General features: G+C 71.5%; 50 protein-coding genes (2 of these 50 cut by a window edge). 22 read left to right on the top strand and 28 right to left on the bottom strand.

The features are described 5' to 3' along the window. From BKK81_RS29665 to BKK81_RS29655, 3 genes are all read left to right on the top strand, one after another. Positions 1-731, top strand: partial view of an enoyl-CoA hydratase gene (locus BKK81_RS29665; RefSeq protein ID WP_156811491.1) — the 3' portion only. Its footprint begins 121 nt before the window's first position; only the last 731 of its 852 coding nucleotides appear in the window; its start codon lies off the left edge, out of view; its stop codon occupies positions 729-731. A gap of 136 nt (positions 732-867) precedes the next feature. Next, positions 868-2,067: an ABC transporter substrate-binding protein gene (locus tag BKK81_RS29660; RefSeq protein ID WP_071022610.1), complete on the top strand. Its 1,200-nt coding sequence runs from the start codon at positions 868-870 to the stop codon at positions 2,065-2,067. A 62-nt stretch (positions 2,068-2,129) separates the two neighbouring features. Beyond that, on the top strand, positions 2,130-3,278 hold the full coding sequence (locus tag BKK81_RS29655; protein WP_071020395.1) for an acyl-CoA dehydrogenase family protein: 1,149 nt from the start codon (positions 2,130-2,132) through the stop codon (positions 3,276-3,278). A 79-nt stretch (positions 3,279-3,357) separates the two neighbouring features. Here the strand turns inward: BKK81_RS29655 and BKK81_RS29650 are convergent, their stop codons facing one another. Beyond that, on the bottom strand, positions 3,358-6,090 hold the full coding sequence (locus BKK81_RS29650) for a LuxR C-terminal-related transcriptional regulator (protein WP_071020393.1): 2,733 nt from the start codon (positions 6,088-6,090) through the stop codon (positions 3,358-3,360). 227 nt (positions 6,091-6,317) lie between these two features. On the opposite strand from BKK81_RS29650, the gene BKK81_RS29645 reads away from it, so the two are divergent. The 6 genes from BKK81_RS29645 (at position 6,318) to BKK81_RS29620 (ending at position 12,195) form a co-directional block, all read left to right on the top strand. Next, positions 6,318-7,253 (top strand): thioesterase family protein, encoded by a 936-nt coding sequence (locus tag BKK81_RS29645; RefSeq protein ID WP_071020390.1) that lies wholly within the window; start codon positions 6,318-6,320, stop codon positions 7,251-7,253. A gap of 62 nt (positions 7,254-7,315) precedes the next feature. Next, positions 7,316-8,458 (top strand): CaiB/BaiF CoA transferase family protein, encoded by a 1,143-nt coding sequence (locus BKK81_RS29640; RefSeq protein ID WP_071020388.1) that lies wholly within the window; start codon positions 7,316-7,318, stop codon positions 8,456-8,458. Positions 8,459-8,686: 228 nt separating this feature from the next. After that, positions 8,687-9,511, top strand: a complete 825-nt coding sequence (locus tag BKK81_RS29635; RefSeq protein ID WP_071020386.1) for an ABC transporter ATP-binding protein — start codon at positions 8,687-8,689, stop codon at positions 9,509-9,511. Then, positions 9,495-10,211, top strand: a complete 717-nt coding sequence (locus tag BKK81_RS29630) for an ABC transporter ATP-binding protein (RefSeq protein WP_071020383.1) — start codon at positions 9,495-9,497, stop codon at positions 10,209-10,211. The genes BKK81_RS29635 and BKK81_RS29630 overlap by 17 nt, the downstream gene beginning before the upstream one ends. Positions 10,212-10,309: 98 nt before the next feature. After that, a complete protein-coding gene (locus BKK81_RS29625) occupies positions 10,310-11,182 on the top strand; it encodes a branched-chain amino acid ABC transporter permease (RefSeq protein WP_071020380.1) in 873 nt (290 codons plus the stop codon). A 2-nt stretch (positions 11,183-11,184) separates the two neighbouring features. Continuing rightward, positions 11,185-12,195: a branched-chain amino acid ABC transporter permease gene (locus BKK81_RS29620; protein WP_071020379.1), complete on the top strand. Its 1,011-nt coding sequence runs from the start codon at positions 11,185-11,187 to the stop codon at positions 12,193-12,195. 9 nt (positions 12,196-12,204) lie between these two features. Here BKK81_RS29620 and BKK81_RS29615 read toward each other — a convergent pair whose 3' ends face one another. The 4 genes from BKK81_RS29615 to BKK81_RS29600 form a co-directional block, all read right to left on the bottom strand. Further along, entirely contained in the window at positions 12,205-13,107 is a 903-nt protein-coding gene (locus tag BKK81_RS29615; RefSeq protein WP_071020376.1) for a DMT family transporter, read from the bottom strand. A 123-nt stretch (positions 13,108-13,230) separates the two neighbouring features. Further along, positions 13,231-13,725 (bottom strand): GNAT family N-acetyltransferase, encoded by a 495-nt coding sequence (locus tag BKK81_RS29610; protein WP_156811490.1) that lies wholly within the window; start codon positions 13,723-13,725, stop codon positions 13,231-13,233. Positions 13,726-14,038: 313 nt separating this feature from the next. Further along, on the bottom strand, positions 14,039-14,905 hold the full coding sequence (locus tag BKK81_RS29605) for an AraC family transcriptional regulator (RefSeq protein WP_071020371.1): 867 nt from the start codon (positions 14,903-14,905) through the stop codon (positions 14,039-14,041). Between the two features lie 5 nt (positions 14,906-14,910). Next, the gene (locus BKK81_RS29600; RefSeq protein WP_071020369.1) at positions 14,911-15,873 is read right to left on the bottom strand and encodes a LysR family transcriptional regulator; all 963 of its coding nucleotides are present in this window, start codon (positions 15,871-15,873) and stop codon (positions 14,911-14,913) included. Between the two features lie 127 nt (positions 15,874-16,000). On the opposite strand from BKK81_RS29600, the gene BKK81_RS29595 reads away from it, so the two are divergent. Further along, positions 16,001-17,245, top strand: a complete 1,245-nt coding sequence (locus BKK81_RS29595; RefSeq protein ID WP_071020366.1) for an MFS transporter — start codon at positions 16,001-16,003, stop codon at positions 17,243-17,245. 38 nt (positions 17,246-17,283) lie between these two features. Here BKK81_RS29595 and BKK81_RS29590 read toward each other — a convergent pair whose 3' ends face one another. Then, positions 17,284-18,930, bottom strand: coding sequence for a Na+/H+ antiporter (locus tag BKK81_RS29590; protein WP_071020365.1), 1,647 nt, complete (start codon positions 18,928-18,930; stop codon positions 17,284-17,286). A 215-nt stretch (positions 18,931-19,145) separates the two neighbouring features. Here BKK81_RS29590 and BKK81_RS29585 point away from each other — a divergent pair, with 215 nt between their 5' ends. Next, a complete protein-coding gene (locus BKK81_RS29585) occupies positions 19,146-19,616 on the top strand; it encodes a GNAT family N-acetyltransferase (RefSeq protein WP_071020362.1) in 471 nt (156 codons plus the stop codon). 17 nt (positions 19,617-19,633) lie between these two features. Here BKK81_RS29585 and BKK81_RS29580 read toward each other — a convergent pair whose 3' ends face one another. After that, positions 19,634-19,861 carry a hypothetical protein gene (locus BKK81_RS29580; RefSeq protein ID WP_071020359.1) on the bottom strand — a complete coding sequence of 76 codons (228 nt, stop codon included), beginning with the start codon at positions 19,859-19,861 and terminating at the stop codon, positions 19,634-19,636. Positions 19,862-20,185: 324 nt separating this feature from the next. On the opposite strand from BKK81_RS29580, the gene BKK81_RS29575 reads away from it, so the two are divergent. Next, on the top strand, positions 20,186-21,052 hold the full coding sequence (locus tag BKK81_RS29575) for a DUF1653 domain-containing protein (RefSeq protein ID WP_231908133.1): 867 nt from the start codon (positions 20,186-20,188) through the stop codon (positions 21,050-21,052). A 51-nt stretch (positions 21,053-21,103) separates the two neighbouring features. On the opposite strand, the gene BKK81_RS29570 is transcribed toward BKK81_RS29575, so the two are convergent. Both BKK81_RS29570 and BKK81_RS29565 read right to left on the bottom strand, forming a co-directional pair. Further along, entirely contained in the window at positions 21,104-21,364 is a 261-nt protein-coding gene (locus BKK81_RS29570) for a helix-turn-helix domain-containing protein (protein WP_071020357.1), read from the bottom strand. Between the two features lie 6 nt (positions 21,365-21,370). Further along, a complete protein-coding gene (locus BKK81_RS29565) occupies positions 21,371-21,949 on the bottom strand; it encodes a DUF2975 domain-containing protein (RefSeq protein WP_071020354.1) in 579 nt (192 codons plus the stop codon). Between the two features lie 95 nt (positions 21,950-22,044). On the opposite strand from BKK81_RS29565, the gene BKK81_RS29560 reads away from it, so the two are divergent. Then, entirely contained in the window at positions 22,045-22,437 is a 393-nt protein-coding gene (locus tag BKK81_RS29560; protein ID WP_083384536.1) for a DUF4156 domain-containing protein, read from the top strand. Between the two features lie 37 nt (positions 22,438-22,474). Continuing rightward, positions 22,475-22,690 (top strand): hypothetical protein, encoded by a 216-nt coding sequence (locus BKK81_RS35765; protein ID WP_156811489.1) that lies wholly within the window; start codon positions 22,475-22,477, stop codon positions 22,688-22,690. A gap of 18 nt (positions 22,691-22,708) precedes the next feature. On the opposite strand, the gene BKK81_RS29555 is transcribed toward BKK81_RS35765, so the two are convergent. After that, entirely contained in the window at positions 22,709-23,779 is a 1,071-nt protein-coding gene (locus BKK81_RS29555) for an MBL fold metallo-hydrolase (RefSeq protein ID WP_071020349.1), read from the bottom strand. 284 nt (positions 23,780-24,063) lie between these two features. Here BKK81_RS29555 and BKK81_RS29550 point away from each other — a divergent pair, with 284 nt between their 5' ends. Further along, positions 24,064-25,617 carry a tetratricopeptide repeat protein gene (locus BKK81_RS29550; protein WP_071020346.1) on the top strand — a complete coding sequence of 518 codons (1,554 nt, stop codon included), beginning with the start codon at positions 24,064-24,066 and terminating at the stop codon, positions 25,615-25,617. Positions 25,618-25,650: 33 nt separating this feature from the next. Here the strand turns inward: BKK81_RS29550 and BKK81_RS29545 are convergent, their stop codons facing one another. The 8 genes from BKK81_RS29545 to dapA form a co-directional block, all read right to left on the bottom strand. Beyond that, positions 25,651-26,355 (bottom strand): SDR family NAD(P)-dependent oxidoreductase, encoded by a 705-nt coding sequence (locus BKK81_RS29545; RefSeq protein WP_071022605.1) that lies wholly within the window; start codon positions 26,353-26,355, stop codon positions 25,651-25,653. 74 nt (positions 26,356-26,429) lie between these two features. Continuing rightward, entirely contained in the window at positions 26,430-27,221 is a 792-nt protein-coding gene (locus BKK81_RS29540; protein ID WP_071020344.1) for a DeoR/GlpR family DNA-binding transcription regulator, read from the bottom strand. A gap of 128 nt (positions 27,222-27,349) precedes the next feature. Further along, positions 27,350-28,543, bottom strand: a complete 1,194-nt coding sequence (locus BKK81_RS29535) for a sialidase family protein (RefSeq protein ID WP_071020334.1) — start codon at positions 28,541-28,543, stop codon at positions 27,350-27,352. Between the two features lie 25 nt (positions 28,544-28,568). Beyond that, complete coding sequence (locus BKK81_RS29530) at positions 28,569-29,993, bottom strand: sodium:solute symporter family protein (protein WP_071020331.1); 1,425 nt, start codon at positions 29,991-29,993, stop codon at positions 28,569-28,571. 143 nt (positions 29,994-30,136) lie between these two features. Beyond that, positions 30,137-31,168 (bottom strand): 4-hydroxythreonine-4-phosphate dehydrogenase PdxA, encoded by a 1,032-nt coding sequence (pdxA, locus tag BKK81_RS29525; protein ID WP_071020328.1) that lies wholly within the window; start codon positions 31,166-31,168, stop codon positions 30,137-30,139. After that, a complete protein-coding gene (locus BKK81_RS29520) occupies positions 31,165-32,532 on the bottom strand; it encodes a four-carbon acid sugar kinase family protein (protein WP_071020326.1) in 1,368 nt (455 codons plus the stop codon). The genes pdxA and BKK81_RS29520 overlap by 4 nt, the downstream gene beginning before the upstream one ends. Beyond that, positions 32,529-33,698, bottom strand: a complete 1,170-nt coding sequence (locus BKK81_RS29515; protein WP_071020315.1) for an iron-containing alcohol dehydrogenase — start codon at positions 33,696-33,698, stop codon at positions 32,529-32,531. Before BKK81_RS29515 ends, BKK81_RS29520 begins: the two co-directional genes overlap by 4 nt. A gap of 35 nt (positions 33,699-33,733) precedes the next feature. Continuing rightward, the gene (gene dapA, locus BKK81_RS29510) at positions 33,734-34,627 is read right to left on the bottom strand and encodes a 4-hydroxy-tetrahydrodipicolinate synthase (RefSeq protein WP_071020312.1); all 894 of its coding nucleotides are present in this window, start codon (positions 34,625-34,627) and stop codon (positions 33,734-33,736) included. Between dapA and BKK81_RS35760 the strand changes: the two genes are divergently transcribed. From BKK81_RS35760 to BKK81_RS29500, 3 genes are all read left to right on the top strand, one after another. Next, a complete protein-coding gene (locus tag BKK81_RS35760) occupies positions 34,626-34,916 on the top strand; it encodes a hypothetical protein (protein WP_156811488.1) in 291 nt (96 codons plus the stop codon). The genes dapA and BKK81_RS35760 overlap by 2 nt on opposite strands. A gap of 253 nt (positions 34,917-35,169) precedes the next feature. Then, a complete protein-coding gene (locus tag BKK81_RS29505; protein WP_083384534.1) occupies positions 35,170-36,150 on the top strand; it encodes a tripartite tricarboxylate transporter substrate binding protein in 981 nt (326 codons plus the stop codon). A 79-nt stretch (positions 36,151-36,229) separates the two neighbouring features. Then, positions 36,230-37,462 carry a CaiB/BaiF CoA transferase family protein gene (locus BKK81_RS29500; RefSeq protein ID WP_071020303.1) on the top strand — a complete coding sequence of 411 codons (1,233 nt, stop codon included), beginning with the start codon at positions 36,230-36,232 and terminating at the stop codon, positions 37,460-37,462. 81 nt (positions 37,463-37,543) lie between these two features. Here BKK81_RS29500 and BKK81_RS29495 read toward each other — a convergent pair whose 3' ends face one another. The 6 genes from BKK81_RS29495 to BKK81_RS29470 all read right to left on the bottom strand — a co-directional run bounded on the left by BKK81_RS29495 (position 37,544) and on the right by BKK81_RS29470 (position 45,503). Then, positions 37,544-38,662 (bottom strand): NAD(P)H-dependent flavin oxidoreductase, encoded by a 1,119-nt coding sequence (locus BKK81_RS29495; RefSeq protein ID WP_071020301.1) that lies wholly within the window; start codon positions 38,660-38,662, stop codon positions 37,544-37,546. Between the two features lie 110 nt (positions 38,663-38,772). Next, entirely contained in the window at positions 38,773-39,660 is an 888-nt protein-coding gene (locus tag BKK81_RS29490) for a LysR family transcriptional regulator (RefSeq protein ID WP_071020299.1), read from the bottom strand. A 386-nt stretch (positions 39,661-40,046) separates the two neighbouring features. Next, positions 40,047-41,570 (bottom strand): amidase, encoded by a 1,524-nt coding sequence (locus tag BKK81_RS29485; protein WP_071020296.1) that lies wholly within the window; start codon positions 41,568-41,570, stop codon positions 40,047-40,049. 72 nt (positions 41,571-41,642) lie between these two features. Then, positions 41,643-42,869, bottom strand: coding sequence for a DSD1 family PLP-dependent enzyme (locus BKK81_RS29480; protein ID WP_083384533.1), 1,227 nt, complete (start codon positions 42,867-42,869; stop codon positions 41,643-41,645). A gap of 159 nt (positions 42,870-43,028) precedes the next feature. Beyond that, on the bottom strand, positions 43,029-43,988 hold the full coding sequence (locus BKK81_RS29475; protein WP_071022601.1) for a Bug family tripartite tricarboxylate transporter substrate binding protein: 960 nt from the start codon (positions 43,986-43,988) through the stop codon (positions 43,029-43,031). 135 nt (positions 43,989-44,123) lie between these two features. Next, positions 44,124-45,503 carry a D-serine ammonia-lyase gene (locus BKK81_RS29470; RefSeq protein WP_442873405.1) on the bottom strand — a complete coding sequence of 460 codons (1,380 nt, stop codon included), beginning with the start codon at positions 45,501-45,503 and terminating at the stop codon, positions 44,124-44,126. A gap of 120 nt (positions 45,504-45,623) precedes the next feature. Here BKK81_RS29470 and BKK81_RS29465 point away from each other — a divergent pair, with 120 nt between their 5' ends. Further along, positions 45,624-46,586, top strand: a complete 963-nt coding sequence (locus BKK81_RS29465) for a LysR substrate-binding domain-containing protein (protein WP_071020289.1) — start codon at positions 45,624-45,626, stop codon at positions 46,584-46,586. A 27-nt stretch (positions 46,587-46,613) separates the two neighbouring features. Here BKK81_RS29465 and BKK81_RS29460 read toward each other — a convergent pair whose 3' ends face one another. From BKK81_RS29460 to BKK81_RS29450, 3 genes are read right to left on the bottom strand one after another with little or no spacing between them, the layout of a single operon-like run. Next, a complete protein-coding gene (locus BKK81_RS29460) occupies positions 46,614-48,233 on the bottom strand; it encodes an efflux transporter outer membrane subunit (protein ID WP_083384531.1) in 1,620 nt (539 codons plus the stop codon). Positions 48,234-48,250: 17 nt separating this feature from the next. Then, a complete protein-coding gene (locus BKK81_RS29455; protein ID WP_071020287.1) occupies positions 48,251-49,471 on the bottom strand; it encodes an efflux RND transporter periplasmic adaptor subunit in 1,221 nt (406 codons plus the stop codon). After that, positions 49,468-52,695 carry an efflux RND transporter permease subunit gene (locus tag BKK81_RS29450; RefSeq protein ID WP_071020284.1) on the bottom strand — a complete coding sequence of 1,076 codons (3,228 nt, stop codon included), beginning with the start codon at positions 52,693-52,695 and terminating at the stop codon, positions 49,468-49,470. Before BKK81_RS29450 ends, BKK81_RS29455 begins: the two co-directional genes overlap by 4 nt. A 244-nt stretch (positions 52,696-52,939) precedes the next feature. Between BKK81_RS29450 and BKK81_RS29445 the strand changes: the two genes are divergently transcribed. The 3 genes from BKK81_RS29445 to BKK81_RS29435 are packed head-to-tail and all read left to right on the top strand — an operon-like array spanning position 52,940 to position 55,262. Further along, positions 52,940-53,614: a heavy metal response regulator transcription factor gene (locus BKK81_RS29445; RefSeq protein WP_071020281.1), complete on the top strand. Its 675-nt coding sequence runs from the start codon at positions 52,940-52,942 to the stop codon at positions 53,612-53,614. After that, positions 53,614-55,035 (top strand): heavy metal sensor histidine kinase, encoded by a 1,422-nt coding sequence (locus tag BKK81_RS29440; RefSeq protein ID WP_083384529.1) that lies wholly within the window; start codon positions 53,614-53,616, stop codon positions 55,033-55,035. The genes BKK81_RS29445 and BKK81_RS29440 overlap by 1 nt, the downstream gene beginning before the upstream one ends. Further along, positions 55,032-55,262: a hypothetical protein gene (locus BKK81_RS29435; protein WP_071020278.1), complete on the top strand. Its 231-nt coding sequence runs from the start codon at positions 55,032-55,034 to the stop codon at positions 55,260-55,262. The genes BKK81_RS29440 and BKK81_RS29435 overlap by 4 nt, the downstream gene beginning before the upstream one ends. A 30-nt stretch (positions 55,263-55,292) precedes the next feature. On the opposite strand, the gene BKK81_RS29430 is transcribed toward BKK81_RS29435, so the two are convergent. Further along, positions 55,293-55,324, bottom strand: partial view of a 2-dehydropantoate 2-reductase gene (locus tag BKK81_RS29430; RefSeq protein ID WP_071020276.1) — the final stretch only. Its footprint extends 913 nt past the window's final position; the window shows 32 of its 945 coding nt (coding positions 914-945); the start codon falls outside the window, past its right edge; the stop codon is at positions 55,293-55,295.

Below are 55,324 nucleotides of genomic sequence, written 5' to 3'. Positions count from 1 at the left end.
TGACCCTGAACCGGCCGCAGGCGATGAACGCATTGTCGGTGGCGCTGTGCCGGGCGCTGGCCGAGGCGGTGGCGGCGCTGCGCGACGATCCGCGTGTGCGCGTGCTGATCCTGACCGGCAGCGGGCGTGCCTTCTGCGCCGGGCTGGATCTCAAGGAACTGGCGGCCGGGCGCGAACTGTCGGCCTTCGTCAGCACCAGCGATCCGGTGCGCGTGCTCGGCACCTTCCGGGGGCCGGTGATCGGTGCCATCAATGGCGCGGCCATCACCGGCGGCTTCGAGCTGGCGCTGGCCTGCGACATGCTCATCGCCTCCACCGAAGCACGCTTCGCCGACACGCACGCACGCGTGGGCATCGTGCCGGGCTGGGGTTTGTCGCAGAAGCTGAGCCGGCTGGTCGGCCTGGCCCGGGCCAAGGAGATCTCGCTGACCGGCAACTTCGTCGGCGCGCAGGAGGCGGAACGCATCGGCCTGGTCAACCGCGTGGTGGCGCCGGAGACGCTGCTGCCGGCCGCCCGGCGGCTCGCCGAAGACCTGTTGTCGGCGGTGCCGGAGATGCTGCCGGAGATGAAGCAGCTGATCGACGAGGGCTATGCGCTGCCGCTGGGCGAGGCGCTGGCGCTGGAGCGCCGGCGCTCCAGCGCGTGGAGCCAGGCCATGCTGCGCGAGGAGATCGCGCGGCGGCGCGAGGCCGTGCAGCAGCGCGGCCGCGCGCAGGCGGCGGGCGGCTGAGCGGAGGCCCTGGCGGTGGGGCCGGCAGCGCGCAGGGACGGGACGGCAGGCGATGGCAGGCGCCGGCAACAGGCGCCGCAACCAATGCAGCGGGCAACGCAACAACCACGAGGAGGAAGGCATGGCGAAGCGGAAGATGGCGGCAGTGGGCAGGTGGCTGGCGGCGGCGGGACTGGCCGGCCTGGCTTGCCTGGCGCAGGCGCAGAAGGCCTACGATACGGGCGCGAGCGACAGCGAGATCAAGATCGGCAACACGGTGCCGTACTCGGGGCCGGCATCGGCCTACGGCACGGTGGGCAAGGCGGCCGCGGCCTACTTCCGCAAGGTCAATGCCGAGGGCGGCATCAACGGGCGCAAGATCCGCTTCATCTCGGTCGATGACGCCTACAGCCCGCCGATGACCGTGGAGCAGACCCGCAAGCTGGTCGAGCAGGAGCAGGTGCTGCTGATCTTCGCGCCGCTGGGCACGGCCAGCAATGCCGCCACGCAGAAATACCTGAACATGAAGAAGGTGCCCCAGCTCTTCGTCAGCTCGGGCGCCCACCGCTGGGGCGATCCGGAGCATTTCCCGTGGACCATGGGCTGGAACGTCAGCTACCTGACCGAAGGCCATATCTACGCCAGGCACATCCTCGCCAACCGGCCGCAGGCGAAGATCGCGATCCTGTACCAGAACGACGAGTTCGGCAAGGACATGCTGCGCGGCTTCCTCGACGGCCTCGGCGACAAGAGCAAGGCGCTGGTGGTGGCGCAGGCCAGCTACGAGCTGAGCGATCCCACGGTGGACAGCCAGATGATCAGCCTGAAGAGCTCGGGCGCCGACACGCTGGTCGACCTGTCGACGCCGAAGTTCGCCGCGCAGGCGATTCGCAAGGCGGCCGCGATCGGCTGGAAGCCGGTGCACTACCTGGCCAATGTGTCGAGCTCCGTGACCGCGGTGCTCAAGCCGGCCGGGCTGGACAATGCCAAGGACATCCTCTCGGCCGCCTTCGTGCGCGACCCCTCCGATCCGCGCTGGCAGGGCACCCGCGAGCAGGCCGACTTCGCCGCCTTCATGAAGCAGTACTACCCGGAGGGCGACGCCAGCGACGCCTTGAACGTCACCGGCTATTCGATGGCGCAGACCATGGTGCAGGTGCTCAGGCAGGCCGGTGACAACCTGACGCGCGCCAACATCATGAAGCAGGCCGCCAGCCTGGACATGACCCTGCCGATGCTCTACCCGGGCATCAAGCTCAAGACCAGCCCGACCAATTTCCACCCGCTCGCCGGCATGCAGATGGTGCGTTTCAACGGCAGCGGCTACGACCCGGTCGGCGGCGTGATCGGGCAGTAGCGCCCCCTATCACGCCTCACGCCGCCGCGCCGCCAGCAGCCATTCAAGGAGACCAGACAGTCATGGCAATCGAGTTTCCACGCTCGTGGATGAAAGAAGAACTGACGATGTACCGCGACACCGTGGTGCGTTTCGTCGAGAACGAGATGGTGCCCGGCGACGAGGCGGCGCGCCAGCGCGGCCACGTCGGCCGCGAGATCTGGCGCCGGGCCGGCGAACTGGGCCTGCTGTGCGCGGACATTCCCGAGGCCTATGGTGGCGGCGGCGGCGACTTCCGCCACGAAGCGGTGTTCTACGAGGAGATGGCGCGGCGCAGCCTGACCGGCATGGCCGCCTCGGTGCACAGCATCGTCGCGCACTACCTGCTCAACCACGGCACCGAGGCGCAGAAGCAGCGCTACCTGCCGCGCATGGCGCGCGGCGAGCTGGTCGGCGCCATCGCCATGACCGAGCCGGGGGCCGGCTCCGACCTGCAGGGCGTGCGCACGCGTGCCGAGCGGCAGGGCGACGGCTATGTGATCAACGGCGCCAAGACCTTCATCACCAACGGCTACCTGGCCGGCCTGGTGCTGGTGGTGGCCAAGACCGATCCGGCGCAGAAGGCCAAGGGCATGTCCATCCTGATCGTCGAGACCGAGGACCGTCCCGGCTACCAGGTGGGCAAGGTGCTCGACAAGATCGGCCTGAAGGCGCAGGACACCTCGGAACTGTTCTTCGACAATGTGCGCGTCGGCGCCGACTGCCTGCTGGGCGGCGAAGAGGGCAAGGGCTTCTACCAGTTGATGAGCGACCTGCCGTACGAGCGCCTGATCATCGGCGTCACCGCGGCGGCGGCGATGGAGGGGGCCTACGAGGCCACGCTGCAGTACACGCGCGAGCGCGAGGCCTTCGGCCAGCCCATCGGCCAGTTCCAGAACACGCGTTTCAAGCTGGCCGAGATCGCCACCCACGTTAAGGTGGCGCGGGCCTACATCGACCGCTGCGTCGAGGACATCGTCGCCGGCCGGCTCGACACGGTGGGCGCCTCGATGGCCAAGATGTGGGCCAGCGAGCTGCAGAACCGCGTGATCGACGAATGCCTGCAGCTGTTCGGCGGCTATGGCTACATGAACGAGTACCTGATCGGCCGCATGTATGTCGACGCGCGTATCCAGCGCATCTACGGCGGCACCAGCGAGATCATGAAGGAGGTGATCTCGCGCGCGCTGTAGGCCGGGCAGGCGCCGGCGCGCCGGCGCCGCGGCACAGGGTCGGCGCGGCTGCGGAGCAGCGGATCAGCGGATCAGCGGATCAGCGGATCAATTCCAGGCGGCGCGCGATGGCCACTGCCTGGGTGCGGTTCTGCGCGTTCAGCTTGCCGTTGATATTGCGCAGGTGCGTGCGCACCGTGCTGTCGGAGACGAACAGTTTCTCGGCCAGGGCGCTGTTCGAGTAGCCCTCGGCGACCAGGGCCAGCAGGCGGATCTCCTTGGCGGTGAGCGGCTCGACCAGGGCAGGGCAGTCCGGCGGCAAGGCCGCCTCGCCGGGCCCGGCGCCGCCGCATGCCTGCGCCAGCCGCTGCAGGTAGGCCCGGAAGATCGGGTCGGCGCCGGCGCCGGCCCCTTCTTCCTGCGTCATCGCTTCCACCTGCCGCACCAGCAGGGCGGCGTCGCCCCCTTCGTCGGCGAACAGGCGCACGAAGCCTTCCGCGCAGCCGTTGCGCAGCGCGCCGGTCATGGCCGCCAGCGCGGCCGGGGCGTCGCCGGCACGGGCCAGCGCCATGGCTTGCAGGACGCGCAGCTTGAGGGCGCGGCGGAAGCGCCGGCTGCGCACGGCGGCGTCGATGCCGTCGGCCAGGCGCGGCAGCGCCGACGCGGCGCGCCCGGCGGCGACCAGCCAGCGCAGTTCGGCCATCTCATGGGTCTGGAGATCGTGCGCGGGCAGGCGCAGGCGCGCCACGCGCGCCCACAGCGCGGCATCGTTGGCACGCTCCAGTTCCTCGCGGGCGCCTTGCAGGTGGCCTTGCATGGTCAGCAGGTGGGCGCGTTCCAGCTTGGCGCTGCTGACCACGCGCGGCAACTGGCGCTGGTGGCCCAGGTACTCCAGCTCGGTCAGGCAATGGAAGGCCTGGTCGACGTCGCCGTGGTGGAAGGCGATGCGCGACAGCAGCATATAGCCCTGGATCATGTGGTCGGCGAGGCCGGCATCCCTGGCCAGCGGCAGGTAGACCTGGAGCAGGTGCCGGGCCTGGTCGAGCTCGTCGGCCTCGTAGAGGCTGGCGGCGTACAGCACGCCGGCCCAGGCATTGCCGCCGGTATGGCCCTGCGACGCCGCATGGGTCGCGCCGACGGCGATGCGGAAGCGCGCGGTGGCCTGGCGCAGCCTGCCCTCCTCGAGATCGGTCAACCCGCCGACCGACTCCGAGTACATCTTGATGAAGTGGCTGGCCGCCGCGCCCGGGCTGCTGCGCGCGGCATCGAGCAGGCGGTGCGATTCCTGGTACTCGCCCATCACCGCCGACAGGTAGGCCATGCAGTTGGACAGCACGCCCTCGGCGAAGCCCTGGCGCGCCGGCATGTGGCGCAGCGCCTCGCGGCCGAGCGCGAAGGCCTCCTCGGCCTGGTCCATCACCGCCAGCAGGAAGGGCTGCAGCGCCAGCACGTGGGGCCGCACCTCCGGGTCCGGGTCGGCGGCGCAGCCGTAGCCGTCGAGCCTGGCCTGGGCCTGGTGCGGGCCGTGCGTCAGGCACAGGGCCCAGACATGGACCACCTGCAGCAGCGGGGAGGCGGCGATGCAGGCGGGCGGGATGGCGCCGAACCAGCGCGTCAGCAGGCGCATGCGGCCGCCCTCGAGCAGGGCAATGGCGTGCCGGGCCAGCAAGCGCACCGCGTGGTCGAAGCTGCCGCCTTCGAGCGCGTGGTCGATGGCCGGCACCGGCCGGCCGTGCGCCTCGTACCAGTGTGCGGCGGCGCGGTGCAGGCGCCGGCCCTCGTCGGGCAGTTCGCGCTGGAGCTGGGCGCGCAGGAAGTCGGCGAAGAGGCTGTGGTAGCGGTAGCTCGGCGCGTCGCCTTCCATCGGCGTCAGGAAGAGGTTGTCCGCCTCCAGCCGTGCCAGCATGGCGGCGCTGTCGACACCGGGCAGCAGGTGGTCGCACAGGCCGGCGTCGAGGTGCCGCAGGATGGCGGTGCGCAGCAGGAAATCCCGCAGCGGCGCCGGCTGGCGTTCCAGCACGTCTTCGGCGAGGTAGTCGGCCAGGGCCTGGTTCGAGCCCGAGAAGCGGGCGATGAAGCGGTCCCGGTCGCGGTGGTCGTCGCGCCGTTCCAGAGCCAGGGAAGCCAGCCACAGCGCGGCCGGCCAGCCCTCGGCCTTGCCGTGCAGGCGCGCCACCTCGTCGTCGGGCAGCGCGCTGTCGCGGCGGCGGTTCAGCAGTTCGGCCGTTTCCGGCAGCGAGAAGCGCAGCAGGGCGGCGTCGATCTCGAGCAACTGGCCGCGCGCCCGCAGCCGGCCCAGGCCGAGGTCGGGCAGGCCGCGCGAGCCGATCACCAGGCGTCCGCCGCGCGGCAGGCCGTCGAGGATCTCGCGCACCAGGCGCAGCACGGCGGGCTCCTGCAGGGCCTCGAAATCGTCGAGGAACACAGCGAAGGGCGCGGTGCGCGCGGCCAGGCCCGCCATGATGGCGAGCGCCATGTCGGCCGGCGAGCGCAGGCCCGCGTCCGCCATCGCGGGGGCCGCGGCGGGTGCGTCCGCCGCCATGCCGCCGACCGCGGCGGCGAGGCAGGCGAGGAAACGGGACGGGTCGTTGTCGGCGCCATCCAGGGTCAGCCATGCCGTGTCGACGCCGCTGGCTTCCAGCAGCGAGCGGCACTGCACCATGGCGGTGGTCTTGCCGAAGCCGGCCGGCGCCCGCACCAGCACCACCCTGGCGGCGCCGGCGGCGCGCACGCGTTCCCGGATCTCGCCGCGCGCCACCTGGGCGACACTGGTGGTGGGCGGGCTGAGCTTGCTGGTGAGCGGGGTACGGGACGGGTCGACCGGGCTGGGCATGGGCAGGGTGAGGGGTTCCGGGCCATCGGGAAGCACGCGGCGGCGGCCCGGCGTGCCCGAGCATACAACGAGCGCGGCGTTCGGCCACGTCGCACAGCAGCATGGCGTGGCCGGCGCTCGCGGCCAATCGTCTTAAGCGACGATGTGGCGGCACGCGGCGCTGCCTAACATGGCAGGCATCCTGCGCGGCGTATGCCGCCCCGCCTCCGCCCCTACTGCCTGCGAGCATGAAGAACGATTCCTGGCGCCAGGACCTGGCCTCCTACCGGCTCCGCTTCGAGCTGCCCACCCGCTACGCGGATGTCGACGCCGAGCGGCACGTCAACAATGTGGCGGTGCAGACCCTGCACGCCGAGGCCCGCTCGCGGCTGCACCTGTCGGTATTCGGCTGGGAGGCGTGGCAGCCGCTGACGGCAACCGTGCGCACGCGCGCGGTGCGCACCGATTTCCTGCAGGTGACCTACTATCCGGCGCCGGTGACCTGTGGCGCCGCCCTGGTGGAGGTGGATGCATCCGGCTACACGCTGGCACTGGGGCTGTTCCAGCAGGGGCGCTGCGTCGGCGTGCAGTCGTGCCGCATCGGCGCCTGGCGCGACGGCGAATGGCGGCCACTGCCGGCGGCGGTGCGCGAAGCGATGCTGGACTTCGGCCCCGATGCGGTGATGGCGGCCGGCCTGCCGGGCGGCGCGCCGGGCCCCGGCGCAGGGGACGATGCCGATGGTGGCGGTGCCGAGGCCGGCGGCTATCCCTGCGCGGACCGGCTGACCACCCGCTTCGGCGACCTCGACGCCGATGGCATGCTGAGCGAGCTCGCGCTGGCGCGCTACTTCGAGCAGGGGCGCTCGCACCTGCTGCTGGCGCTCGGGCAGGACTGCGGCGCGGACCTGCGCCACGGGCCGGTCGGCATGCTGATCGCCAGCACCGGCGCGCGTGTGCTGCGCCAGGTGCGGCCGGGCGCCGAGATGACGCTGGCATCGGGCGTGGTGCGCATCGGCCGCACCTCGGTCGTGCTGCGTACGGCGGTGTTCCAGGGCGAGGCCTGCGTCGGCATCGCCGACAACGTGATGGTCTTCATCGCGCGCGCCGATGGCCGGCCCACGCCGGTGCCCGCCGCGCTGGCGCGGCGGCTGGAAGGCCTCGCCTGCGCCGGACTGCCGCGCTGAACCGGCCGGCCACGGCATTTCCCCCCAAACCAAAGCGCAGCGGCGCTGCCAGGAGCTGACCAATGACGGGTCCCTTGCAAGGCTTGAAGGTCGTGGAGATGGTCGGCATCGGGCCGGCGCCGTTCTGCGCCATGATGCTGGCCGACATGGGCGCGGAGGTGATCCGCATCGACCGGCCCGGGCCGGCGGGCGAGGTGATGCCCAAGACCGCGCGCTTCGATGTGCTGGCGCGCGGGCGCCGCTCGCTCGCGCTAGACCTCAAGCGCCCGGGCGGCGCCGAGGCCGTGCTGCAGCTGGTGGCCCAGGCCGACATCCTGCTGGAGGGCTTCCGCCCGGGCGTGATGGAGCGCCTGGGGCTGGGGCCGGACGCCTGCCTGGCGCGCAATCCGCGCCTGGTCTACGGCCGCATGACGGGCTGGGGCCAGCACGGGCCGCTGGCCCAGGCGGCCGGGCACGACATCAACTACATCGCGCTGAGCGGCGCCCTGCATGCGATCGGCCACGCCGACGAGCCGCCGGTGGTGCCGCTCAACTACGTGGGCGACTTCGGCGGCGGCGCCATGATGCTGGCCTTCGGCGTGCTGTGCGCGCGCCTGGAAGCGCTGCGCAGCGGCAAGGGCCAGGTGGTCGACGCCGCCATGACCGACGGTGCGGCGCTGCTGTCGGCGATGATGTACGGCTTCAAGGCAGCCGGCAGCTGGAGCAACCAGCGCGGCGAGAACCTGCTGGATGGCGGCGCGCACTTCTACGGTACCTATGCCTGCGCTGACGGCAAGTACGTCGCCATCGGCGCCATCGAGCCGCAGTTCTATGCCGAGCTGATCCGTCTCAGCGGCATCGACGATGCCGCCTTCGCCGCGCAGCGCGACGTGAACGGCTGGCCGGTGCTCAAGCTGCGCCTCGCCGACGTGTTCAAGACCCGCACCCGCGCCGAATGGTGCGAGCTGATGGAAGGCTCCGATGTCTGCTTCGCGCCCGTGCTGGACTGGGACGAGGCGCCCGCGCATGCGCACAACCTGGCGCGCGGCACCTTCGTCGAGATCGATGGCGTGACCCAGCCGGCGCCGGCGCCGCGCTTCTCACGCACGCCGCCACCGACACCGCGCGGCCCGGCCGCGCGCGGCGGCGACAGCGAGGCGGTGCTGCGCGACTGGGGCTTCACGGTGGCCGCGGTGGCGGACCTCAAGCAGCGCGGCGTGATCTGAGCCCACGGCGTGCCGGCATGGTGCCGGCGCCGCTTGCCGTGCGACGCCCGAATCGTCGTTTCCGACGAGCCTGCGGGGGCGGGCCGCGCCAAGAATGGCAGGCATGCGTGGCCGCTGGCCGGCCGGCACCGCGCCGGTTGCCGGCCAGCGTCCGGCAGCCAACCGTCAGCGGTCGCAGGTCGCGGGTCGACGCGGCCATTCCTTCCCATCCCTCCCGGAGCGCGCGCCATGCCACCCCTGCCACAATCGCCGCAGTCCTCGCCGCCGCAGGGGGCCGTCCCCCTGCTGGAAGTCGACGCGGTCTCGGTACGCTTCGGCGGCATCCAGGCGCTCGATGCGGTCTCGTTCCGCGTCGAGGCCGGGCAGATCTGCGGCCTGATCGGCCCGAACGGGGCCGGCAAGAGCACCTTGTTCAACTGCCTGTCGCGCATCTACGAGTGCGGCGGCGGTGCCATCGCCTTCGAGGGCCGGCGCGTGTCCGGCCTGCGCCGCCACCGCATGGCGGGCATCGGCATCGGCCGCACCTTCCAGAACCTGGCGCTGTTCCGCTCCATGACGGTGCGCGAGAACGTGCTGGTCGGTTGCCACAGCCGGCACCACGCGGGCTTCCTGCGCGCGCTGCTGCGCCTGCCGGGCGAGCGCGGCGTGGAGCGCGCGGCGGCCCGGCGGGCGGACGAGATCCTGCACTACCTCGGCCTGCAGGAGGTGGCCGGGCGGGTCGTGGCGGACCTGCCGTTCGGCACGCAGAAGCGCGTCGAGCTGGGCCGCGCGCTGGCCGGCGGGCCGCGCCTGCTGCTGCTCGACGAGCCGGCCTGCGGGCTCAATCATGAGGAACTGGAAAGCCTGGGTGGGCTGATCCGCGATATCCGCGACCGCCTCGGCATCACGGTGCTGCTGGTCGAGCATCACATGAGCCTGGTGATGGCGGTGTCCGACAAGGTGGTGGTGCTGAACTTCGGGCGCAAGATCGCCGAGGGCACGCCAGCGCAGGTGCGCCAGCATCCGGAAGTCATCCGCGCCTACCTGGGAGGCCAGCATGCCGCCGCTGCTTGAAGTCGAGGACCTGCATGCCGCCTACGGCGGCACCCGCGTGCTGCACGGCATCGACCTCGCCATGCGGCCGGGCTCGGTGACGGCGCTGCTGGGCGCCAACGGTGCCGGCAAGACCACCACGCTGCGCGCGCTGTGCCAGATGATGGTGCGCACCTCGGGCTCGATCCGCATCGGCGGCGCGCGCGCCGACGGCCGCGCCACCGAGGACATCGTGCGCCTGGGCGTGGCCCACGTGCCGGACGGGCGCGGCACCTTCCTCGGCCTGAGCACGGAGGAGAACCTGCGCCTGGGCGCCTACCTGCGCCGCGACAAGGCCGGCGTGGCCGAAGACTTCGAGCGCATCTATGCCTATTTCCCGCGCCTGAAGGAGCGGCGCGCCCAGCAGGCCGGCACGCTGTCGGGCGGCGAGCAGCAGATGCTGGCGATCGGCCGCGCGCTGATGTCGCGGCCGCGGCTGCTGCTGCTCGACGAGCCGTCCTTCGGCCTGGCGCCGCTGATCGTGCGCGACATCTTCGACATCATGCGCCGCATCAACCGCGAGCAGGGCGTGTCGATCCTGCTGGTCGAACAGGACGCGGCGCTGGCGCTGGACGTCGCCGATTCGGTCTACCTGCTGGAGACCGGCCGCATCGTGCTGCAGGGAACGCCGCAGGAGATCCGTGCCAACGACGCGGTGCGCCGCGTCTACCTGGGCAACTGAGCGCCCGCGCCCCCGGAGGGCGCCAGGTTCGAACCCGCGGAACCCGCCGGCATGCATCGGCGGGCCGCCAAGACCCGTCCGTGAACGGAGGAGACACGATGGATGCCTTCCTGCATCAACTGCTGTCCGGACTCGCCACCGGCAGCATCTACGCCAGCGTCGCGCTGGCGCTGGTGATGATCTACCAGTCCACCCACCACGTGAACTTCGCCCAGGGTGAAATGGCGATGTTCTCCACCTACCTGGCCTGGGCCATGATCCAGGCCGGCCTGCCTTACTGGGCGGCATTCGCCTTGACGGTGGTGCTGTCCTTCGCGCTGGGCGCGCTGGTGGAGCTGGCGGTGATCCGGCCGATGCGCTCGGCGCCGGTGCTGTCGGTGGTGGTGGTCTTCGTCGGGCTGCTGATGATTTTCCACAGCCTGGCCGGCTGGCTGTTCGGCTTCACCATCCAGCCCTTCCCCAGCCCCTTTCCCGAGAGCGCCTGGTACGGGTCCAGCTACCTGTCGCCGCACGAGGTGGGCGCCATCGTGGTGACGCTGGCGGTGATGGCGCTGTTGTTCCTGTTCTTCCGCTTCACGCCGCTCGGCCTCGCCATGCGCGCGGCGGCGCAGAATCCGCTGTCGTCGCGCCTGGTCGGCGTCAATGTGGGGCGCATGCTGATGCTGGGCTGGGGGCTGGCCGGCGCGGTCGGCGCCATCGGCGGCATGCTGGTGGCGCCGGTGGTGTTCCTCGATCCCGGCATGATGAGCGGCGTCCTGATCTACGCCTTCGCCGGGGCCCTGATCGGCGGCATCGACAACCCCGCCGGCGCGGTGCTGGGCGGCTTCATCGTCGGCGTGCTGGAGAACCTGATCGGCACCTATGTGGTAGGGACCGAGCTGAAGCTGACGGTGGCGCTGGTGCTGATCGTCGCGGTGCTGATCGTGCGGCCGTCCGGGCTGCTGGGCAAGACCATCGTACTGAAGGTGTGACCATGACGTCCTTCGATCCCGCCACTGCCGCTCCCGCTGCTCCCGCTGCTCCCTCCGCTGCCGGCGCCGGGGCGCGCGTCTTGCCCTGGTGGCTGGCGCTGCTCGCCGCCGCCCTGGCCGTGCCCTTCGTCGCGCAGGGCTACGTGGTGTTCCAGGCGACCATGGTGCTGTCCTATGCCGTGGCCCTGCTCGGCCTCAACATCCTGACCGGGTACAACGGGCAGATCTCGCTCGGTCACGGTGCTTTCTATGCCATCGGCGCCTATACCTGCGCGATCCTGATGGACCGCTTCGGTGTGCCCTACTGGGCCACCTTGCCGGCGGCGGCGCTGGCCTGCCTGGTGGCAGGCTACCTGTTCGGGCTGCCGGCGCTGAAGCTGGAGGGGCTCTACCTGGCGCTGGCCACCTTCGCGCTCAGCGTGGCGATGCCGCAGCTGCTCAAGTACAAGTACCTGGAGCCCTGGACCGGTGGCGTGCAGGGCATCGTGTTGAACAAGCCGGATGCGCCGTTCGGGCTGCCGCTGACGCAGGACCAGTGGCTCTACCTGTTCGCGCTGGCGGTGGTGCTGCTGATGTTCGTGCTGGCGCGCAACCTGCTCGACAGCGGTGCCGGGCGCGCCATCGTCGCCATCCGCGAGCATCCGCTCGCGGCCGAGGGCATGGGCATCGACAACCGCCACTACAAGGCCAGCGCCTTCGCGCTGTCGGCCATGTTCACCGGGGTCGGCGGCGCCTTGTCCGCCATCGCGGTGCAGTTCGTGGCGCCCGATTCCTTCCCCATGTTCCTGTCGATCTCGCTGCTGGTGGGCGTGGTGGTGGGCGGGGTCGGCACGCTGTCGGGCGCCTGGTACGGCGCGCTCTTCATCATGTTCGTGCCGAGTGCCGCGGAAAAGGTGTCGAAGGCCGCGCCGTGGGCGATCTACGGGGCGGTGCTGATCCTGTTCGTGTTCGTGCTGCCGGGCGGCGTGGCGGGACTGGTGCGCCAGGCGCGGGCGCGCTTCGGCGCGCGCTGAGGCCCTGAGTCAACGAATCGAAGACTCAGGGCGCGGACGGCCGGACGCCACACGGGGCGCCAGCACCAGGCTGAGCACGGCCAGCAGCACGCAGCCCACCCCCGCCAGCTGGATCCAGCGCAGCGGCTCGCCCAGCCAGGCGAAGGCCAGCAGCACCGCCGAGACCGGTGCCAGCGCCGTGAACAAGGCGGCTTCCGAGGCGCTGGTGCGGGCCGAGCCCGCATACCAGAGCAGGAAGCCGCAGACGGTGGGCCCGAGCGCATACCAGGCGACCGCCGCCAGGGCCGGTGCCGGCCAGCTGGCCGGCCAGGTTTCCAGGCCGGCCGGCAGCAGGCAGACCGCCAGTCCCTGCGCGCTCATCAGCGTCGACAGCGCCAGCGGCGCGACCGGCTGGCGCAGGCGCCGGTTGAGCAAAATGAACAGCCCTTCGCAGACCACCGCCGCCAGCACCAGCAGCCGGCCCGCCAGCGAGCCGCCGGTGCCGGGGGCGAAGGTGATGGCGCCGACGCCGGCGCTCGCCAGCGCGATGGCCAGCAGCAGCCTGGGGCCGGGCCGCTCGCGCAGCAGCAGCATGGCGATGGCGGCCGAGACCACCGGCAAGGTACCGATGATGACGCCGGCATCGGCGGCCGGGGTCAGCCGCAGGCCCGCGATCAGCAAGGTGGTGTAGCCGACGCTGCCGGCCGCTGCCTGCAGCCACAGCAGGGCCAGGTCGTGGCGGTCCGGACGCGGCCACGGGCTGCGGGTGAGCCGCATCAGCAGCAGGAAGCAGGGCAGGGCCATGGCGAAGCGCAGCGCGGTGGCGGTGAAGGGCGGCAGTCCGGCGGCGATGATCTTGCTGCCGGCGACGGTGCTGCCGACCATGACCATGGCAAGGGCGAGGCAGGCATGGCCGAGGGATCGTTGTGGCATCGGGTTGGCGCGGAAGGAGTGGGACAAGGCACCAGCCTAGGTCCGTGCCGGCATCGCGTCTTGAACGGAATTGCAGGTCCGCTGCAGGAAATCGGACGGTACAGCACCGCTTTTCGCAATGGACTAGTTGTGCTCAAGCGAACCCGGAGTCCGATCGATCGTCAACGCCATGACCTTGGCGTGCACCTGTTCGAGTTGCAGCGAATCGATGGTTTGCCAGCCCAATCTCGCATACAAGCTTTCATTGCGAGGCGTAAAGAGGTACATGCGGGAAAAGCCGAAGCGGCTGGCCTCGCTTGCAAGGCGCTGAGTCAGCGCGGAGGCAATTCCCTGGCTGCGAAAGGCTGGCACGACAAAGACGGAAGAGACCCAAGGCGTAAGGTGCTGGTGCGTGATCGTGCCAGGGACCAGACTGGCTGCGCCTTGCAAGCTGCCCTCTGCTGTCAAGGCGACCAGGGTCAACGGCAGCGCGTGCCGGATGGCGGTCCGCTGGACGCGCAGCAGGCGTTCTTCCATGGTTAGCTGCGGGCTGAGATAGCCAAACAATTGATGCTGCCACTCAGCTACAAGCGGAATCAGTCCGTGATGATTCTCCAGATAATCAATATGCGTCAGCAATTCTTGCGTCTCCCGATGTCATCAGTCAGGTGAATCCCTGGCGGCAATCCGTGCTGTCGTGATTCGCTCGCTCATGGCCCTACCGTTGGGAGCGGACTCTACACGCGTTCCTGCTTTCGAACCACGTGCGGGCAGTTGGTCAATGTTGGCGCAAGATTGCTGGAAATAGGGTTGGCAAGAGGATGACTTGGCCGGAGTTGGGCGAATTTCTGTTATCGCCCCTCGTGTGGCCATCAATGATTCCGTATCCACGACGTGGCAGGCGGCGATGGAATTGGCTGTCAAGCCACGGATGACTTTGGGAATCCCTGCCTTACGGCTTCCACCTCCTGACATCCGGAGCCGCCCCGGCCGCGCGGGCAAAGGCACCAGGCGCGATGCCGAAGCAGCGCGTGAACAGGCGTGACATATGGCTCTGGTCGGCGAAGCCGGCGGCGGCCGCGGCGGCGGCCAGCGGCGTGCCCCGTGCGATCAGGCTGCGCGCGCGGTGCAGGCGGCGCTGCATCAGGTAGGCGTGCGGCGTGAGCCCGGTGGCGCGGGTGAAGCCGCGTACCACCTGGAAGCGGCTCAGGCCGCTGGCGTGTGCCAGGTCGGCCAGCGTGTGGGCCGTGGCCGGGTCGTCGTCGAGCAAGGCCTTGGCGCGCAGGATGGCGGCGAGGGCGGACGCCATGGAAGGGGGCGCGGCGGCGCTGGAGCGGGTGAGGCGGGCCAGCAGGGCGAGCAGCAGGCTGTCGCGCGCCAGCGCGGCGGTGCCGGCGCCGCCGAGACGGTCCGCGTCGGCGGCCGTCATCCAGGCGAACAGCCGGCGGAAATCGGCGGTGGCGGCGGGGTCCGCCAGCACGGGCCGCTCGAACTCCTGCGCGCCGTCATCGCCCGCGGCGAGCACTTCCTCGCGCGCCTGGGCGACCAGTGGCGGATCGAGGTAGAGCATGCGCCAGGCACGTCCGCCGTCGCCCAGCGGCGCGCCGTCGTGGACTTCGCCCGGATTGACCGTGATGAGCTGTCCTGCCTGTGCCTCCACCATGCCGCGGCCGCTGCGCGAGCGCTGGGCGCCGCGTTCGATCACGCCGAAGCCGAATTGCTCGTGGGTGTGCCGCGCGAAGGCCAGGCGCGTGTCGGCCGCGATCGCCAGCACGCCGGGCGCGCCGCAGGGAAGGAGCAGGAACGGGCGGGTCGTCATGCTCGTCAGCCCAACTTCGACGATGCCGATGCCAATGGTGCGGGTAGCCCGGCCAGGATCTCCGCGGTGCTGCGCTGGAAGCGGTCTACCAGGAAATCCAGCAGCACCCTCACGCGGGGCGTCATATACCGATTCCGGTGGAAGACGGCATAGATGCCCGGCTCGCTTTCGACCAGGTCCGGTAACAGGACCTCGAGCGCGCCGGCACGGATATCCGCCGCAGCGTCCCAGATCGTCTTGCGGGCAATGCCGACTCCGGCGAGTGCCCAGGTGCGTGCCAGCGCGCCATCATTGGTTTCCCACGCATTGTCCATGGCGACGGTGTGGGTCGAGCGCTTTCCTCCCGACACGAAATGAAATTCGTTCAGCGGGCCAGCGGCGGTGACCAGGACGATGAAGCGATGCCCGGCCAGGTCTGCCGGGGTGCGCGGCGTACCGTGCCTGGCCAGGTACTCGGGAGCCGCGCATAAGATCCGCCAGTTCGGCGCGAGCCGGCGTGCAATCAGCGAATCGTTCTCCGGCTTGCCAAAGCGGATGGCAAAGTCCACGTCATCGTGCAGCAGCTCAGACAGCGAGTCGGTCAGAGTCAGGGCGATTTTCAGTTCCGGCTGCGCACGGATGAAGTCGTCCAGCCACTGGTTGAGCAGATGGCGGCCGAAATCGGCCGATGCTGAAATCCGGACCTTTCCGCGCACCGCGCCCTGGCTCGCCTGGAGCGCGGCCTCGCCATCCTCGATGGCTCTCAGGGCGATGCAGCAGTGCCGGTGGTACAGCCGGCCCTCTTCGGTCAGGCGCAGTTGCCTGGTGCTGCGGTCGATCAGCCTGGTGTGAAGCGTGGCTTCCAGCTTGGCCAGCCGGGCACTGGCGGCAGCAGGCGAAAAGCCCAGCTTGCGGCCGGCAGCGGACAGGCTGCCGAGTGCCGCCGCTTCCACGAACAGGCGCATATCGCCTAGCCGATCCGTCGCCATCTTTCATTTGGATTTGAATTGGATTCAAAAATGTAGCCAATTATCAAATCTAAGTCCACCCGCCAGACTGCTGCCTTGCAAGCCCGGACGAGGGGCGACAGCCGACAGCCAGAGGAGGGGCAACTCTATGGACGAAATCAGCAGAACAGCAGCAGCGGATAGCGGGCGCCAGGAGGTGGCGGGCAGGCTGCCGCTGGCAGGCTTGCTGGCATTGACGATGACCAGTTTCATTGCCACGGCGAACGAGGCCGTGCCGGCCGGCTTGCTCCCACAGATTGCGCAAGGATTCCATGTCACCGAAGCCTGGGCCGGACAACTCGTGACCCTTTGCGCGCTGGGGGCAGGCGTGGCGGCCATCCCGCTGACGGCCGCCACGCGTAGATGGCGACGCCGGCAGGTCCTGTTGCTGGTGCTGGCGGCATTTTGCCTCTGCAATGCCGTCACCGCGCTGTCCTCGCATTACGTGGTGACATTGGCCGCGCGTTTTGCCGTGGGACTTGCCACCGGGCTGGCGTGGAGTCTCCTGGCAACCTATGCGCGCGCCATGGTCCCTGCCGCGATGCAAGGTCGCGCGCTTGCGGTGGCCATGGTCGGCATTCCCCTGGCCTTATCGGTCGGCGTGCCGTTGAGTGCCCGGCTCGGCGTCATGATCGGCTGGCGCAGCGTGTTCGGCATCCTGTCGGGCATGGCGCTGATACTGATGGCCTGGGCGCGCTGGACGGTTCCCGATTATCCCGGCCAGGCGGCCGACAGCCGTCTGCCCGTGCGGCAAGTGCTGGCCATCCCGGGGGTACGGCCGGTGCTGTTGGTGGTGATGGCCTGGATTCTTCCGCACTACATTCTCTACACCTATATCGCCCCCTTCCTGGCCTCGGTTGGACTGGCCCGCCATGTCGATGCCGTTCTGCTGATCTTCGGCGTCTCGGCCATGTTGGGCATCTGGCTGGTCGGCTCATTGGTTGACCGCTGGCTGCGCCTTCTGGTGCTGGCCGGGCTGGGCGCTTTTGCCTCGGTCTCGCTGCTGTTCGGCCTGGGGGGCACTGCACCTGCGGTGCTTTGCCTGGGGGTGGCGGTATGGGGGCTGAGCTTTGGCGGCGCGCCGACCTTGTTGCAGACCGCATTGGCCGACGCGGCCGGCAGTCGGGCGGACGTTGCCCAGTCGATGCTGGTGACGGTGTTCAATCTCTCGTTCGCCGGCAGCGGGATGATCGGCGGTGTACTGCTCGAGACCACGGGTGTCGCGTCCTTTCCCTGGGTGGTGCTGTTGCTCGTGAGCATCGGCCTGCTTGCGGCCTGGCGCGCCAGTTCCCATGGATTCACGGCCGGCCGGCGTCGATACGCGCTGGATTCGGCAGCCGGTGCCCGGCCATAGCGCAAGCGCTTCATTTCAATGAGTCCAGACTCGGCAAACTAGCGCGCGCGTGACTCCATCAGGTCCAGCTCCCGTACCAGCCGGCGCGCGGTATGGTCGGAGATGCGGTCCTGGCGGGCCAGCGCGAAGAGAGTCTCGCGTTCCGCCCGCAGCCCCGCCAGCCGCATCTCGCGCTCGGCGCGGTCGGCCTTGCGCAACTGCTCCGGATCGGTGTCGCCCGGCACGCTGCCGTCGAGCGCCAGCCGGTGCTGGTAGAGCGAGATGACGTGGGCGGCGGCATTGGCGTAGACGTCCGCGTCGGCGGCTTCGCGCAAGGCGTGGAACTGGGCCTGCTCGATGGCGGCGATGGCCGCCTGCGCGGCCTGGCGCCGGCCCAGGTCTTCCTCCTGGCGTTCGGCCGGCTCCTCGGGAAGCTCCAGCCCGTCGAGCAGGCGCGGCAGGCCGATGCTGGCGGTCAGCAGGGAGATCAGGATCACCGCGGTGGCCAGGAACACCGCCAGGTCGCGCGCCGGGAACGGCTCGCCGGCCGGCGTCAGCAGCGGCAGGGTCAGCACGCCGGCCAGGGTGATGGCGCCGCGCACGCCGGCCAGCGCGGTGGCCACCACCAGGCGCCAGTGCGGCTTGCGCACGGCCTCGCCGCGCCGCCGTGCCGCGTACATCGTGAGCCGCAGCGAGACCCAGACCCAGGCCAGGCGCAGCAGCGCCAGCCCCGCGTTGATCGCCAGCGCGTACACGGCCAGCCACCAGGGACTGAGATGCCCGCTCTGCTCGACCGAGGCCATCGCGCCCTGGAGGATGCGCGGCAACTGCTCGCCCAGCAGCACGAACATCATGCCGTTCAAGGTGAACTGCACCGTATCCCACACGGCGGCGCGCTGCACGCGCGTGGCGGCCGTGGTGCGCCCGCGCAGCTCGACGTAGCTGGTGGTGATGCCGGCCGCCACCGCGGCCAGGATGCCCGAGGCGTGGGCGGCTTCGGCGAGCAGGTAGGCGGCGAAGGGGGTGAGCAGGCTGAGCAGGATGGAGGAGCCGCTTTCCTCGCCCACACGCGGCGCCAGCCAGCGCTGGCCGAGGCTGATCGCCAGCGTGGTGCCGGCACCGACGGCCACGCCGGCCAGGGCCAGCCAGAGGAAGGTCAGCGCGGCGCCGGCGAGCGAGAAGGTGCCGGTCAGGGCGGCCGCCACCGCGAAGCGGAAGCAGACCAGGCCCGAGGCATCGTTGAGCAGGGATTCGCCCTCCAGGATGTGCATCAGGCGCTTGGGCATGCGTGTGCGCGCGGCGATGGCCGAAACGGCCACGGGATCGGTCGGCGAGACGATCGCCGCCAGCGCGAAGGCGACCGCCAGCGGCATGGCCGGGATCATCCAGTGGATCAGGAAGCCGGCGCCGAGCACCGTGAACAGCACCAGCCCGAGCGCCAGTTCCAGCACCACGGCACGGTCCCGGGCCAGTCCGCTCTTGGGGATGCGCCAGCCGTCGAGGAACAGCAGCGGCGGCAGGAACAGCAGGAAGAAGGTGGCGGGATCCAGCGTGACGCCGGCATGGAAGACCCCGGAGATCAGCGCGCCGAGTGCGATCTGGACCAGCGGCAGGGGCAGGGGCAGGGAAAGGGGCGACAGGCGTGCCAGGTAGCCGCTGGCGACGACGGCCGCCAGCATGGCCAGGATGACTTCGATGGCGTTCAATGCGGGTCCTTGTCTAGGCTCGTCCACAAGGGGGACGCTGCGCGGCGGGCGCCGCGGTACGGCGGAAGGAAGCGGAGACAGGGCGGTGGGCCCGACGCTTCCGGCAGGTTGCGGATTATATATACATTCAAGAGTGTATGTAAGTGGCGCCGGAGCGGATGATAGGATGCCGTCACAATTTCCAGCCTCGGCGCAAGCCGCGCCAGCCACTCGCCATGACCTGCCTACCGAATGTCACGATCGCCCTGGAGACGGCCGCGCAGCCCTGCGTTGCCGGCCTGATCGATGAACTGGATGCTTACCAGAAGCCGCTCTATCCGCCCGAGAGCCACCACGGCATCGATATCGAGTCGCTGTGCCGGCCCGAGGTGCTGTTCGCAGTGGCGCGCGGCGCGCAGGGGGAGGCGGTCGGTTGCGGCGCGATCGTGCTGTGCGGCGGTGCCGGCGAGCTCAAGCGCATGTATGTGCGGCCGGGCTGGCGCGGGCAGGGGATCGCGGCGCGCCTGCTCGCCTTCCTCGAGGCGCAGGCGCTGGCGCGCGGCTGCGGCGAGTTCGTACTGGAGACCGGCGTGCGCCAGCCGGAGGCGATCGCGCTGTATGCGCGCCTGGGCTATCGGGAATGCGGACCGTTCGGCGACTACCTGCCGGATCCGCTGAGTGTGTTCATGCGCAAGGCCGCCGGCTAGCATGGCGGCGGCGCGGCTCAGAGCCGCTGGCGCGAAATGACCCAGAGGTGGAGGCCGAGGCTGGCGAGGAACAGGCCGGCGAGGTCCATCCAGTGGGGGTCGCCGCCCAGGCAAAGGGCCACGCCGGCGAGTCCGGCAGCCGCACCGGCGCCGGCACGCCACGTCGCCGGACGGCCTCGGCAATCCGGCGCGCGGGCAACGGACTGGGGCGGAGCGAGGGGTTTGGAGGCGAGGCGGTTCGGCATGGGATTCCTTGCTGTCCCGGAGCGGGGCGCCGGGACGGGCGGCGGGGGAAGCGGCTGGCATCCCTGCGCCGGGTCGCCGGCCGGCTGGCGCGGCGGAACCTAGACTCGCACTGTACGGGCGGCCGGAGACAGTTCGAACGAATAAGTTCGACGATGCTTATTTGCTTTTCGCATAAAGCGCGCAGGGCCGGAAGGCAGAAGGCGCGTGCAAGTGCCGGCCGGGGCGGGCGTTGTGAGAAAATCGCCACCTCCTGCTCCGCCGCCCGCCGCCATCCACATCCCGTGCCAAGTGCGGCAATCGACGGCCACCGCCTGCTTCCTGACATGACGCCAGATCCTCTCGATGCCGCCACCGCGGGCACCGTCCCGCCCGACCTGCAGCCCGGCATGCCCTATCGCCACTACAAGGGCGGGGCCTACCGCATCGTCGGTCTCGGGCGCATCGAGGCCGACCTGTCGCAGGTGGTCGTCTACGAGGCGATGCGCGACCGCTCGCAACTGTGGGTCCGTCCGCTCGATGTGTTCTGCGAGGCCGTGGAAACCGCGGGCGGGGGCGCGCCGCGTTTCGCCCCGGATTGGCCGCCCGCGCTGGACTGCCTCGACTTCCTGCCGCGCGCGACCGTGCTGCAGGCGCTGGCCTGCTATGACGCGCCTTACCGTCACTACCATGACCGCCGCCATGTGCTGGAGATGTTCGAGGCGGCCCGGGCGCGCGGTATCCGGCTCACGCCCGCCCAGGCGCTGGCGGTCCTGTTCCACGACGCGGTCTACGTGCCGGGCTGCGAGCACAACGAGGCGGCATCGGCCGCGCTGCTGCCGAGCGTGGCCACGGGCGTGGCCGCGGACACGCTGGCGCTGGCCGCGCGCATCGTGCTGGATACCCGTGCCCATGTGCCGTCGGTGGACGAGGCGGAAACGGCGCTGGACCTCGACCTGCTGCGGCTGGCCGCGCCGGCGGATGCCTTTGCCGCCCATACCGAGGCCGTCTTTGCCGAGAACCGGGCCTTGCTGGCGGCGCAGACCGGGCTGCGGGACGAGGCGCTGTACCAGGACTTCCTGCGCCGGCGCATTGCCTTCCTGCAGGCGCTGGCGCAGCGCGAACGCTTGTTCCTGACTCCGGCCTTCGCTGACTGCGAGGCGGCGGCGCGCGCGAACATCGCCGCCATGGCGGCGGCCGCGCGGCGCGCTTGAGCGTCGCCGGCGTCGCCGGCGTCGCCGGCGCTGCTTAGGCACAAGGGGCAGCTACTCGTCCTGTGCGCCCTGCGCGCCCTGTGCGTCCTGTGCGTCGCCGGCGGGCGGGTCGGGTGTGTAGGCGAGCAGGTCGCCAGGCTGGCAGTCCAGGACCTCGCAGATCTTTTCCAGCGTGTCGAAGCGCACGCCCTTGACCTTGCCCGACTTGAGCAGGGACAGGTTCGGCTCGGTGATGCCGATGCGTTGCGCGAGTTCACGCGACTTCATCTTCCGCTGCGCGAGCAGCACATCCAGTGTGACAAGAATGGCCATGTCGATTCAGATAAAGGCCGCGTTCTCGCGCGCGATGCGCGTGGCCTCGACCTGCGCCCAGGCGATGGCCAGCAGCAGGCCGCTCAACAGCCAGAGCAGGCCGTCTCCCAGGTAGACCAGGACGAGCCAGAAGGGTTGTTGCCCGTTGTCGACCAGCAGCAGGGCGAGCAGGGTGCGCGTCAGCGGCAGCGCGGCGCCGAAGGCGGCGACCGCCAGCGCGATACGGCGCAGGCGCATGGCGCCGGCCAGCGTGAAGATCTCGCCGCGCGCGAAAGCGGTGGACAAGCGGCCGGCCTGCCACAGCGCCGTCAGCAGCGCGGTGGCGGCCAGTGCCGACACGGCCAGGCCGGCCAGGCGGAACGGCAGGTCGAGCCGCAGGGCGTACTGCGGGCCGAGATCCCCGAGGAAACCGCGCACGGCGGGACTGAGCGCGGCGGCGGACAGGCCGAGCCAGAAAGCCGGCAGGAATGCGAGCGTCAACGCGGAGGCTGCCGGTGCGAGCCAGCGCAGCCAGCGGCTGATGGCCTGCACGCGCGACAGGGCCGCGCCATCGGTGGATGCGGTGAGGAGGGGGAAGCGGTTCATGCGGGCCTCTTCGGAGGGGTTTGCATCGGAATGGAAAGTATTGTACAACAGAAAAAGATTTCTGTTTTACGATAATTTTTCAGATCGGAATCCTGATGCCACTCTCTTTTGCCATGCCATCGCTCGCTACCGTCCGCCGCCTCGCCCCGCCCGCCGCCTGCCTCTGCCTGCTGTCCGCCTGCGCGCCGATCACACCGTCGAACCCGGATGCCGCACGGGTGCGCGTCACGCAGGTCGAACCTGGTCCATCGTGCCGCTTTCTCGGCGATGTCACCGGCAGCCAGGGCGATTTCCTGCGCGGCGCGATCACTTCCAATGCGGACCTGGAAACGGGCGCGCGCAATGACCTGAAGAACAAGGCTGCGGCGCTCGGCGGCAATGTCGTCACCCTGCTCACCCAGCGCGCCGGGCAGACCGGTTCGCGCGACAACCTGGCGCAGACCAACGTGACCCTGACCGGCAATGTGTACCACTGCCCGCCGCTATGAGTCGTCACGCTGAGACGTCACGCGCGGAGCGTGCGCCATGAAAGCTCTGCTCGCCGTGATGCTCGGCGTGCCGCGGCTGGCCGCTTGCGGGGCCGATGCGCAGGAAGCCAGGCCGGCAGCCGTGGCGCCTGTGCAGGTTCGCGCGGCGTACGGCCCGACCGGTCAGCAAGGGCCGGTTCTGCCGCGGGCCTTGCCGGCAGGCGCCACCGTGCCGGTCGCGCCCCGCGCGACAGCCGCGCCGGGACAGCGGTGAGGGCAACAGCCGGCCGGCTCAGGTGCGCTGGTAGAGGATCACGCCGTCGTCGCGCACGGTCCGGCTCGCCTCGCCGCGATGCACCAGGTGGTTCAGGCAGGCGATGCTCTCGCCGGTCGCCAGGCCCAGCAGGGCACGGTCGGATTCGGCGATGGGCCGCGAGAACAGCGCGCCGAACACGTCGACCGCGCGGCGCGGCTCGCCCAGGACCTCGCGCAGCCGCTGCAGGCTCTTGTCCTGCCCGCGGCGCAGCTTGTCGAGGCGGGCGTGCAGGCCGCGGAAGCACTCGTTGTGCGACGGCAGCACCAGCACGTCGTCCGGCACCTGGCGCTGGATCTTGTCCAGCGAGGCGTACCAGTCGGCGATCGGGTCGGCGTCTGGCTCCATCGGGTAGACCGAGACGTTGGACGAGATGCGCGGCAGCACCTGGTCGCCGGAAATGAAGAGCTTGAGCGCCGGGCTGTAGAGGCAGGCATGCTCGGGCGAGTGGCCCATGCCGATGACGACGCGCCAGGCGTGGTCGCCGATCGTGATCTCATCGCCGTCCTGCAGGCGGCGGAAGCTGTCGGGCAGGGCGTGGATGTGCTGGCCGAAGCGGCCGAAGCGGGCGCGGTAGGCCTCCAGGGCGGTCTCGCTCCAGCCGGCCGCACGGTAGAAGGCCACGCCGTCGGGCGGTGCCTCGCGGCCGGTGTCGGAGGTCGTCACGCGGCAGTTGAGGTATTCGAGGCGGCTCATCCACAGCCTGCAGTCGAACTTGCGTGTGAGCCAGCCGGCCATGCCGACGTGGTCGGGGTGCATGTGGGTGACGAACACGCGCGTGACCTTGTCGAGTCCGGGGACGCTGTTGCCGAGGCTGCGCCAGATGGCCACGGTCTCGTCCGTGCGCACGCCGGTGTCGACCACGGCACAGCCATCGCCGTCGGCGATCGACCACAGGTTGATGTGGTCGAGCGAATACGGCAGCGGCATGCGGATCCAGTGCACGCCGGGGGCGACTTCGAGCACGCTGCCGGGCGCGGGCGGGGCGGCGAAGGGATAGGTCAGGGCTGTCTCGGGGGTGTCCTGCGGACGGTCTTGTTTTTCTGTCACGGTGTCATGGCCCGGCGGGTGCTGCGCACGCCCGCCGGATCGGTTGGGGATGCTGCAGCTTACTGCAGAACGGCCGGGACCGGAGCGTCCGCGTGCAGGGAGGGCCCGGCGCATCGCGTCGCGGGTCCGCGCGCGAGGCGGGCGGCACGCGGCCGCCGCGGCACACCGGCCGGGGGCGGCGGCCCTGCCCCGGCCGCTCTTATAATCCCGGCTCTGCCCCGCCGGCCGCCGTGCTGGCGCTGCCCGGGCAGCTTCCGTCTCTTCTCTCGCCGATGACAGTCCAGATGAACCTTGCCGCGCGGCTCGACGCGGCGCAGCGCTTTTTCGACAGCGGCCGGCTCGATGCCGCCGCGCAGCAGCTGGAGGCCGTGCTGCAGTCCGATCCCGGCCACGGCGATGCCCTCGAGGGACTGGCCTACATCGCGCTGCGTCAGGGGCAGCCGGCCGAGGCCGCCGCCTATTTCGAGCGCGCCCTGGCAGTGCTGCCGCCCGACGCGGAACGGCTGGGCGCGGCCGGCATGGCGCACCAGGCCGCCGGCAACCACGCGCGCGCGGTGGCGCTGCTGGACCAGGCGGGCGCGCAGGGGCCGCGCCAGGCCGGCGCCCTGCACGCGGCGGCCATGTCGCTGTCGGCCCTGGGCGACCACGCCGGCGCGCTGGAGCGCCTGCGCCAGGTGGCGGCGTGGCAGCCGGGTTCCTGGGAGGTCCACTACAACATGGGACGCGCGCTCGGCCTGCTGGAGCGCTACGAGGAGGAGGCCGAGGCCTACCGGCGCGCCATCGAGCGCAAGCCCGACAGTGCCGATGCGCACGCCAACCTCGGTGTGGCGCTGGCGGAGCTGCACCGGTTCGACGAGGCGCTGCGCCTGTTCAAGAAGGCGCTGCAGCTCGACCCGAACAATGCCGGCGCGCGTGCCAACCGCGCCAGCACCAACCTGCTGCTGGGCCAGTTCGAGCATGGCTGGCGCGAGTACGAGTGGCGCTGGCGCAGCGGCGCGCAGCCGCACCACGGACTGTCCGGCGAACCCTGGCTGGGCGACAAGCCGCTGGCCGGCAAGACGCTGCTGCTGCACAGCGAGCAGGGCTTCGGCGATACGCTGCAGTTCGTGCGCTACGTCGAGCGGCTCGCCGGCAGCGGCGCCACCCTGGTGCTGCGCGTCCAGGACGCGCTGTGCACGCTGCTGGAGGGCTATGCGGGGGTGGCCGCAGTGATCGGCCGCAGCGAGCCGCTGCCGCCGTACGACTACCACTGTCCCCTGATGAGCCTGCCGCTGGCCTTGTGGAAGGCCGCGCCGCAGATTCCGGACCGCGTGCCCTACCTGCAGGCGGATCCGGCGCGGCGCGCCGAGTGGACGTCCTGGCTGGGGCCGCGCGCGCGGCCGCGCGTCGGCATCGCCTGGGCCGGCAGCGCCACCAACCTGAACGACCGCAACCGCTCGATGCGCTTGCAGGACTGGGCGCCGCTGCTGGCCGCGCCGGCCGACTTCATCGCGCTGCAGAAAGACCCCAGGCCCGGTGACCTGGCCGCCTGGCAGGAGCTGCCGGCGCTGCGCGATGCCGCGCCGGGCCTGCATGCCTTCCGCGATACCGCGGCGCTGGTCGCGGAGCTCGACCTGGTCATCTGCGTCGACACCGCGGTCGCCCACCTGGCCGGCGCGCTCGGCAAGCCGGCGTGGATCCTGCTGCCGTTCACGCCTGACTGGCGCTGGCAGCTGGCGCGCGGAGACAGCCCGTGGTATCCGGGCACGCGGCTGTTCCGCCAGCCGCGCCGCGGCGACTGGGCGTCGGTGATGGCGCAGGTGCAGGCGGCGTTGCGGGAGCGCCTGGCGGAGTCCTGAGGCAGGCCGCGGTGCCGCCTGGCGTGCCGGCGCTCAGAGCGAGGCGCCGCCGCACATCACGATCTGCTGGCCGGTGACGGCGCCGCCGAACTCGCCCAGCAGGAAGGACGCCAGCGCGGCCACCTCTTCCGGTGCGACGAAGCGCCCGATCGGCGGCAGGCGCGGCGGCGTGCCGGCGCGGCCCGGATCGCGCAGGAATGGCGTATCGGTGGCGCCCGGGGCGATCACGTTGACGGTGATGCCGCGCGGCGCCAGTTCGGCGGCCCAGGAGCGGGCCATGCCCACCAGGGCGGCCTTGGTGGCGGCGTACTGGCTGCGCGTGGGCGCGCCGTTGGCGGTGCGGCTGCCGATCAGCAGGATGCGGCCGCCGGCGTGCATGCGCGGCGCCAGCCGGTCGGCCAGGCAGGCAGCCGCTTCGACGTGGACCCGCCACATTGCCGCGCCGTCTTCCATCGACAGCTCGCCCAGCGCTGCCGTGCGCATGAAGCCGGCCGCATGCACCACGGCATCGACGGCACCGAGGCGCTCGCAGACCTGTGCCAGGCGGGCGAGGTCGCCGACGTCGACCGCCTCGCAGGTGAGGCCCTCGATGGCCTCGGACGGCGGCGTGCGGCACAGGCCGGTGACGCGCCAGCCCTCCTGCAGCAGGCGCATGGCGATGGCGTGCCCGATCCCGGACGAGGCCCCGGTCACGATGGCATGGCGCGCCCGAGCGGGGCGGCTTGGCGTGGCAGGCATGATGGAGCGGTGCATGATGGAGCGGTACTTGCTACGTAAGACCAAGATGAAGGGAAAAGGGCAGGGCCCGCTGCCTATCCGGCGGCGTTTGCCGTCCCGGGGCCGGACTGCCCCACCGTTTCCACGCGCACATCGCCGCGCGCCTCGAACGGCGCCAGTTGCTCCGGCGTGACGTCCTGGTCGGTGATCAGGGTCCAGGGCCGTTCGATCGGGGTCCAGTGCTGCTGGCTGGCGTGGCCGACCTTGTCGGCGGTGACCAGCACGAATACGTGCGCCGACTGGCGGATCACGCATTCCTTCAGGTAGGCCTGCTCGGCCGAGGCTTCGCACAGGCCGTTGCGGGCCACCACGCCGTCGGCGCCGAGGAAGGCCTTGTCGACGCTGATGCGGCTCAGCGAGAGCTGGGCCAGCGCGCCCAGCGTGCTCATGCTGGAGGCGCGCACCTCGCCGCCGATCAGCGTCACCGGCATCCCCGCGGCGGCCAGCGCGGCCACCACCAGCAGGTTGTTGGTGACCACGCTCACCTGTTTTCCGGGCAGGTGGGGGGCCAGCGCGGCCGTGGTGGTGCCGCCGTCGAGGAAGACCGTGTCGCCGTCGGCGATATGGGCGAACGCGGCGCGGGCGATGGCCGCCTTCTGCGCCTTGCCGCTGACGCGGCGCTCCTCCAGCGGCGCCTCCGGCTCGTGCGAGCCGACCGCGGCCGCGCCGCCGTAGGTGCGCAGGATGCGGCGGTCCGAGGCCAGCGCGCGCAGGTCGCGGCGTACCGTGGCTTCCGACATGCCGAAGTGCTCGCACAGCGTGGCGACATCGTTCATGCCGTTGAGGACGGCGTTCAGCATGGCCTCGCGGCGCTTGGTGACTTTCATTGGTGGCGTTCCTGTACCCGTGACGGCGCGGCCCGGGGGGGCGGGCCGCGGCAGGGGTCCAATGTAGCAAATCCCGCCGGCGCGGCGTCCGCCGCGTGCCCGCCCGCCTGCCGCCGCGCTCGGCGCGCTCAGCCGCGCACCCAGGACTCGGCCACCGCCACGTACTTGATGCGCTGGCGGAAGTAGGTGAAGGCGATATGCAGCGTGCCGTCGGGGCCTTCCACGATGGAGGGGTAGGAGTACTCGCGGTTGCGCTGGTCGGCCGAGTTGTTGGTCATGCAGTAGCCGTCGCCGATTTCCAGGTTGCGCCGGCGGCGCCAGGTGCGCCCGCCGTCCTCGGAAATGGCCAGCGACAGCGGCGCGCGCGGCGCGCCCCAGAAGGCGGTGCCGCGTGCCGATGCCTGCTGCTCGCGCAACTCGCCGCTGTCCTCCGAATCCTCGATGTCGTCGTAGAGGGAAGCGCGCCGCTCGCTGCTGTGGGAGGCATCGCTCTCGTTGAACACCAGCGCCAGATGGCCGTTGCGCAGCGCCACGAACTGGATCGAGGAGTTGTTGTTGGGCAGCCCGGTCGGCTCAGGCGCGCTCCAGTGGCGCCCGTCGCGCGAGCGGCTGGCGTAGATGGCATCGGCCCAGCGGCTGCGGTACAGCGCCAGCAGGCTGCCATCGGCGAGCGGCTGCACGTTCATGTGGACGCAGCCGACGCTGTCGGGCACCACGTGCTCGTGCCACGTCAGGCCCTGGTCTTCGGACACCATCACGGCGCTGACGTCGTCGTTGCCGACCCAGCGCTCGCCCGGCTGGGTGCGGCACAGGAACACCGGGCAGGCCCAGGCGCCGTCGGGCAGCACGGCGATGGGCTGGCGCACGAAGGTGCCGGGGCGGTCGAACAGGGTCTCGATCGGGCCCCAGCTGCGGCCGCCGTCGTCGGAGATGCGCCGGCGCACGATGGCGGTGTTCTGGTGGCCGGAGAGCTGGGCGGTGTAGAGCAGCCAGAGGCGGCCGTCCGGCGCGGCGAACAGCACCGGGTTCTGTTCGGAGCGCGCCGGATCCTCCGACAGCTTCAGCGGCGGCGTCCAGCGCCGGCCGCCGGCCGGCAGCCGGGACAGGTAGATCGAGACGTCGGGAATGCCTTCCTGGGTGCCGCCGAACCAGGCGCACAGCAGGTCGCCGCCGGGCAGGGCGAGCAGGTTGGCGGCATGGTTCTGCACGCAGGGCGTCGGCAGGAAGGCCTCGCGGCGGCCGGCGTCGGTGCTGGCGAGGTGCACTTCGCCGTCGCTGGCGGTGAGCGCGAGGGCGGCGGCGGGCTGGACGATGGCGTTCATGGCGTGTGTCGGGTGAGGGGTTGGGTCATTGCGCGGAGCCGTTCGGGCGGGCGCCGGCGGCGGGCGCGCCCTGGGCGGCGCGGGCCGGCGCGAACAGCTTCTCGACCACCAGGACCAGCGCCGGCGTCACCAGCGCGACGTACATATTGTCGATGCCGAAGGGGTTGCCCAGCAGGTACCAGGCGGTGGTGGCCACGGCCGCCAGCACCAGGCCGGCGACGGCGCCGCGGCTGCTGCCGAAGAAGGGCAGGTAGATGCCGATCAGGGCCACGATCGAGACCGACAGGCGCAGCGCGCGGGTGAAGAAGGACAGCGCCAGGATCTGCGGCACGAACAGCACGAACACCAGCGGCACGAAGCCGACCGCCAGCGAGATCCAGCGCGTCGCGCGCAGCTCCTGCTCAGGCGTGGGGCGGTAGCGCGGCACGTAGAAGTCCTTGACGATCAGCGAGGCGATGGCCAGGGCCACGGTGCAGACGCTGACGAAGATCGAGGCCACCAGCGAGGTGGTGACCACGCCGGCCAGCAGCGGGTGCATGTGCTGCAGGAAGACCGGCAGCGCGTACAGGCTCTTGATCTCGGGGTAGAGGTACTTGGCGGCGACGCCGATGAAGCCCAGCGCGATCGAGATCGGCACGCACAGCACGGCGGCCATCAGCGAGGCCTGGCGCGCCGCCGCCGGGCTCTTGGTGGCGGAAATGGCCTGGATGATGAACTGGGTGGAGAAGATGGCGCCCGCCGAGCCGATGATCCAGGCGCCGATGGTGCCGCTGCTGAGCGCGCCGTGCCAGGTGAAGTAATGCTCGGGCATGGTCCGCACCATCGGCGCCAGGCCGCCGGTGAGGCGCCAGGCCACGGCCACCAGGATGCCGATGCCGAGCAGCTTGACGGCGCTGTGGAAGATGGTCAGGTAGGCCACGCTCTTGAGGCCGCCCCAGGCAAAGTAGATGGTGCTGATGGCGGCGGTGATCAGCGCCGCGGTGGTCAGGTCGACGTGCATCACCGTGGAGATGGCCGCCGCGCCGCTGACATAGTTGCCGACGTTCACCAGCAGCAGGGCGTAGATCATGATGGCGGAGACCACCAGCTTGGCGCCGTTGCCGTACTTGCGGGCGATGAAGCCGGAGATGGTGAACTCGCCCGAGGCATAGAGCCGCTTGGCCATGAAGAGGCCGAACAGCAGGAAGCCGATGGCCGCCGAGATCACCGACCAGGACGCGGCGATGCCCACGTTGAAGGCTTCCTGGGAGGTGCCGACGGTGGACTTGGCGCCGATGTACTCCGACATCAGCAGCACCGCCACCACCACGGCCGGCATCGAGCGGCCCGCCACCATGAACTGCTCGGAATCGCGGCTGCGCAGGCGCACGCTGGCCACGCTGGTCACCACGATGTAGACCGCCACCATGGCGATGATGAGGACGGTGTCCCCATGCGAGAAGGACGTCATCTCTGTCTCCTGGTCAGGCGCGGGAGGATTCCCGCGGGGCCGGCTTGTCGGTGCCGGCTCTGGGTGCTGCGGTGTCTGTTCTGCGTTGCGCGGGGTCGCGGCGGCCCCGGCGCGAGGGTGAGAAAGTGCGTGCGTGAGAGGGATCAGGCAGCCTGCGCCGGCCGGGCCTGCTCGCGCCGCGTGGCCAGCTCGCAGGCCTGGCGCAGCGCCTCCAGCATGCTGCGTTCGTCCGCGATGCCCTTGCCGGCGATGTCGAAGGCGGTGCCGTGGTCGACCGAGGTGCGGATCACGGGCAGGCCGACGGTGATGTTGACGCCGGCTTCGAGCCCCATCACCTTGACCGGGCCGTGGCCCTGGTCGTGGTACATCGCCACCACCACGTCGAAGTCGCCGCGGCCGGCGCGGAAGAACAGAGTGTCGGCGGGCAGCGGGCCTTCCACCTGCCAGCCGCGCGCCTGCAGCGCCTGCACCGCCGGGATGATCTTCTCTTCCTCTTCGCCGTAGCCGAACAGGCCGTTCTCGCCGGCATGCGGGTTGATGCCGCACACGCCGATGCGGGGCTGTGCGATGCCGGCGCGCACCAGCGTGGTGTGGGCGCGCTCGATGGTGCGCTGGACCAGGCCCGGCTCGATGCGGCGGATGGCATCGAGCAGGCCGATATGGGTGGTCACGTGGATCACGCGCAGGTTCGGCGCCACCAGCATCATCGACACCTCGTCGATGCCGGTCAGGTGCGCCAGCATCTCCGTGTGGCCGGGGAAGATGTGGCCGCCGGCATGCAGCGCTTCCTTGTTGAGCGGCGCGGTGCAGATGGCATCGAATTCGCCGGCCGAGGTCAGCTCGACGGTGCGCGCGATGTAGCGGTAGGCGGCGTCGCCGGCCACGGCCGACAGCTGGCCGTAGGGCAGGTCGGCGGGAATCAGGCCGAGGTCGATGCAATCGACGATGCCGGGGCGGAACACGGCATCGGCCGGCTGCGCGACGGTGCGCACTTCCAGCGCCGTGCCGGCGCGGCGGCCGGCGTCGCGCAGGCGAGCGGCGTCGCCGACCACGATCGGGCGGCATTGCTCGTAGACCGCGCGATGCGACAGCGCCTTCATGATGATCTCGGGGCCGACGCCGGCGGCGTCGCCCATGGTGATGCCGATGACCGGCCGGTAGCTCGTTGCAGTCATTGCAGGGTTTCCTTGGTTCGGATGGGCGCGCGCGGCGCGTCCACGGGCGTGGCGGCGGACAGGCGCCTCCACGCGGCATGCAGGGAGCCGGGCGTGCCGAAGCCGCCCGCCTTGGTTACCACCGCCAGCGGCGCGCCGGCACGGGCAGCGTGCAGCAGCGGCATGCCGGGTTCGACCTCTTCGGCGATGCGCAGCGCCTCGATGCCGGCCGCGGCCAGCAGCGCGCGCGCCGTTTCGCCGCCGGTGGCCACCAGGGCGCCGGCCAGCGGCAGGCCGGGCGCCAGCAGCGTGGCCAGGCGCCGGCAGTGGCGCAGGCCGTCGGCCGGGTCGGCGCGGGTGGCCTGGCTGAGCGTGACGAGCACGTCGCGGCGCGCGCGCAGCGCGGCGGCGACGGCCTGGCCCAGCGGCGCGACGGCTTCGTCGGGGCCGTCGACCGGCACCTCGAACGCCAGCAGCGCGTCGCCGGCGGCGTCGCGCAGGCGGGCGGCCTGGGTATGGGAAATGCTGGACATGCTGCCGACCACGGTCAGCACGGGGCCGGGGACGATCCCGGCATCGGTGCCGGCGGCGGCTCCCGCGCCATCGTGGTCGTCGGCATCGTGGCCGTCGGTATCTTCAGCGCCTCCGTCAGCGCCTCCGTCAGCGCCTTCGCCGGCGCGGCGGTCCAGGCCGAGCGCCTGCATCAGCGCGGGCGCGAGGCCGCCGGAGCCGGCCCAGAAGGCACGCTGCAGCGCGGCCGATGCGGTGGCGATGTGCGCGAGGTCATCCTCGCTCAGCGCGTCGCAGACCACGGCCTGGATTCCTTCGGCCTGCAGCGCGGCGAAGCGGGCGGCGAGCGCCGGCCGGCCGGCGCGGATCGCCTCCAGCGGCAGCAGCGCCGTGCGCAGCCCCTGTGCGCGCAGCATCGCGCCAAGGTCGGCGCGTCCCGGGATGCCTTCATTGCGCCACACCTCGGTCTGCTCGACCGCCACGCCGTGCAGCCACTGGCGGCCATCGCGGGTGGTGCGGCCGGTGGCCGGATAGGCCGGGGCGACGATGGCCAGCCCGGCCAGCGGCACCAGGGTGGCGATCTCGGCGGCGGCGTTGCCGCGCAGCGTCGAGTCGACTTTCTTGTACAGGCGCGTGCCGGCACCGGCCAGTGCCTGCCAGGCATCGAGCTGGCGCCGGGCGGCCTCGGCCGGCGCCGCGCGGCGCGAATCGGCATCCACCGCCAGCACGTCCTGCCCGGCCGGGCAGGCGGCGCCCGCGTGCAGCAGCACGGCGCTGCGCAGGCCCAGGCGGGTGCCGGCGACGGCGCAGTCGGCGGCGCCGGACAGGTCGTCGGCGACGATCAGCAGGCGGGCGCGGATGGCGGGAGCGTTCACGGCAGCAGGCGCTGGTAGACCGCCTCGATATCGGCGAGCGACATCGGCTTGGGATTGTTGGCCATCAGGCGCGTGACCTTGGAGGCGGCCACGGCCAGTGCCGGCACGTCCGCCTCGGACACGCCGTAGCGGCGCAGGTCCTGCGGAATGCGCAGCACTTCGGTCCATTCCGCCAGGCGGGCGATCAGCGCCTGGGTGGCGGCCTGCTCGCCGGTGGCGGCGTCGGCGATGCCCAGCGTGCGCGCCACGGTGGCCAGGCGGCCGGCAACCGCGCTCGCGTTGAAGGCCATCACATGCGGCAGCAGCATGGCATTGGCGACCCCGTGCGTGATATGGAACATGCCGCCCAGCGGGTAGGCCAGTGCGTGCACGGCGGCGGTGCCGGCGGCGGTCAGGGCCAGCCCGCCGTACATCGAGCCGAGCATCATGGCCTCGCGCGCCGGCGCATCGTGGCCGTCGCGGTAGGCGGTGACGATGTTGGCGCCGATCAGCCGCATCGATTCCAGCGCGAACATATCGCTGACTGGATTGGCCTTGGTGGAAATATAGGACTCCAGCGCATGCACGAAGGCATCGACGCCGGTCGCCGCCGTGATCGGCTGCGGCAGGTCGAAGGTCAGCGCGGCGTCCAGGATCACCAGCTGCGGCAGCAGGTGGCGGCTGACGATGCCGACCTTGAGGGCCTCGTCCGGCAGCGTGACGATGGCGTTGGGGGTGACCTCGGAGCCGGTGCCCGCGGTGGTCGGCACCAGGATCATCGGCACGCCCGGGTGGGCGATGCGGTCGATGCCCAGCCAGTCGCGCAGCGGGGCGTCGTTGGTCAGGCGCACGGCGAACAGCTTGGCCGCGTCCAGCACGCTGCCGCCGCCGATGGACAGCACGGCCTGCGGCGCGAACGGCGCGATCTGCTCGCGGAACACGGTCTCGATGTTCTCGATGGTCGGCTCCGGCTCGACGCCGCGCACGACGCGCACCTCGACGTCGCGTGCCGCCAGCGCCGCGACCACGCGCGCGATGGTGCCGTTCTCTTCCATCACCGGCTGGGTGATCAGGGCCAGGCGCGCGACCGGGCGGTCGAGCAGGGCCAGCTTTTCGGGCAGCAGGTCGAGGCTGCCGGTGCCGTGCACGAGGTGCTTGACGGTCTGGAAATGGTAGGTGGTGGTCATGGCCGGATCCGGTGGCTGGGTCGGGCGCCGCAGGCTCAGCGCGCGGCGGCGGTGCGGTAGACGGACAGGGCCTCGGCCAGGCGCTCGCGGGTCTTGGCGTCGAGCGGTCGGGCCGGGGCGCGGGCGGGGCCGGCGGGCATGCCGAGCATCTCGGCGGCGGTCTTCAGCACCACCGGCATGGTGCCGAGGGCGAAGGCGTCGCGCAGCGCGCGCAGCGATTCCTGGGCCGCGCGCGCGGCGGCGATGTCGCCGGCCTGGAAGCGGTTCCAGATCGACATCACGACGCCCGGCACGGCATTGGTGGTGGCCGCCACGGCGCCGTCGCCGCCGGCGATCAGCGTCCACAGGATCATCGAGTCGGTGCCGGTGAAGACGGCGAAGTCGTCGCGGCGCAGGTTGATCAGTTGCAGCAGGCGGTCGAAGTCGCCGCCGCTGTCCTTGATGCCGCGGATATTCGGTACCTCGGCGAGGCGGCGCACGGAGTCGATGGTCAGCGTCACGCCGGCCTTGGCCGGGATGGTGTAGAGCATGACCGGCAGGGAGGTGGCGGCGGCGATGGCACGGTAGTGTTCGACCAGTTCCGCCTGGGTGGCGCCGTTGAAGTAAGGGGTGATCACCGACACCGCGTCGACGCCGGTGTCCAGCATCTTGCTGTTGAGGGCGATGACGTCGCGCGTGGCATAGGCGCCGGTGCCGGCAATCACCGGCACGCGGCCGCGCGCCTGCGCCACGGTGATGCGGGCGATGCGCAGCTTCTCTTCTTCGGACAGTGCGATGAATTCGCCGTTGGTGCCGAGCACGAAGAGGGCATGGACACCGGCGTCGACCAGGCGGTCGACCAGGGTGCGCAGGCCGGCTTCGTCGACCGCTTCGTCGGGGGTCATCGGCGTGATCAGGGCGGGGATGATCCCTCGGAACGAGATGGTCATGCTTGGCTCTCCTTGCCATGCGCGCCGCCCGATGGAAGGCCGGGCGGCTTGTTGTGCGGGGCGGTCGAGGGTGGCCTCTGCCATCGATGGCAAGGTCCGCGCGATCCGTTGGTTTGATCGGTTCGGTCGCGATGCGCGGCACGTTCCGATCGGTTCCGTCATTGTAGCGGATGATCTGGTTGAATCGATCATCGTTAACCCGAGTTTGATTGAAACGATCAAAATAGGGAGGGGCGATCGATCAAGCTGGCGCAATGTGCGGGAAATGCGCGTCAAAGTGGCCTGGTGACTGCGCGCACCCGGTCCGCTGCATGTCTGCCCAGACACTTCCATCGTGCCGGAGCGGTGCCTGAGGCGGCCTTCCCTGTCGCTCCGATCAATGGCCGATAATCGAACTATCCGCGCAAGACGGGCATACAAGAACCTCTGTTTTCTGTGGAAAATACTGGCCTCGCCATGCATCCGACGGATGCACGGTAATCGCACAAAGAAGGCGATTGCCGCATGGAAAGGCATAGAACACCAACTGGAGGATTCTGATCGTGTCGACACGCATCCTGCGCAAGCTCGCCCTGGCCGCGCTGGCCACCACCACCTTCCTGGCAGGCGCCGTCCACGCCGCTTATCCGGACCGTCCCATCAAGCTGGTGGTGCCGTTCACGCCCGGCGGCGTGACCGATGTGATCGGTCGCAGCATCGCCCAGCGCCTTTCCGTGGCGCTGGGGCAGCCGGTGGTGGTGGAGAACAAGCCGGGCGCCAGCGGCATCATCGCCACCGACCTCGTCGCCAAGTCCGCGCCCGACGGCTATACGCTGCTGCTGGCGGCGATCGGGCAGGGCGCGGTCAACAACCACCTGTACCGCAAGCTGCCCTACGACCCGAAGGCCGACCTGGCGCCGGTGATGCTGGTGGCCGAAGGCCATAACGTGCTGGTGGTCAACGGCGCCGGCAGTCCCTACAAGTCGGTCGCCGACCTGGTGGCCGCGGGCAAGCAGGCGCCGGGCCAGCTGACCTACGGCTCCTTCGGCAACGGCTCGTCCTCGCACCTGTCCGCGGCCACCTTCGCCGCGTCGACCCACACCGAGTTCACGCACATCCCCTACAAGGGCAGTGCGCCCGCCATGGCCGACCTGCTGGCCGGCCATACGGCTTTCATGTTCGACAGCCTGAACACGGCGCTGCCGCAGATCCGCGCCGGCAAGCTGCGCGCGCTGGCAGTGACCGGCCCGAAGCGCTCGCCGCTGCTGCCCGACGTGCCCACCATGGCCGAGGCCGGCGTGCCGGGCTACAACATCACGGCCTGGTTCGGCATCCACGTGCAGGGCAAGACCCCGGCCGCCATCGTGCAGCGCCTGAACAAGGAGCTGGTGGCCATTGCCCACGCGCCGGACCTGCGCCAGCGCTTCGCCGAGCAGGGCGTCGACCTGGTGTCCGGCAGCCCCGCCGACTACGCCGCCTTCCTCGACGCGGAAAACCGCAAGTGGGCCGCCATCGTCAAGCAGGCCAACGTCACCCTCGACTGACGCCGAGGCGCGGCAGGGCCGCCGCCTGGAGGAGGTTTTGCGCCTCCTCCGTCCGTTTCCAACACTACTTTCCGCCGCCATGCCACGCCTTCCCGCGCTCCACGGCCTTCGTGTCCTCGACCTGACCCGCGTCCTCGCGGGCCCCTGGTGCACCCAGAACCTCGCCGACCTCGGCGCCGACGTGATCAAGATCGAACATCCCGGGCGCGGCGACGACACGCGCGGCTGGGGCCCGCCCTACCTGCGCGACGGGCAGGGGGAGGACACCAGCGAGGCCGCCTACTACCTCAGCATGAACCGCAACAAGCGCTCGGTAGCGCTCGATTTCACCACGGAGTCGGGCCGTGCCCTGGTGCGCGAGATGGCGGCGTCCTGCGACATCCTGGTGGAGAACTACAAGGTCGGCGGCCTGGCCAAGTACGGCCTGGACTACGAGAGCCTGCGCGCGCTCAACCCGCGCCTGATCTACTGCTCGATCACGGGTTTCGGCCAGGACGGGCCCTATGCGGCGCGGCCGGGCTATGACTTCATGATCCAGGGCATGGGCGGGCTGATGAGCATCACCGGCGAGCGCGACGACCTGCCCGGCGGCGGACCGCAGAAGGCCGGCGTGGCCGTGGTCGACGTGATGACCGGCATGTATGCCACGGTCGCCATCCTGGCCGCCGTGCTGGAGCGCCAGCGCAGCGGCGAGGGGCAGCAGCTCGACATCGCCCTGCTCGATTGCGAGGTCGCCATGCTGGCCAACCAGCCGCTCAACTACCTGACTTCCGGCCAGGCGCCGCGCCGTGCCGGCAACGCCCACCAGAACGTGGTGCCCTACCAGGTCTTCGCCGCCAGCGACGGGCACCTGATCGTGGCGGTCGGCAACGACAGCCAGTACCGCGCCTATTGCGAGGCGATCGGGCGCGCCGAGCTCGGCACCGATGCGCGCTTCGCCACCAACAGCCAGCGCATCGTCAACCGCGACGCGCTGATCCCGGAGCTGGAAGCGGTCATGCGCACGCGCCCGCGCGATACGTGGCTGGCCGCGCTGGCCGAGGCCGGCGTGCCCAGCGGTCCCATCAACGATATCGCCCAGGTGTTCGCCGACCCGCACGTGGTGCATCGCGGCCTGGCGCGCACGCTGGCGCACCCGCTGGCCGGCACGGCGCCCACGGTGGCCAGCCCGCTGCGCTTGTCGGCCACCCCGGTGGAATACCGTAAGGCGCCGCCGCTGCTGGGCGAAGATACCGACGCGGTGCTGGCCGAGTGGCTGGGCATCGACGGCGCCGGCGTGGCCAGGCTGCGCGAGGAAGGAACGCTGCGCTAGTCCGCTACGTCGTTCGCCCCCCGCCCGAGCGGCGGCGCGTCCAGGCCGCCGGCCAGGCGCAGGGCCGGCCGGCGCGCGACATCAACCGACGCGCGCGGCAAGGTCGCCGAGGCTGGCGATGGTGTCGTGCAGTTCGGTGTGCAATTGGACCACCAGCGCGCCGGCCGGCAGGGCGCGCGCCAGCGGCGCCGCCTGGCCGGCCCACTGGGCCGCGTATTCGGCGCTGCCCTGGGCCTTGGCCGCCGCGTGCAGGGCCTTGCCGGCGTCGTAGGCGATCGGATAGTCGGGGACCGCCGGCGCTTCGGCGGCCGCGCCGAGGGCTGTCAGCCGGTTGGCGAAGCCGCGCGCCGCGCGCCCCGAGATCGCGCGCGTCAGCGTGGTGTGGCGCGGGCGCGGCACCGTCAGCGCGGTGCGATAGGCGGCGTCGGCGGCCGATTCGGGGCAGGCGACGAAGGCCGTGCCGAGCTGGGCCGCCTGCGCCCCCAGTGCCAGCACCGCGGCGATGCCCGCGCCATCCATGATGCCGCCGGCGGCGATCACCGGCAGGGCGGTCTTGCGCACCAGCAGCCGCGTCAGCGCCAATGTGCCCAGCCCCTCGTCCTCGCCTGCCGGCTGGAAGATCCCGCGATGCCCGCCGGCCTCGATGCCCTGGGCCACCACCGCGTCGATGCCGGCGGCCTCGATCTGCCGTGCCTCGTCCAGCGAGGTCGCGCTGGCGAGCAGCACGATGCCGGCCGCGTGCAGGGCGTCGATGGTCGGCTGCGGCGGCAGGCCGAAGTGGAAGCTGACCACGGCCGGCTTCTCCTCCAGCAGCATGGCCAGCATGGCGTCGTCGGCGAGGAAGCTGCGGTAGATCTCGCGCAGGCCGGCCGGCGGCACGGCGCCGTGCTCGGCGAAATGGGGGGCCAGGTAATCGAGCCAGGCCTGCTCCCGTGCCGGGTTTGCCTGCGCCGCCGCGTGGCAGAACAGGTTGACCTGGAACGGCCGGGCGGTCAGGGCGCGGGTCTCGCGGATGGCCTTGCGCGCGGCGTCGGCATCCATGGCGCCGAGGCCCAGCGAGCCGAGTCCGCCCGCCTCGGAGACCGCCGCCGCCAGCGCGGGCGTGCTGACGCCGGCCATCGGCGCCTGGATGATCGGAGTCGTGATGCCGAGCCGGGTGAGCAGGTCGCGGCGGTCGTCGGTGGGGTGGGCAGGGTGCATGGCGCGGATTCCAGGTTGACGAGTGATGGGCAGGATGGCGGCCGCTCCGCGCGCTCAGGCTGGATGGCCTGTCCTGCACGGGCAGCCGGACGGTGGCGGTCAGCGGTCGATCAGGTGCGCAGCAGCTCCCGCTGGAAGGCCTCGTAGGCGGAAGTGGAAAATCCCTCGCGCCTGACCAGGAAGGTATGGACGGGGCGTACCGGCACGCACTGGAGGGCCGCGGTGTGGCGCTGCAGGTCCAGCAGCGAGCGCGGCACCACGGCGACGGCGGCTCCGGCCGCGACGCTGGCGAGGATGGCGTGATAGGACGGCATCTCGCGCACCGCCAGCCGCTGCCGCAGGTCTTCACCGCCTTCGGCCAGCCACGCTTCCGCGCACAGCCGATAGGTGCAGCCGCGCGCGAAGGCGGCCAGGTGGCGCAGTGCCACGTCCTCCGGCCGGCGTACCTCCGGGTGGTCGGCCGGCAGCACCAGCACCAGGTCTTCGGTGCACAGGTAGGTGCCGGCCAGGCCTTCGCCCAGTTCGCCGACATCGATGGCGGACGGCACCGCCGTCCCCGGGTGCGCCACCACGGCGCAGTCGAGGCGGTGGGCCAGCACGGCGTCGGCGAGGAAGCGCGAGGTGCCGGTGGCGATCTCCAGCGCCACGTCGGGCCAGGCGTGGTGGTAGCGGCCGAGCGGGCGGGGCAGCAGGGTTGCCGCAGCGCTTTCCATCGATCCGACCCGCAGCGTGCCGCTGGGTGCATCGGCGCGCATCGACTGGCGCGCTTCCTCGGCCAGCGTCAGCATCTGCTCGGCATAGCCCAGCAGGCGGTGGCCCTCGGCAGTCAGGATCATGCGCTTGCTGTCGCGCTGGAACAGCGCCACGCCCAGGCTCTCTTCGAGCTGCTTGACGCGCGTGGTCACGTTTGACTGCACGCGCTCCAGCCGCTTGGCGGCACGGGTGATGCTCTGTTCACGCGCCACGGCGCGGAAGATCTCGAGTTCTGCCAGGTCCACGATGGTGCTTCTCTTTTCGTTCTCGTTATGAGAATGAATATTATTGAAGTATCGTAATAGGAGAACTTAATGTCAAGGTGGAGAAAGCAGCAGGCGCGCAGGGGATGTCGTCGTTCTGGCGGATGCCCGCCCTCTCCCCCAGCCCCTCTCCCGCGGGCGGGAGAGGGGAGTCCGGTTGCCGTCAGGCAGGAGTTGTCGTGCTGGGTGAAGCCGGCGAGATACGCCAACACCGCTGGCCAAGCATGGTGTCTTGGCTCCCTCTCCCCGCGCTCGGAGAGGGTGGGGGAGAGGGGTGGTTTAGCAAGGCGCCACGCAAGAACGAAGCCGTCGGTGTTGTCCAGCGCGTCGTCGCCAGGCATCGGCCGCCAGGCAGAGACCGCGGCGCCTCAGACCGCCGACGTGCCCGCCTGGCCGGCGGCGGCGCCGAACACCGGCGGCGCGGTGACGATCGAGGTCAGCGCCGGCTCGGCCGGCTCGAGCAGTTCGGGGCGGGGCCGCGGGCGGCGCAGCGCCGTGCTGGCGGCGAAGGCCTGTTCCATCGCGTGGGCGACACCGAGCACCTGGCGGTCGGCGCGGAAGCGGCCCACCACCTGCAGGCCGAAGGGCATGCCGGCGTGGTCCAGCCCGCAGGGCAGGCTGATGGCGGGATGGGTGGTCAGGGTGACCACGTAGGTCGGGGCCAGCCAGCGGTAGTAGTTCTCCTGCGGCTCGCCGTTGATGGTCTCGGCGTAGAGCTGGGTCCAGGGGAAGGGCGAGACCGGCGTGGTCGGGGACAGGATCACGTCGTAGTCGGCGAAGGCGGCCTGGAAGCGCTGCAGGATGCGGGTCTGCTCGGCCTGCGCCCAGGCGCTGTCGAGCAGGCTCATGCGGGCGCCCATCTCATAGTTGGCGCGCGTGTTGGGGCCGAGGCTGGCGGGGTCGCGCTCGTAGGCGGCCTGCATGCCGGCGACGAAGCTCTCGGCGCGCAGCACGTCGAAGCAGCGGTGTACCTCGCCCAGGTCGAGCGCGATCTCGTCGCAGCGGCGGAACAGGTGCCGCATGGCGTCGATCTTGGCGCGGAAGGTGCGGCGGATGTCGTCATCGACGGCGCAGGCGCCGAAGTCCTCGGTGTAGGCCACGCGCAGCGAGCCGAGGTCGACCGGCTGCGGCACCAGGAACTCGAGCGGGTCGAGGGCATAGGTGAGCGGGTCGCTGGCCGAGGGGCCGGCGCTGGCGGCCAGTTGCAGGCAGGTGTCGGCGACGGTGCGGCCCATCGGTCCGACCACCGAGATCGGGGTCCAGCCGAGCAGCTTGCGCGAGCTGGGCACGACCCCGGGCGAGGGGCGGAAGCCGACCACGCCGCACTTGGCGGCGGGAATGCGCAGCGAGCCGCCGGTGTCGGAGCCGGTGCAGACCGGCAGCATGTCGCAGGCCAGCGCGGCGGCCGAGCCGCCGGAGGAGCCGCCGGCATTCAGGTTGGGGTTGAAGGGGTTGCCGGTGGCGCCCCACACCACATTGCGCGAATTGGCGCCGGCGCCCATTTCCGGGATGTTGGTCTTGCCGGTGACGATGGCGCCGGCGGCGCGCAGGCGCGCCACCAGCACGTTGTCCGCGGCGGGCACGTGGTCGCGGTAGAGCGCCGAGCCATAGGTGGTCAGCAGGCCGGCGGTGGCCTCGAGGTCCTTGACCCCCAGCGGCAGGCCGTGCAGCAGGCCGAGGGGCGCGCCGTCCAGCACCGCGCGTTCCGCCGCGCGCGCTTCCTCGCGGGCACGTTCGTAGCAGGTGGCGGTGATGGCGTTGACGAGCGGATTGACGGCCTCGATGCGGGCGATGCAGGCCTCCAGCAGCTCGACCGGCGAGATCTGCTTGCTGCCGATCAGGCGGCGCAGTTCGATCGCGGACAGCGCGGGCAGGCTTGGGTCGGAAGACATGGAATTGGGCTCCGGAGTGTCAGGTCGGGCAAACGGTGCGGCGCGGCGCGAGGCGCCGGCCGGGGGGGCGTCCTAGCGGCTGTGTCCGCGCGCGGCCACCGGCCACAGGCCGGCGACGGTGCCGCCGCGCACCGTTACCAGGGTCTCGTACAGGTTGAGGGTCGGATCGCAATGGCCCGGTACCAGCAGCATCTGCTCGCCCAGGGCAGGCAGCGCGTCGGCGCCGGCGCCGGCGGCAGGGGCCACGATGCCGTGCTCGTCGTTGGCGGCGAGATAGTCGAGGCGGCCGTCGCGGGCCCCGTCTCGCCAGGGCAGCGGCAGGCCGGAGTCGGTCGCCACGGACTTGAGGCCGGCGTCGACGATCACGCGCGGCTCGGCGCGGCTGGCGGCGGCCACGCTCATCACCGTGGCGGCAAGGAAGAGGCTGTGCTCGAAGCGCAGCCCGTCGGCCGCGGCGGCGCCCTGGTTGCGTCCGTAGTCGGCATCCATGAAGACGTAGGAACCCGGCTGCAGTTCGGTGTAGACGCCGCTGGCGAGGTCGAATTCGACGCTGCCGGTGCCGCCGCCGGTGACCACTTCGCTGCGCACGCCCGCGCCCTGCAGGATGCGCAGGGCGGCGGCGGTGCGCTGGGCCGCGCGCGCCGCGGCCTCGCGCCGCTCGCCGTGGCCGCGCAGGTGCTGGATGCCGCCGTGGTAGGCCTGCAGGCCGCGGAACACCAGCTGCGGATGGCGGTCGATGGCCTCCACCAGGCGCAGCGCGGCGGTGCCGTCGGCAACGCCGCAGCGGCCCTGGCCGATGTCGATCTCGACCAGCACGCTGAGGCGGCTGCCGGCAGTGGCACAGGCCTCGGCCAGCGCCTCGACCTGGCGCGCGTCGTCGACGCAGACGCTGAGGTGGGCATGCCGGGCCAGGGCGGCCAGCAGCGCCAGCTTGGACTCGCCCACGACCTGGTTGCTGACGTGGATGTCACGGATGCCGGCGGCGACGAAAGGGAGCGCCTCGCTGACCTTCTGGCAGCAGATCCCGACCGCGCCCCGCGCCACCTGGGCAAGCGCGATGTCGGGACACTTGTGCGCCTTGGCATGCGGGCGCAGTTGCACGCCGGCGCGGTCGCAGGCCGACTGCATGCGTTCGAGGTTGCGCGCGAAGGCATCGAGGTCGAGCACCAGGGCGGGGGTGTCGACGGCGCGGAGCGGCTGGCCGGGCAGGGCCGGTGGCGGCAGCGCGGGCAGCGTGGGCAGCGCGGGCAGCGTTGAGGCGGTGCCGGAGGGATTCGGGGCGGTCGGAAGCGTGGTCATGGGGCAGTCTTGCGCGGCGGGGCGCGCCATGGGCGGCGGCACCGGCCATCATGCGGCGGTGCTGCCGCCGGTGTCAAACCGGGCGGCGGCGGTGCCTTGGACGGTGTGCCGGCGGCGGGCCATGGTGATGTTCGGTCGGCGTGGTTCTGCGGACCTCGGTCAGTCGGCATGGATCTGCGCGCGTTCGGCGATGGCGCGCATGCGCGGCAGCTCGCCGGTGATCAGCGCGGTCACGGCGGCGCCGTCGGCATAGCTGGGCTCGAAGCCGACTCCCACCAGCTTCTCGCGCGTCTCGGGATCGGCCATGGTTTCGGCCAGGGCCTTGCTCAGCCGGGCCTTGACGTCGGCAGGCAGGCCGCGCGGTGCCACCACCGCCAGCCAGGTGTCCATGTCGATGGCGGGGAAGCCGCTTTCGGCCACCGTCGGCACCTGGGGCAGCAGGCTGGAGCGCTTGGCAGTGGTCACGGCGATGGCCTTGACCTTGCCGGAGCGCACCTGCGGGATGGCGGCCGAGACGGTGTCGACGGTGAAGGGGATCTGCCCGCCGATCAGGTCGGTCATGGCCGGCGAGCTGCCGCGGTAGGGCACGTGCAGCATCTTGATGCCGAGGTCGTGCAGCAGCATCTCGCCGGCGAACTGCGCCGTGGTGCCGGTGCCGAAGGAGCCGTAGGAGTACTTGCCCGGCTGCGCCTTGACCGCCGCCACCAGTTGCTTGAGATCGTTGACGGGGACGTCGCGGTTGGCCAGCAGGATCAGGCCGGTGCGCCCGGTCAGGCCGATCGGCTCGAAGCTCTTGAGCGGGTCATAGGGCAGGCGCGGATGGATCGCCGGATTGACGGTGAAAGTGGTGCCCGAGCTGACCAGCAGCGTGTAGCCGTCAGGGGCGGCCTTGGCAACGAAGCCGGCGCCGACGATGGTGCCCGCGCCCGGGCGGTTGTCGACCACCACGGTCTGGCCCAGGCGGTCGCCCAGCTTCTTGGCGAGCAGGCGGCCGATCACGTCGGTGGCGCCACCCGGCGGGAACGGAATCACCATCTGCAGCGGGTGGCTCGGATAGGTGTCGGCCAGTGCCGCGCCGGCGGGCAGGACCAGCGTGGCGGCCGCGAGGCAGGCCGGCATCCAACCCGGATTCGACTTCGACTTCGACTTCGACTTCGCTTTCATCAGTGCTCTCCTGCGTGGCAGTGGCGTGCCGCTGGGGCCCGTCCGCCTGCCGCCTGCTTCGTGGCTTCGTGGTTTGGGGGCGTGGCCGGGTCAGGCCGCTGCGAGTCGGGCTGCCTTGGCAAGGAAGCCCTGGTACTCCTCCGGCGGCACGAACAGGCCGCCGGTGGTCCAGGCCAGGTGGGTGGCGCGTGGCAGCGCGCCGGCCAGGCCATGGTGTTCGAGGTAGGCGCGCCCGGCCGCGCTGCGGCACAGCATGTCGGGGCCGCTGAAGCCGGCCGCGGCCGAGGGCTCGATGTGCAGGCCCTCGCTGGCATCGAGCTGCGCGAGGTGGCGGAACAGGGTCGCATCGGTCACGGTGAAGACGCCCGACAGCAGCGGCGTCATCACCTGGGCGGCCAGTTGCGAGGCGCGCGGCACGGCCAGGCCGTCGGCCTCGGTGCGGTTGTCCAGGCCATAGTCGTAGACCGAGGGATGGCCTTCGCCGGCCAGCATCTGCACCAGGAAACAGGGCGAGCGGACCGGTTCGGCGAAGAAGCAGTGCACGTGCGCGCCGAACAGCTGGCGCAGGCCGAAGGCGATGCCGGCCGGTGCGCCACCGACGCCGCAGGGCAGGTAGACGAACAAGGGGTGGTCGGCGTCGACCGCCACCCCGGCAGCGGCGAGCTGGTCGCGCAGGTGCAGCGCGGCGGCGCTGTAGCCCAGCAGCAAGGACAGCGAGCGCTCGTCGTCGACGAAGTAGGCGAAGGGATCGGCCGCGGCCTCGCGGCGGCCGGCGGCCACGGCCTGCTCGTAGTCGCCGGGGTGCTCGACCACGCGCACGCCGCGGCGGCGCAGCCGCTCCTGCTTCCACGGCTTGGCGTCGGACGACATATGCACCTCGGCCCGGAAGCCGAGCGCCGAGGCCATGACGCCGATGCTGAGGCCGAGGTTGCCGGTGGAACCCACCGCGACGCGGTAGCGGCCGAAGATCTCGCGCGCTGCCGGGCCGGCCAGGCGCAGGTAGTCGCTGGCGCCATCGGTACGATCGCTGCCGCCGGCGCCGGGCAGGCCATGTTCGCGCGCCAGGCGCTCGGTGAACTCCAGCACCTCGTGGATGCCGCCGCGCGCCTTGATCGAGCCGGCCACCGGCAGGCTGTGGTCGGCCTTGAGCCAGAGCGCGCCGAGCGCCGGTTCCAGTCGCAGGGCCTGCTGCATGGCCGGCGCGCGCTGCAGGGCCGATTCGATGATGCCGCCGCTGGCCTGCAGTTCCGGGAACAGCTGTGCCAGCAGCGGGGCGAAGCGGGTGAAGCGGTCGCGGGCGGCTTCAATATCAGCCAGACTAATGTGCTCGCTGCCGGCGGCGAGCGCGGCGGGCGGCACGTCCTGGCGTGCGGGGTTGGTCCAGAGGACCGGCTCCGCAGCCCGCAGGTGGTCCGAAAGGTCCAGGGCCCTCGTGTCGGAGAGGGGGGCGGCGGCGGTGGTCGGGGTCATCTGGGAATCTGGCGTACAAACAGTCATGTCTGGCATTGTTGGCGGCGCCAGGCCCGGTGACAATCCATTTATACTGATTCGGTCATTAGTCAGACTAATTCCGATGCACGGATTTGACGCATGAGTGCGATGCTCTCCTCCTCGCTGCTGAGCTGGTTGCGCTGCTTCGAGGCCGCCGCCCGCCATTGCAGCTTCACCCAGGCCGCCGGCGAGCTGTGCGTGACGCAGGGGGCGGTCAGCCAGCAGATCAAGCAGCTCGAACAGTGGCTGCAGCGCCCCCTGTTCCTGCGCACGCCGCGCGCGCTGGTGCTGACGCCGGAAGGCGAGCGGCTGCGCTTCGTGCTGCGGGAGTCCTTCCAGGCCATCGAGAGCACGCTGACGCAGTTGCGCAGGACGCGCGCGCCCGGGCCGCTGGCGCTGAGCTGCGCGCCGTCCTTCGCCATGCGCTGGCTGACGCCGCGGCTGGGCGAGTTCTTCCGCGAGCACCCCGAGGTGGGCCTGCGCGTCTACGGCGAATTCCACGCGCTCGACCGCGCGCGCATGGTGCGCGACGGCATCGATGCCGGCGTGCGCTTCGACCTGGGCGGCTACGCCGACCTCAAGGCCAGTGTCTTCCTGGAAGAATGGCTGCTGCCGGTGGCCAGCCCCGCCTTCCTTGCCGCGCACCCGCGGCTGCGCTCGCCGCGCGACCTGGAGGCCGGCTGGCTGCTGCATGACAGCAGCCCCTGGGATGGCGCCGACGAGTTCGCCGAGTGGCGCCACTGGCTGGCCGAGGCCGGCGTCACCGTGCCGGGCCTGGAACAGGGGCAGCGCTTCAACCTGTCGCAGCTGGCGGTGGGCGCGGCGCTGGCCGGCCAGGGCATCGCCATGGGCCGCTCCGCGCTGGTGCTGGAAGACATCGAGGCCGGCCGGCTGGTCGACCTGTTCGGGCTGCATGTGCGCTCGCAGGCCTCCTATGTGTTCGTCTCGGCCCACGGGCAGACCCCGGATATCGCCAAGGTCGAGGACTGGCTGGTGGGCGAAGGCGCGCGCTTCGACGCGGCCAGGGCACGCCTGCTGGCGGCGACACGGCGCTCCGGCTGAAGGGGAGCGGACCGCGCGCGAGGCTCCTCAACGGCCGGCCGTCGCCACGGGCGGGGCCGTGCTTGCGGTGTCCTTGGCGCCCCCACCATCCTCAGCATCCTTGGCGCCCGCCCCGCCCCAGCCGCCGCCGAGCGCCTTGACCAGCATCACGCTGGCCACCAGGCGCCGGCGCCGCACGGCTTCCTCGGCGCGGGCGCTGGCCAGGGCATTGCTCTCGAGCACGCTGACATCCAGGTAGGCGACCGCGCCCTTGCGGTAGCGTTCCAGTCCTTGCGCCAGGGCCAGTTCGGAAGCTTCGGTGGCGGCACGCTGGCTGGCGGCTTCTTCTCCCAGCGCCGACAGGGCGGCGAAGTTGTCCTCGACGTCCTGGAAGGCGCGCAGCACGGTGGCGCGATAGTCGGCGGCGCTGGCGTCGAAGCGGGCGCGCGCGCTGTCCGCCAGGGCGTGCCGGCGTCCGCCGTCGAACACGGTGCCGGCCAGCGCCGGCCCGAGCGCCCAGAAGCGGCTGGGCGCGCTCAGCCAGCCGGCCAGGCTGGTGCTCTCCAGGCCGAGGCCGGCGGACAGCATCAGGCTGGGGAAGAAGGCCGCGCGGGCCACGCCGACCTGCGCATTGGCAGCCGCCACACGGCGCTCGGCGGCGGCGATGTCGGGGCGCCGCCGCAACAGTTGCGAGGGCACGGCCGAGGGCAAGGGCGGCAGCGGCGGTGCCGCCGCCACCTGCGGCGCCAGCGTGAAGCGCGCCGGCGGCACGCCCAGCAGGGTGGCGATGGCGTGCTCGAGCTGGGTGCGTGTCAGCCGTACCTCGGCAAGCTGGGCCTTGGCGTTCTCCAGCTGGGCGCGCGCCTGCGCCACTTCGCCTTCGGTGGCGATGCCGCCGCGCCAGCGGTTGCCGACCAGCTCCAGTACCGTCGCGTCGCTGTCGACCGTGCGCGCCAGCAGGTCGCGCTCGCGCTCGGCAGAGCGCAGGCTGAAGTAGTCCGCCGCCAGTTCGGCCTGCAGGCTCAGGCGCATGGCGGCGACGTCATCGGCACTGGCCTCGGCGCCGGCCTGCGCGGCATCGACGCTGTTGCTGACGCGTTGCCAGAGGTCCGGCTCCCAGGTGGCGCTGAGGCCCAGCAGGTGGTCGGGCTCGGTCTTGCCGGCCAGCGAGCGGCCGACCACATTGGCCGAGACGTGGCTGCTGCCGCCGCTGGCGCCGGCGACCAGGGTGGGAAAGTAGGCGGCGCGCGCGGCGCGGGTCTGGGCGCGGGCGTCGTCGAGCAGCGCCCGGGACTTGCGCAGGGTCTGGCTGGTGGCGTCGAGCCGGGGCATCAGCGCGTCCAGGGTGGTGTCGCCATAGGCGCGCCACCACTGCGGGGACGGCGCGGCCGCAGCGTCGGCTGGCGCCGCGCCGGCTTCCTTGAAGGCCGGCGGCAGGTCGACCCCGGGCACGCTGTAGGGCGGTGCGGTGGCGCACCCGGCCAGGTTGCCGAGCGCGGCGAATGCGAAGAGGGTGAACAGGGTGAACAGGGTGCGGCGGCCGCAGGGGGTGGCGCGCAGGGACTGCGGGCGTGACGCGCGCGGGCCGCTAGGGCTAGGGGAGGCGCCCGCATGGCTGGTGCGGCGGCCTGGGGGCGAGGCTGGGAAACGGCAGGTGTCGTCTGGCATGGCGCGCAATCCCTCGTTCACTGGTCGCCGCGGCTCGCCACGAGCCGGACATGCGCGCCGGCCATCAGGCCGTCGCCCGGGTTGGCCACGACCTGTTCGCCACCCTGCAGCCCGCTGGCGATCTCGACATGCGAGCCGAAGTCGCGCCCGAGCGTGACGGGGCGCAGCTCGATCGTGCCGGCCGCACCGACCACCGCCACGCGCGGGCCCTGCGCGCGGAACAGCAGGGTGCTGGCGGGCAGGTCCCAGCCCGCCTGGGCGACCGGCGCGCTCAGATGCGCTTCGGCGTAGGCGCCGGGCAGGATGCGCCCGCCGGCGCTGGCGGCCTCCAGCTCGACACGCAGGCTGCGGGTGCCGGCATCGATGGCCCCGGCGCTGCGCGTCACCGTGGCTGCGAAGCGCTGGCCGGGGTACTGCGGCAGCGACAGCCAGGCCGGCATGCCGGGCGTGACCAGCACGCTGTCGTCCTGCGGCACCTGGATATAGATGCGCAGCTTGTCGCCGGCCGACAGGTGGAACAGCTCCTTGCCGGGGCCACCGTTGCCGCCGGCGTCGACCAGGGCGCCGGTGTCGACGTTGCGCGCTGTCACCACGCCGTCGAAGGGCGCGACGATCCGGGTGTAGGCGGCCTGCTGCGCCAGGCGCGCGACATTGGAGCGGGCCGAGGCCAGCGCGGCTGCCTTGGCCTGCATGTCGGCGCTCTTCTGGTCGGCCTCCTGCTGCGCCACCGAGCGCGAGCGCAGCAGGTCCTGCCAGCGTTCGGCGGTGCGCCGGGCCAGGTCGTAGTTGGCGGCCGCGACGGCTTCCTCGGCGCGCGCCTGGCGCAGCTGGTCGCTGATCTCGGGGGCGTCGATCTCGGCCAGCAGCTGGCCCTGGCGCACCGGCGTGCCGATATCGGCAACCCAGCGGCGCAGGTAGCCGCTGACGCGCGCATAGACCGGCGCGTCCTGGTAGGCACGGACATCGGCCGGCAGCACCAGTTCGGTCTGTGCGCTGGCGCGCCGCGGCCGCACCGTGGCCACGGCGGGCAGGCTGCCGTCGGCGCTGCTGTGCGCCAGCGCGGCGCGTGCCTGCAGGCGCGGATAGATGCCGGCCGCCAGCATGGCCGCGACCGCGGCCAGGGCCAGGCAGGCAGCCTGCCCGCGGCGTGGGCGGCGCGTTCCGGTGGCGGCTGGCGTGGCCGCCGGTGCGGCGGGCAGGGCAGGAGGCGTGGGAGGGTTGGGCGGAAGTCGGGTCATGCCTGGCCTCGGGAAGTCGGGGTCGGAGTCGGGGGGAGGTCGGGGAGCGTCGCGGCGGCCGGGCGGCGCCGCGCCAGCCAGCGGTGCAGCAGGGCGAACAGCGCGGGCACCAGCACCAGCGTGCTGACCGTGCCGGCCGCGAGGCCGCCGACCACGGCGCGGCCGAGCGGCGCGTTCTGGGCGCCGGCGGCACCGGCGCCGAGCGCCATCGGCAACATGCCGATCAGCATGGCCAGGGCGGTCATCAGGACCGGGCGGAAGCGGCCGGCGCCGGCCTGCAGCGCGGCCTCGGCGGGCGCCACGCCAGCGGCCAGGCGCTCGCGCGCCAGGCTGACCACCAGGATGCTGTTGGCGGTGGCGATGCCGATGCACATGATGGCGCCGGTCAAGGCCGGCACGCTGATGGTGGTGTGGGTGGCGAACAGCATCCAGGCCATGCCGGCCAGTGCGCCGGGCAGCCCGCCGAGGATGACCAGGGGGTCGAGCCAGGACTGGAAGTTGACCACCATCAGCAGGTAGACCAGCACCACGGCGATGGCCATGCCGGCCGCCAGTCCGGCAAAGGAAGACTGCATGGTCTGCACCTGGCCGCGCACCACCAGCTCGGAGCCGGGCGGCAGTTCCCGCCGCGCCTCGTCGACCAGGCGGCCGATGTCGTCCGCTACCGCGCCCAGATCGCGCCCGCGCACCGAGCCGAAGATATCGATGACCGGCTGCACGTTGTAGTGCGATACCACGCCCTGCTGGCTGCCGCGCACCACGCTGCCGAAGGTGCCCAGCAGCGCGCCGGCGCCCGGCGCGGCGCTGCTGCCGGTCAGGCCGGGGAGGCCGGCGCCGAGCGGGATATTGTCCAGCGCCTGCAGCGAACCCATGGCGTACTGCGGCACCGACACCATCAGCGGATAGCTGACGCCGTTGCGGGGATTGAGCCAGAAGTTGGGCGTGGTCTGGCTGCTGCCGGACAGCGAGATCAGCAGGTTCTGCGCGACTTCGCGCTGCGACAGGCCGGCCTGCAGCGCGCGCGTGCGGTCGACCTGCACGGTCAGGGCGGGCTGGTCGTCGGGCTGCTGCAGGTGTACGTCGACCAGGCCGGGCACGCCGTGCAGGCGGGCGGCGAGCTTGCCGGCCAGCGCCCGGTTGGCCTCCAGCTTGTCGCCCACGACCTGGATGTCGATCGGGGCCGGCAGGCCGAAGTTGAGGATCTGGCTGATGATGTCCGCCGGCAGGAAAGAGAAGCTGATGCCGGGGAAGGCGGCCGGCAGCAGCGCGGCGAGGCGCGCGCTTTCGTGCGCGGCGGAGGCGCCGGCCTTGAGCGAGACCAGGATCTCGGCGTCGGCGCTGCCGATCGGCAGCGCCGAGTCGTAGGTCAGGTTGATGCCGCTGACCGGCAGGCCGATGTTGTCGAGGATGCCGGCCACCTGCGCGGGGCCGATGGCGGCGCGGATGCGGCCTTCGACGGCGTCGGCCAGGCGCGCCGTTTCCTCGATGCGGGTGCCGGTGCGGGCGCGCATGTGCAGGCGGATCTCGCTGCCGTCCACGGCGGGGAAGAAGTCGCGGCCGAGCCAGGGCAGCAGCGCCAGCGAGGCCAGGCAGGCGGCCAGGCACAGCGCGGCCAGGCGGCGCGGCCGCCGCAGCGCGTGGCCGAGCCAGCCGGCATAGGCGTCGCGCAGCGCGCAGAAGGCCGCCTCGAAGCGCGCCTGCAGCGCGGCGCAGCGGCGCTGCCAGGCGCGTCCCGGCGCGCTGCCCTCGGCCCGCAGCAGGTAGTGCGCCAGCGTCGGCACCAGCGTGCGCGAGAAGAAATAGGAGGCCACCATGGCGAACACCACCGCTTCGGCCATCGGCACGAACAGGTAGCGCGCCACCCCGCTCAGCAGGAACATCGGCAGGAACACGATGCAGATGGCCAGCGTGGAGACCAGGGTGGGCAGGGCGATCTGCGCGGACCCTTCCAGGATGGCCGCCTCCAGCGGCTTGCCCAGCTCGCGATGGTGGGTGATGTTCTCGATCGCCACGGTGGCGTCGTCGACCAGCACGCCGACCGCCAGCGCCAGCCCGCCCAGGGTCATGATGTTGAGCGTCTGCCCGAGCGCCGACAGCGCCATCAGCGAGGCCAGCACGGACAGCGGGATCGATACCGCGATGATCAGCGTGGCGCGCCAGCTGCCGAGGAAGAGCAGGATCATGCAGGCGGTCAGGCAGGCCGCCACCAGGGCCTCGTGCAGCACGCCGTGCACCGCCGCGGTGACGAACACGGACTGGTCGGAAACCGGCTGCACGCGCAGCGCGGCCGGCAGCCCGGCGGTGATGCGCGGCAGCATGGCCTTGACCTGCGCGACGATGGACAGGGTCGAGGCATTGCCGCTCTTCTCGATCTCGAGCAGGGCGGCGCGCTTGCCGTCGCGCCGTACCACGTTGGCCTGGGGCGCGTAGCCGTCGCGCACCTGGGCCACGTCGCGCACGTAGACCACGCCGCCGGGACCGCTGCGGACCGGCAGGTCGTTGAGCGCGGCCACGGTGCCGGGGCTGCCGTTCAGGTCCACGCGGTATTCGAGCGCGCCGATCTTGGCGGTGCCCCCGGGCAGCACCAGGTTCTGGGCGTTGACGGCATTGACCACGTCGAGCGGCGACAAGCCGCGCGCCTGCAGCGCGCGCGTGTCGAGGTCCACCATCACCTGGCGTACCTTGCCGCCGTAGGGCAGCGGCACGGCGGCGCCCTGCACGGTGGCGAGCCGGGTGCGGATGAAGTTGTTGCCGAGGTCGTAGAGCTGCTGCTCCGGCAGGCTGTCGCTGGACAGCGCCAGGCGCAGGATCGGCACCGTCGACGCGCTGTAGCTGAGGATCAGCGGCGGCGTGGTGCCCGGCGGCATGTTGCGCAGCATCGACTGGGCGCCGGACGAGGTCTCGGCGATGGCGCGGTTGATGTCGGCGCCGGGATGGAAGAAGATCTTGATCACCGCGACCCCGGCCAGCGATTGCGACTCGATGTGCTCGATATCGTCCACGCTGTTGGTCAGCGAGCGCTCGTAGCCGGTCACGATGCGGTGCGCCATGTCCTCGGCCGACAGGCCGTTGTAGGTCCAGACGACGCTGACCACCGGGATGTCGATGGCGGGAAAGATGTCGGTGGGCGTGCGCATCAGCACCAGCGGGCCGGCCAGCAGCAGGCACAGCGCCAGCACGACGAAGGTGTAGGGGCGGCTCAGCGCGAGCCTGACGATCCACATGGACGGGTTCTCCGGCTGGCGGCGGGCCGGGCGCGGCGGGCGCCGCGCGCCATCCGTGCCCCGGCCCGACCGCGGGCATTGGTTCGGAGCCGATTCTAGGAAGGGGTGGGGGCCGGAAAGCCTGACGATCGCATTACAGAATTGTCATTTCCGCCCCCGGCGGACGCCGCTATCATCGGCGCAGGCGGTGCGCGGTGCACCGCCCGCGCGGTGCGCGCGACATGAGGCAGTGACGAGGCAAGCCATGAAGATCCTGGTGGTGGAGGACGAACCCAAGACGGGGGAATACCTGCGCAAGGGACTGAGCGAGTCGTCCTTCGTGGTCGACCTGGCGGTGACCGGCCGGGATGGCCTGCACCAGGCGCTGGAAGGCGACTACGACCTGGTCATCCTCGACGTGATGCTGCCCGGCCTGAGCGGCTGGGAGGTGCTCAAGGGCCTGCGCGAGCGCAAGGACACCCCGGTGCTGTTCCTGACCGCGCGCGACGAGGTGGAGGACCGCGTGCGCGGGCTGGAACTCGGCGGCGACGACTACCTGGCCAAGCCCTTCGCCTTCGTCGAGCTGCTGGCGCGGGTGCGCACGCTGCTGCGGCGCGGGCCGGTGCGCGAGGCCGAGCGCATCGAGATCGAGGACCTCGAGATCGACCTGATCCGCCACCGCGTGACACGCGCCGGCCGGCGCATCGACCTGACGCCGCGCGAGTTCTCGCTGCTGCATTTCCTCGCCCGCCGCCAGACCGAGGTGCTGAGCCGCACCCAGATCGCCTCCCATGTGTGGGACATGAACTTCGACAGCGACACCAATGTGGTCGACGTGGCGGTGCGCCGGCTGCGCGCCAAGATGGACGACGATTTCCAGCCCAAGCTGATCCACACCGTGCGCGGCATGGGCTACGTGCTGGAGAGCCGGCGGCACTGATGCGCAGCCTGTCCCTGACCACCCGCCTGGCGCTGGCCTTCGGCCTCGTCGCCGCCCTGGTGTTCGGCGGCGCCGGCACCTACCTGTACCGCGCGCTGGCGACCCAGGTGATCGAGCGCGACGATGCCGAGCTGCTGCGCAAGGCCGAGCGGGTGCGCCGCGAGGTCGCGGCGCAGGACGGCATCGACTGGCAGGAACTGCGGGGCGTGGTGTCCGGTAACGACGAGTTCGGGCTGCTGGTGCGCGATGCCGCCAGCACCACGCTGCTGCGCGCCGACGCGGCTGGCAGCGGCTCGGGCGACGGCGCATTGCCCGCCGTGCCGCCGCTGGCGGCCGACGCCATGCTCGGGGCGGCCGCCATCCGGGGCTGGACCGACGCGCGCGGCTACCCGGTGCGCGGCGTGCGCGCGCTGGCGCGCGACGGCCACGGCCGCATGCTGGACTATTTCCTCTACCAGACCGGTGCGGCGCGCGCCCAGCTCATGCGGGCCTACCGCGCCCGGCTGCTGCTGACCGGGCTGGTCGGCTCGCTGGCGGTGGCCGCGCTGGGCTACCTGGCCCTGCGCGCGGCCATGGCGCCGCTGCGCCGCATCGCGGCCGGCGCCTCCGACGTCACCGTGCGCCACCTCGCGCTGCCGCTGGATCCCGCCCGGCTGCCGCCCGAGCTGCGTGAGCTGGCCGCCGCGCTGCAGCAGATGATGGACCGCCTGCGCGACGGCTTCGAACGCCTCAGCCAGTTCTCCGCCGACCTGGCCCACGATTTCCGCACACCGATCGGCAACCTGCTCGGGCAGAGCCAGGTGGCGCTGGCCAGCGAGCGCAGCGTGGAGGAATACCAGGCGCTGCTGGCCTCGAACATCGAAGAGTACGAGCGGCTCGCGCGCATGATCGAGAACATGCTGTTCCTGGCCCGCGCCGAGAACGCGCGCGTGGCGCTCAAGCCGGCCGTGCTGGACCTGGAGCGGGAACTGGCGGGCCTGGGCGACTACTTCGAGGGCCTCGCCGAGGCCGCCGGCGTGGCGCTGGCGGTCGACGGCCGGGGCCAGGTGCTGGCCGATGCGCTGCTGCTGCGCCGCGCGGTCGGCAACCTGCTGGCCAACGCGATCCGCTTCACGCCCGCCGGCGGCACCGTCACGCTGCGCGGGTACGCGGAGCGGCAGGGCAGCGCCATCTCGGTGGCCAACCCGGGCCCGGGCATCGCTTCCGAGCACCTGCCGCGCCTGTTCGACCGCTTCTTCCGCGCGGATCCGGCGCGCGCCAATTCCGGCGAGTCCTCGGGGGTGGGGCTGGCCATCGTCAAGTCCATCATGGACCTGCACGGCGGCAGCGTGGAGGCGGTCTCGCCGCCCGGCGGCATGACGGTGTTCACGCTGCACTTCCCGGCACAAGGGGAGCAGGGGTCCGCATCGCCGGGCAGTTGAAGCGGGGCACCGGACGCGGCGTGTTCCAGCCTGGCGTGGCCAAGGCCCGCTGCAGGAAGGCGGCCAGCGCGGCCGCCGCTGCGCCCATGCCAGCGGCCGGACGCGGCACGCCGAGCGGCTCGGTCGGCCTCGCCCAGATCGACTTCGCGCAGATCGACTTCGCGCAGGTCACCGCTGTCGGGCAGGCGGCCAGCCAGGCCGGCCCAGGCCGGCCAGCAGGAAGGTGACCAGTTCGCGCCGCAGCAGCAGCGAGCCCGTCAGGTTGGCCGAGCGCCGGCCTGGCGCCGCG

The organism is Cupriavidus sp. USMAHM13, assembly GCF_001854285.1.
Taxonomy (GTDB): Bacteria; Pseudomonadota; Gammaproteobacteria; order Burkholderiales; family Burkholderiaceae; genus Cupriavidus; species Cupriavidus malaysiensis.
The sequence above is the reverse complement of the archived record's forward strand: the minus strand, read 5'-3'. Positions and strand labels throughout refer to the sequence as shown.

Excerpts from the sequence above, each read along its gene's own strand:
- BKK81_RS29660 (WP_071022610.1), top strand. The coding sequence starts at position 868 with ATGGCGGCAGTGGGCAGGTGGCTGGCGGCGGCGGGACTGGCCGGCCTG.
- BKK81_RS29655 (WP_071020395.1), top strand. The coding sequence starts at position 2,130 with ATGGCAATCGAGTTTCCACGCTCGTGGATGAAAGAAGAACTGACGATG.
- BKK81_RS29650 (WP_071020393.1), bottom strand. The coding sequence starts at position 6,090 with ATGCCCAGCCCGGTCGACCCGTCCCGTACCCCGCTCACCAGCAAGCTC.
- BKK81_RS29645 (WP_071020390.1), top strand. The coding sequence starts at position 6,318 with ATGAAGAACGATTCCTGGCGCCAGGACCTGGCCTCCTACCGGCTCCGC.
- BKK81_RS29640 (WP_071020388.1), top strand. The coding sequence starts at position 7,316 with ATGACGGGTCCCTTGCAAGGCTTGAAGGTCGTGGAGATGGTCGGCATC.
- BKK81_RS29635 (WP_071020386.1), top strand. The coding sequence starts at position 8,687 with ATGCCACCCCTGCCACAATCGCCGCAGTCCTCGCCGCCGCAGGGGGCC.
- BKK81_RS29630 (WP_071020383.1), top strand. The coding sequence starts at position 9,495 with ATGCCGCCGCTGCTTGAAGTCGAGGACCTGCATGCCGCCTACGGCGGC.
- BKK81_RS29625 (WP_071020380.1), top strand. The coding sequence starts at position 10,310 with ATGGATGCCTTCCTGCATCAACTGCTGTCCGGACTCGCCACCGGCAGC.
- BKK81_RS29620 (WP_071020379.1), top strand. The coding sequence starts at position 11,185 with ATGACGTCCTTCGATCCCGCCACTGCCGCTCCCGCTGCTCCCGCTGCT.
- BKK81_RS29615 (WP_071020376.1), bottom strand. The coding sequence starts at position 13,107 with ATGCCACAACGATCCCTCGGCCATGCCTGCCTCGCCCTTGCCATGGTC.
- BKK81_RS29605 (WP_071020371.1), bottom strand. The coding sequence starts at position 14,905 with ATGACGACCCGCCCGTTCCTGCTCCTTCCCTGCGGCGCGCCCGGCGTG.
- BKK81_RS29600 (WP_071020369.1), bottom strand. The coding sequence starts at position 15,873 with ATGGCGACGGATCGGCTAGGCGATATGCGCCTGTTCGTGGAAGCGGCG.
- BKK81_RS29595 (WP_071020366.1), top strand. The coding sequence starts at position 16,001 with ATGGACGAAATCAGCAGAACAGCAGCAGCGGATAGCGGGCGCCAGGAG.
- BKK81_RS29585 (WP_071020362.1), top strand. The coding sequence starts at position 19,146 with ATGACCTGCCTACCGAATGTCACGATCGCCCTGGAGACGGCCGCGCAG.
- BKK81_RS29580 (WP_071020359.1), bottom strand. The coding sequence starts at position 19,861 with ATGCCGAACCGCCTCGCCTCCAAACCCCTCGCTCCGCCCCAGTCCGTT.
- BKK81_RS29575 (WP_231908133.1), top strand. The coding sequence starts at position 20,186 with ATGACGCCAGATCCTCTCGATGCCGCCACCGCGGGCACCGTCCCGCCC.
- BKK81_RS29570 (WP_071020357.1), bottom strand. The coding sequence starts at position 21,364 with ATGGCCATTCTTGTCACACTGGATGTGCTGCTCGCGCAGCGGAAGATG.
- BKK81_RS29565 (WP_071020354.1), bottom strand. The coding sequence starts at position 21,949 with ATGAACCGCTTCCCCCTCCTCACCGCATCCACCGATGGCGCGGCCCTG.
- BKK81_RS29560 (WP_083384536.1), top strand. The coding sequence starts at position 22,045 with ATGCCACTCTCTTTTGCCATGCCATCGCTCGCTACCGTCCGCCGCCTC.
- BKK81_RS35765 (WP_156811489.1), top strand. The coding sequence starts at position 22,475 with ATGAAAGCTCTGCTCGCCGTGATGCTCGGCGTGCCGCGGCTGGCCGCT.
- BKK81_RS29550 (WP_071020346.1), top strand. The coding sequence starts at position 24,064 with ATGAACCTTGCCGCGCGGCTCGACGCGGCGCAGCGCTTTTTCGACAGC.
- BKK81_RS29545 (WP_071022605.1), bottom strand. The coding sequence starts at position 26,355 with ATGCCTGCCACGCCAAGCCGCCCCGCTCGGGCGCGCCATGCCATCGTG.
- BKK81_RS29540 (WP_071020344.1), bottom strand. The coding sequence starts at position 27,221 with ATGAAAGTCACCAAGCGCCGCGAGGCCATGCTGAACGCCGTCCTCAAC.
- BKK81_RS29535 (WP_071020334.1), bottom strand. The coding sequence starts at position 28,543 with ATGAACGCCATCGTCCAGCCCGCCGCCGCCCTCGCGCTCACCGCCAGC.
- BKK81_RS29530 (WP_071020331.1), bottom strand. The coding sequence starts at position 29,993 with ATGACGTCCTTCTCGCATGGGGACACCGTCCTCATCATCGCCATGGTG.
- pdxA (WP_071020328.1), bottom strand. The coding sequence starts at position 31,168 with ATGACTGCAACGAGCTACCGGCCGGTCATCGGCATCACCATGGGCGAC.
- BKK81_RS29515 (WP_071020315.1), bottom strand. The coding sequence starts at position 33,698 with ATGACCACCACCTACCATTTCCAGACCGTCAAGCACCTCGTGCACGGC.
- BKK81_RS35760 (WP_156811488.1), top strand. The coding sequence starts at position 34,626 with ATGCTTGGCTCTCCTTGCCATGCGCGCCGCCCGATGGAAGGCCGGGCG.
- dapA (WP_071020312.1), bottom strand. The coding sequence starts at position 34,627 with ATGACCATCTCGTTCCGAGGGATCATCCCCGCCCTGATCACGCCGATG.
- BKK81_RS29500 (WP_071020303.1), top strand. The coding sequence starts at position 36,230 with ATGCCACGCCTTCCCGCGCTCCACGGCCTTCGTGTCCTCGACCTGACC.
- BKK81_RS29495 (WP_071020301.1), bottom strand. The coding sequence starts at position 38,662 with ATGCACCCTGCCCACCCCACCGACGACCGCCGCGACCTGCTCACCCGG.
- BKK81_RS29485 (WP_071020296.1), bottom strand. The coding sequence starts at position 41,570 with ATGTCTTCCGACCCAAGCCTGCCCGCGCTGTCCGCGATCGAACTGCGC.
- BKK81_RS29480 (WP_083384533.1), bottom strand. The coding sequence starts at position 42,869 with ATGACCACGCTTCCGACCGCCCCGAATCCCTCCGGCACCGCCTCAACG.
- BKK81_RS29475 (WP_071022601.1), bottom strand. The coding sequence starts at position 43,988 with ATGCCGGCCTGCCTCGCGGCCGCCACGCTGGTCCTGCCCGCCGGCGCG.
- BKK81_RS29470 (WP_442873405.1), bottom strand. The coding sequence starts at position 45,503 with ATGACCCCGACCACCGCCGCCGCCCCCCTCTCCGACACGAGGGCCCTG.
- BKK81_RS29465 (WP_071020289.1), top strand. The coding sequence starts at position 45,624 with ATGAGTGCGATGCTCTCCTCCTCGCTGCTGAGCTGGTTGCGCTGCTTC.
- BKK81_RS29460 (WP_083384531.1), bottom strand. The coding sequence starts at position 48,233 with ATGCCAGACGACACCTGCCGTTTCCCAGCCTCGCCCCCAGGCCGCCGC.
- BKK81_RS29455 (WP_071020287.1), bottom strand. The coding sequence starts at position 49,471 with ATGACCCGACTTCCGCCCAACCCTCCCACGCCTCCTGCCCTGCCCGCC.
- BKK81_RS29450 (WP_071020284.1), bottom strand. The coding sequence starts at position 52,695 with ATGTGGATCGTCAGGCTCGCGCTGAGCCGCCCCTACACCTTCGTCGTG.
- BKK81_RS29445 (WP_071020281.1), top strand. The coding sequence starts at position 52,940 with ATGAAGATCCTGGTGGTGGAGGACGAACCCAAGACGGGGGAATACCTG.
- BKK81_RS29440 (WP_083384529.1), top strand. The coding sequence starts at position 53,614 with ATGCGCAGCCTGTCCCTGACCACCCGCCTGGCGCTGGCCTTCGGCCTC.